The following is a 57094-nucleotide window of genomic DNA, read 5'->3' as shown; positions in this document are numbered from 1 at the left end:
ATCGCGCCGCGGAGGTTGCTCACCCAGCAGATGGTCAGGGTGTCGCCCGTGCGCTCGGCCAGCGTCATGGCCTGCCCGGTCTCCTCGTCGGCCTGGTCGAACCGGCCCGTGACCAGGTGCACGTTGCTCAGGGCGATCAGCGCCCGGCCCTCGGCCCGGTCGTCGCCGAGGGCGCGCGCCGCGGCCAGTACGGCCCGCGCCGTCGCCTCGTACTCCTTGGAGTTGGCCCCCGACTCGCCGAGGTCCAGGGACGCCCAGAGCAGGTCCACGGCCCGGCGCAGCGTGCCCGTACCGGACGCGTCCGTACCGCCCGTACCGGACGCGTCCGTAGCGGAACCGGCCGTCGCGGCGGGAGAGCCGTCGGCGGACTGGCGTACGCACGCCAGCAGGCAGTTGGCCTCCGCGTACAGCCAGTCCTGCGCGTCGTGCCGGTCGGTGAACGACAGCCCCGCGTACGACGTCGGCTCCAGGTGGTCGACCAGCCGGTCGCCGGGGCGCTCCAGCGCGTACACCCGCGCCGATGTCGTCAGGTAGAAGTCCAGCAGCCGCGAGAGCGCGCACCGCCGCTCCGAGGGGCCCTGCTCGTCGCGCTCGGCGCAGGCACGCGCGTAGAGCCGTACGAGATCGTGGTAGCGGTAGCGGCCCGGGGCGGCCGATTCCAGCAGGGACGTGTCGACCAGCGACTCCAGCAGGTCCTCCGCCTCCCGCTGGTCCAGGTCGAGCAGCGCGGCGGCGCCCGCCAGCGAGATGTCGGGGCCGTCGGCCAGACCGAGCAGCCGGAACGCCCGCGCCTGGGCGTGGTCCAGCGCGCCGTAGCCCAGTTCGAAGGTGGCGGCGACCGCGAGGTCGCCCGCCTGCAACTCGTCCAGCCTGCGCCGCTCGTCGGCGAGCTTCGCCGCGAGGACCGAGACCGTCCAGGTGCGGCGGGACGCGAGGCGGGACGCCGCGATCCGGATGGCGAGCGGGAGGAAGCCGCACGCGGCGACCACGTCGAGCGCCGCCTCGCGCTCCGCGGCGACCCGCTCGGGACCGACGATGCGGGTGAAGAGCTGGAGCGCCTCCTCCGGCGACATCACGTCGAGGTCCACGAGGTGCGCGCCGGCCAGGTCGACCAGCCGGGCCCGGCTGGTGATCAGGGCCGCGCACCCCGTCGTACCGGGCAGCAGCGGCCGGATCTGCGCGGAGTCCCGGGCGTTGTCCAGCAGGACGAGGACGCGCCGGCCGTCGAGCGCGGAGCGGTAGAGCGCGGAGCGCTCGGCGAGCGAGTCGGGGATCTCCGCATCTGCAGTGCCGAGCGCCCGCAGGAACGAGCCCAGGACGGCCTCCGGCTCCGCCGTCCGCGTCCCGGCGCCCTGGAGGTCCACGTACAACTGGCCGTCGGGGAAGTGCGCGCGGGCCGCGTGCGCGACGTGGACCGCGAGCGTGGTCTTGCCGACGCCGCCGATCCCCGCGAGCGCGGAGACCGCCATGACGGACCCCTCGGCGGTGGCCAGCCGGTTGCCCAGCTCCCGTACGAAGGCGTCGCGGCCGGTGAAGTCCGGTACGGTCGCCGGAAGTTGGGCGGGGCGCGGTACGGAGTGCACCGGCTCAGGCTCCTCCGGCGGGCGCGCCAGGTCCGCGTCGGCCTGGAGGATGCGGCGCTGGAGTTCGGAGAGTTCGGGCCGGGGGTCCACGCCCAGCTCGTCGGCGAGCAGCCGGCGCGTGTCGGCGTACACGGCGAGCGCCTCCGCCTGCCGGCCGCTCCGGTAGAGCGCCACCATCAGCAGCTCGCGCAGCCGTTCGCGCAGCGGGTGTTCGGCGGTCAGGGCGGTCAGCTCGGAGACGGCCTCCGTGTGGGCGCCGACCTCCAGATCCAGGTCGAGCAGGTCCTCGGTGAGCTGGAGGCGCCACTCCTCCAGCCGGGTGCGCTGCGTCTCGGCGTACGGTCCCGGCACGGAGGCCAGCGTCTCGCCGTCCCACAGGTTCAGCGACTTGCTGATCAGGGAACGCGCCTGGCCGCGGTCGCCGGCGGCGCGCGCCTTGTCCGCGTGGGCCGCCAGCTCCTGGGCCACGTTGAGGTCGAGGGCGTCGGGGTCGGTCCGCAGCGCGTAGCCGCCGGACTCGCTGACCAGCACGCCGGGGGCGAGGACCTTGCGCAGACGGGAGGCGTACGTACGGACGGCTGCGAGGGCCTGCGAGGGCGGTTCGTCGCCCCAGAGCCCGTCGATGAGTTCGGCGGCGGTGGCGGTACGGCCCTCGCGCAGGAGGAGCGAGGCGAGCAGGGCGCGCTGCTGCGGCGACCCGGGGGGCAGCGCCTCACCACCGCGCCAGGCGCGTACGGGGCCGAGCACGCTGAAGCGCAGGTGGACGGATTCGTTGGGGGCGCCGGGCACGGTGCTGTCGGCCTTGCCGTCGAGCACCTTGTCGTCGAGCACCTTGCCGTCGAGCGTGCTGCCGCTGACCGCCCGTGCGCCGGCGCCCGCGCCGTTGGCGCCGGTGCTGCTTCCGCCGTGGGTGCCGTTCGCGCTGTTGGTGCCCTTGGTCGTGCCGGTCCTGCCCACGCCGCTCGGCGCGGCCGGAGTCCACTGCTCCGGTACACGTGGCCCGCCGTCGAGGCCCATAGCTCCCCCTGCCCGCCGTTCACCGGTATCGCCCCGCACAGTCTGCCTTGTCGGGGGCCGTGCGTCAGCAGTGAGTAAGGCTCTGCACAAGCCCTCGACAGGTTAAAGACCGTATGTGGCCCAAGAGTTACGGGGCGAACGAGGGGGCGGCGTGGTCCCACCGCCTCCCTCCCGTTCTCTCTACCCCTTCACTCTCCGCAGACCCGTCCGGAACAGGCGGGTGGGCATCACGGACCGGCGCGGGTGTCCCGGGCGCCCCTACTCCCCGAGGAACACCGGGTTCGTGAACGCCGCCAGCGCCCCCGGCAGCCCGGCCACCTTCGGGGCGTGCCGCACCTCCGCGCGTACGTAGGCGGCGTACGAGGCGGTCGTGCGCCACTCCACCGCGCCCGCCCCCGACTCCGGCAGCGCGGAGCTGTACAACGGGCCCTGGTCGGTGACGAAGTACGCGGTGCAGCCCGGGGCGCCGGTCACCTCCAGGCGTACGGTCACCGGGGCGTCATGGGCGACGCGCAGCCGGTCGCCGATGCCCGCGTGGAGCCCCCTGCCGCCCGCCGCGCCGAAGGTCAGCGAGACCGCCGCGGACTCGGCGACGTAGCTGTGGCCCGCGCGGATCCCGGCGAGGATCGCCTCGCGGGAGAGGTCGTCGGCGAGGACGACGGTCTGCGGGGTGCCGATCGGGTCGGGGTCGCGGTGGGCGTCGCTGTTCCCCATCGCGGGGGTCCACGTCGGCCCCCTGCCGCCGGTACGGCCCGAACGTACCGATGCCACCAGCGAGTTGTCCCACTCGGCGAGGGAGATCTCGTCGTCCGGGGTGTACGCGCCGTTCCACACCTCCACCGCGTCGGCGTCCGCGAAGCCGAACTTCCAGTTGCAGCCCAGGCAGGTGCCGTGCGGATGGGCGGGGACGACGAGGCCGCCCGCGCGGGAGATCTCGCGCGCGAAACGCCCGAAGCGGTTGTCGCGGGCCCGGTAGCGCCAGTCGATGAACGTGCCGGGGTCCGTACCGAGCGCCAGGACATGGCCGTTGCGGGTGGTGACCTCCTCGCCGGTGAGGATCAGCAGGTCGTCGCCCCACAGCCCCTCCCAGGCGCGGTGCCCCGAATACGTGTTGTGCTCGCTGGAGTTGATGAAGTCGAGCCCGGCCGCGCGGGCGAGCGCGGCGATCTCGGCGGGGGTGCGCCGCCCGTCGGAGTGCACGGAGTGGATGTGGCAGTCGCCCCGGTACCAGGCCCGGCCGCGCCCCTTGGCCCGCTGGGGCGGGTGCACGGGGGGCGGGGTGGTGCCGGGGGCGCCGTAGGTGAGAGTGATGGTGACCTCGTACGGCAGCCCCTGCGGCGCCACGGTGTACGGGCCGAGCGCGATGTGCCAGGTGCCCGCGCGGACCGGGCCCGGGATGTAGCCGGGGGTGGCCGCGTCGGCGCGTACGAAGAACTCGGTGCGGGCCCCGCCGGACCAGCCGCGGAAGCCCCGGCCGCCCAGCTCCGTACCGCGCTCGTCGAAGAGGCCGATGTCGAGGGCGTTGCCCTGGGTGCCGGCCGGGACGGCGGGTCGCTCGTACGAGTAGGCGACATGGATCTCGTTGACGCCGCGCGGTACCTCGACGGGGAGATGGACGAAGTCGGGGGAGCCGGGCGGCAGCGTGCCACGGACGGTCTTCGTCCGTCTGCCGTCGGCGGCAGGGCCGGTCGAGGAGGGGTCGGGGGAGGCGGCGGAAGCGGCGTTCGCGAAGCTCACGGTGTTCAACGTAAGCGCGGTGGCGGCTCCCGTCACCAGGAGTCCGCGTCGTCCGATGGACTGGCTCATACCGGCTGCTCCAGGGGCGAGGGGGCGAGGGGACGGGAGGGGCTTGGTGCCCCGCCACTCTCGTAGTCCGGGGTGAACCGGGGCGCAAGGTCACGCGGGCGGTGGATGGCGGGAAGACAGCGGACGGATGGCCCGCCGTGCCGTCCCGTCCTGTTCGGCCTCGCCGTCCGGCCGGATCGCGGCCCACCTGCCCGACCGCCGGTGTTCCAGAGCCGTTCCCCGGCGGAACGCCCCCGGTTCGTTCAGGGTCTTTAGGCCCGCGCATGGGCCCACGGGCCCTGTCCCTGGGCCCCGGGCCGGACTTAGCCTTCGTCGTGGCTCCGGGGGACCCGCAAGCGGGGGAGCGAGCAGGGCGACGGTCCGTGGGAACGGTGGACCGGCCCTGACGCGACCGCGTGTGGGAGCAGGTCAGTTCACCTACATAAAAGAAGCGTTGGGTGAGTCACTTGTCCGGGCTCGGTCTTCACACGCACACCGGCATCCTCGCGCGGCACCCCGGCGAGCAGCGGGAGCGCGCGCTGCCGCCCTCTCTCCGCGCCGCGCGCGTACTGCTGCACGTGCTCTTCGGGCTCACGGTCGTGGGCGGGCTCGGGCTGATCGGCGAGGCCGTGTCCACGGGCCTGATGACCCCCACGCTCTTCGGCCTCGCGCTGTACGCGGCGGCGCCGGGCGTGCTGGCGTGGGTGCTCACCTGGCGCCTTCGCGAGGGCGCCGTCCGTGTCTGGGGCGGCTTGGTCGCCGTACAGGTGTGGCTGTTCTGCGGCAGCCTGTTCAACATCGCCACCGGTTCGGTACAGGGCCTCACACAACTGGTGCTGCCGCTGATGATCCTGGTGTTCCTCCTCCGGCCGGGGAGCCGTACGTGGTCGGGGGTGCGGCCTCCCGGGAAGAGCCTCAGGGAGTGGTTCTCCGGGTTCTCCTTCGCGCGCGGGCTCTTCCGGCGGCGTGACCGGGCCCAGACGTCCGTGGAGTACCTGGGCATGATCGTGGTCGTCTCGGTGATCATCCTGGCGATCGTCACCGGAGGCATCTCCAGCCGCCTGACCGGTGGACTGCACGAGGCGGTCTGCAATCTCACGGGCGAGTCGTGCGAAGCGTCCGGCGACGCGGCGGGCGGAGCCACGGGCGGCACGTCGGGCGGTACGACGGGCGGAACCACCGGGGGCAGCACGGGGGGCGCCACGGGAGGCGCCACGGGCGGCTCGACCGGCGGCGACGACAACGGCGGTACGACCACGGGCGGTTCGGCCGACGGCGGTACGAGCACCGGTGGTTCGGCCAACGGTGGCGGTGACAACGGAGGCACGAGCACCGGCGGTTCCGCCAACGGCGGCGGTGACAACGGAGGTGCCACGGGCTCCGGAGGTGCGACCGGAGGCGACTCGGGCGGCGACTCCGGTGCCGGCGGCACCGCCAGTGGTGGAGCTGATGGCGGTGCCAACGGCGGTGTCACCGGCGGTGCCAGTGGCGGCGCCAGTGGCGGAACTTCCGGTGGTACGGCCACCGGAGGTGATGACAACGGGGGTACCACGGGCGCCGGAGGTGCGACCGGAGGCGATTCCGGTGGTGCTTCCGGTGGCGCCAGCACCGGGGGCACCGCTTCCGGAGGCTCGACCGGTGGGGCGGTCGGAGGGACGAACAGCGGCGGTTCCACGTCCGGCGGCTCGACGGGAGGCGACAGCGGCGGGAACAACGGCGGAAGTACCGGCGGTGACGACGACAGTGGGGGCGCCGTCGGCGGTGCGGTCGGCGGGACGTCCGGCGGGACGTCCGGTGGGAACAGTGGTGGCTCCAACGGGGGGACGAACTCCGGTGGCGCGAGCGGGGGCGCCAACGGTGGTTCGAACTCCGGCGGCGCGTCCGGCGGGGCCAGCGGTGGCTCCAGCGGGGGCTCGGACTCCGGTGGGGCGAACGGCGGCTCGGATTCGGGCGGCGCGACCGGCGGGACGAGCGGTGGTTCCAGCTCCGGCGGTGCGAGCGGTGGTGCGAGCGGTGGAGCCAGTGGTGGTTCCAGCTCGGGCGGGTCCAGCTCGGGCGGTTCCAGCGGTGGGTCCAGTGGCGGTGCGAGTGGTGGTTCCAGCGGTGGGTCCAGTGGTGGCTCCAGCTCCGGTGGAGCCAGCGGCGGTTCCAGTGGTGGCGCGAGTGGTGGCTCCAGTGGTGGTGCGAGTGGCGGTTCCAGCTCCGGTGGAGCCAGCGGCGGCTCCAGCGGCGGCTCCAGTGGTGGTGCGAGTGGCGGTTCCAGCTCCGGCGGGTCCAGCGGCGGTGCGAGCGGTGGTTCCAGCGGCGGGTCCAGCGGCGGTGCGAGCGGCGGTTCCAGCGGCGGGTCCAGCGGCGGTGCGAGCGGCGGTTCGAGTTCCGGCGGCAGCAGCAACGGCGGCCCGAGCACCGGTGGATCCTCATCCGGCGGTCAGCCCTCGGCGGATCCGACCGAGCCTGAGCAGAAGCCCGAGGAGAAGCCCAAGAACGACTGCGACGACGCCTCCAAGGCCGTCGCCTTCCCCACCGTGACGTACGCCGGATCCACCGGCCGTCTCATCCTGGCGGCGGGTGGCGAGCCCTCTCCCAGCGATCAGGCGGCCAAGTCCCTGACGGAGGAGATGGCCGCCGCCGCCAAGGCGGCCGGCGCAACCACGGTCCCCGGGTACGACACCTATGAGGAGGCCGAGAAGGCGGCTGCGGACGCTTTCAAAACCAAGTGCGACAACTCGAACAACGAGGACAGCGACAAGGAACAGGACAAGACCGACGAACTGGACCGTGCTGACAAGGACCAGGAGGCCCGTCAGGGCGATCCCTTGCACGCGCTCGACGACATCCCGCCGTACACGCCGGGTCCCGCCGCGAGCAAGGAGTGGGCGCGGCAGGTCGAGGAAATCGCCAGGAATAACCCTCTGACCGAGAACTTCACGGCCCAGGACGCGCTCGTCGTCGCCAACTACACCGGCAGTTGGGCCGCTGACCTCAACAAGTACCTGCGGACCGGGAGCGCGCCGGGGTCGTTCAAGAACCCGGGTGCCAAGGTGCAGTTGATGGACGAGGCGCTGAGCCATCTGCCGCCGGTTCCCGATCTCACCGTCTACCGGGGCACGTTCATGCCGGACAGCGTCCTCCAGCAACTGACCAACGGCAACGAGGTCAACTTCCCCGAGTACCTGAGTACGTCCACGGACCTCACCAAGGCGGAAACCGCCCTGGGGCGGGCCAACGGCGGCGGCACCGGTGGGGAGAACGTGCTGCTCGAAATCGAGACGAGCAACGGCCGCAACATCGACCCGCTGTCCCGCTACCGGGGCAAGGAGTCGGAGGTCCTCATCCCGCGCGACGGGAAGTTCACGATGACGAGCCAGGAGACGCGCATCATCAACGGCAAGGAAGTCAAGGTCATCAAGATGACCCAGACGGGCTGACGGCGTGCCCCGTGCGGACGAGCCGGTTCCGTCCGCACGGGGCAGTCGCGGCCTCGTCCTCAGGCCGGGGAAACGTCCGGGCCCTGATCCTCGCCCAGCTCCGCGAAGTGATCGAACTCCCCGGCCATGACGCCCTTCACGAACGCCTCCCACTTCACCTGCGTGGTGGTGACGACGGTGTCGGGGTCGCTGGTCTCCCGGAGATGAATGAGATCCCCGGCCCCGGCGGCCACCTCGATCCACGGCCCGGGCCCTTCGTCACCCTCGGGGGCCGCGCGGACCCATTCGAGACCGGCGGGGATGTCAGCCATGGTTGTCGGACTCCTTGAGTGAGCGGAGGAACCTGGCCCAGGTGGCCGGGTCGGTCGCCAGTATGGAATGTGCCGGATCGGCGCTCTCGGTGAGCTGTATCGCACGGCCGGGCGTCGCGGCGACGCTCAGACAGGCGTCGCCCTCACCGCAGTACGAAGACTTCTGCCAGTGGTCCATGGCCATGAGTGGTCCTTTCGGTCAGAGCTGCTGGGCGATGGAGTGGACGAAGTCCCGGGATTTCGCCGGGCTGAGCGCGACGGCTGCCATGCGGTCGAGCAGCGCCCGGTACTTCTGGAGCTGTGCCTCGGCGTCCAGGAGGACGGAGCCGTGCGACTGGTCAAGATGCACGGTGTCGAGCTGCGGTACGGGTCCGACGGCGTACGCGACCGACTGCCCCGAACCGGGATACGCGCCTGCGTCGAAGGGGATCACGCTGAGGGTGATGTGCTCGCGTTCCCCCATGGTGAGCAGGTGCTCCAGTTGACGCCGAGCCGTGGCCGCGCCCCCGAACTTCATCCGGAGCGCGGCCTCGTGGACGATCGCCGAGTACCGGATCGGATCCGTACGGTAGATGACGTCCTGACGTTTGACCCGGTGCGAGACGCGGTGCTCGATCTCGGGCGGTGACAGCTCGGGCATCACTTGCTGGAACACCACCCGGGCGTGATCGGCGGTCTGGAGCAGTCCCGGGATGTGGGCCGTGTACGCGGTGCGGAGCGCGACGGCGTGGTGTTCGAGTTCGGCCAGATCCAGCAGCCCGCCGGGGAGGATGCCCCGGTACTGCTCCCACCAGCCACGTGACCGGTCGCCCGTCATGTCGACGAGGGCGGAGATGTACGCCTCGTCCTCGCAGCCGTACGCGTCCGCCATAGCGCGGACCCGGTCGGCGCTGACCCCGAACCGGGCGGTCTCGACGTTGCTCACCTGCCCCGAACTGGTGCCCAGTCGACTCGCCGCCGCGCTTGCCGTCATTTCGGCGTGCTGACGCAGTCTCCGCAGTTCGGTGGCGAGGCGGAGGCGACGGGCCGTCGCGGGTGGCTTCGCGGTCATACAACTCCTTCTGGGCGCCAAGAGATGCGCACCCTCACTCACACGAGGGAACCTGGCATCGAATTTCTTGAATTCTGCCAAAGTTTCTTTGTCGCGACTCTAGTCTTTGAGGCAGGCCACCGCCTGGAAGTACCCCGCTCGACGGAGCGGCCTGGTCACCGGGCACCGCACCTCGCATCCCCATACCTGGGCAAATCCCCTCCGCGATCGGAGACTTCCGTGCAAACCGTATCCCCGCACTGGGCCTACACGCTTCAACTCCCGCCCGATCCCCGCGCCCCCGGAGTCGCCCGGCGCACCGTCCGTAACGTGGTCGAGGCGCACCGGATGAACGAACTGACCGACACGGCGGAACTGTTGGCGAGCGAGCTGGTCACCAACGCCTACCGGCACGCGCCGGGCCCGTACGCCCTGCGTATCCGCGCCCTGGAACCGCACCGGCTCCGGGTCGGGGTCTGGGACAGCAACCCCGAGATCCCGCCCCCGTTCAACGGCGACCTCCTCACCCCGCCCGCGCCCACCTCGGCCGCAGGGGCCCTGCCGGAGCGCGGACGCGGGTTATGGCTCGTACAGCTTTACGCCGACGACTGGGGCGCGTACCGCATGGGCGGCGAGCCGTCAGGGCATCGCGGAAAGCTGCTGTGGGTGGAGTGCGTGAGCAAGGGCGGCGAGGCCGAATGTCAGTGGCGTGACGTAGCGTGACCGAGTGGGTGGAAACCGGTGAAAGGAGTGGTGATGTCCGAGGCTCAGGATTATGCGTGGCGGTACGGTGGAGACACCGCAGAGCGGGACACGGGCCCTCCCGTCGTGTCCGTTCGCGCGGGCGAAGAGCCGGAGCCGCAGGGATGGAGGCCACCAGCCATGTCCGTCGTGCCGTTGCTGCGTCCGCGCCCGGGGAATCTGCGCGAGGTCGCCGAGAAGATCGAAGAAGCGACTGGTCTGCGGGTGCAGATTCTGGGAGGAAGTCTCGTGATGTCCCCGACTCCCCGTGGGAAGCACGCGGGCGTCATCAGGCGCCTGCGGGCGGAACTGGATCCCGCCCTGCCGGATGGACTTGCCGTCTACGAGGTCTCTTCCGTTGCCATGCCTGACGACCCTGACGACTACGCGACGCCCGACCTGATCGTTCTGCCCGACGCCTGGGACGACGACGACAACTGGCTCGCGGACGCGGCGGACGTAGGGCTCGCGGTCGAAGTCATCTCCCAGTCCGAAAAGGCCCGGGGCATTACGCAGAAGAACGACTGGTACGCCGTCGCCGGAGTCGCGGTGCTGCTCGTCATCGACCCCCGCCACGGTACGTGGGCGTTGCACACCGGCCCCCGGGACGGCGCGTATCAGGACATGGTGCGGGGCAAGTACGGCGAGGTGATCCCGCTGCCCGTGCCGTTCGGCCGGGATCTGGCCACGGACGGCCTTCCGCTGTACGGGGCCGGAGCGGCCGGGCGTCACTGAGCAGGAGGCGACGGTCAGGTGAGGGGCGCGGCGTCCGCGCCCGGTGGGCGGAGCATGAAGACGTCGACCGGGTCCTCGGACTCCAGGACGAAGCCGTGGCGCTCGTAGAGCCGGCGGGCCGCGCTGCCCTGGAGGACGTTGAGGCGGACGGTCGCGCCCTGCGCGTCGGCGCGCTTCAGTACCGTACGCAGGACGGCTGAGCCGAGCCCGTGGCCCTGCTGGTGGGCGGCGAGGTAGAAGTGCTCCAACAGGAGCCCCGTGGGCACGGGGCGGAGCGTGACGCATCCGGCCCGTTCGCCGTCGAGGACGACGACCGAGGTGTGCTCCGTGGAGAAGGAGTCGCGCAGCCGCTGCCGCACCCGGTGCTCGTCGTACCGCCCGAGGCGTTCGAGGTCGGCGCGCAGGACCGTGGCCCGTAGCTCGGCCACCGGTTCCACGTCCGCCGCCGTGGCGGCGCGCAGGCGCCACCGCTTCCCCGCGACCGTGCCGGGCGGCCGTGTCCCGTGCCCGTGCGTTCCCGCCTCCGCCGTTCCCGTTTCCGCACCCATGGCCGAAGTGTCGCAAACCGGTCGCCCGCCCCTACCTGCGCGGGGGTGCTTCTACTCGGGCCCCGGGAGAGACATATGCCACCTCTTGTGACGCAACCAAGATCCACCCCGACGCTCGTATGCTCGGAGGATGACGACGAGCGCACCGCAGGGTCCCGGGCCCGGACAGCCGACCGCCAACGGCATGCGCCGCGCGCTCAAACGGGCCCGTGACGGTGTCGCGCTCGATGTCGCCGAGGCCGCCGTGCTCCTCCAGGCGCGGGGCTCGGATCTGACCGACCTGGCCGCGTCCGCCGCGCGGGTGCGGGATGCCGGGCTGGAGGCCGCAGGGCGGGCCGGGGTCATCACGTACTCCCGGAAGGTCTTCATCCCGCTCACCCGGCTGTGCCGCGACAAGTGCCACTACTGCACGTTCGTCACCGTCCCCGGCAAGCTCCGCCGTGCCGGGCACGGCATGTTCCTCTCGCCCGACGAGGTCCTGGAGATCGCCCGCCAGGGGGCCGAAATGGGCTGCAAGGAGGCGCTGTTCACCCTCGGCGACCGGCCCGAGGACCGGTGGCCCGAGGCGCGGGAGTGGCTGGAGGCCGAGGGGTACGACGACACCCTCGCCTACGTACGCGCCATGGCGATCCGCGTCCTGGAGGAGACCGGGCTGCTGCCCCACCTCAACCCCGGGGTGATGTCCTGGACCGACCTCCAGCGGCTCAAGCCCGTCGCGCCCAGCATGGGCATGATGCTGGAGACCACCGCCACGCGCCTGTGGTCCGAGCCCGGCGGCCCGCACCACGGCTCGCCCGACAAGGAGCCCGCCGTCCGGCTGCGGGTCCTGGAGGACGCCGGCCGGTCCAACGTGCCGTTCACGACCGGTGTGCTGATCGGCATCGGGGAGTCGTACGAGGAGCGCGCCGACGCCCTCTTCGAACTGCGCCGCGTCCAGCGCGCCTACCACGGCGTCCAGGAAGTCATCGTCCAGAACTTCCGTGCCAAGCCCGACACCGCCATGCGCGGCATGCCCGACGCAGAGCTGGAGGAGCTGGCCGCGGCCATCGCCGTCGCCCGGCACATCCTGGGCCCCTCCGCCCGCGTCCAGGCGCCGCCGAACCTCGTCGACGGCGAGTACGCCCTGTTCATCGGCGCGGGCATCGACGACTGGGGTGGCGTCTCGCCGCTCACCCCCGACCACGTCAACCCCGAGCGCCCCTGGCCGCAGATCGACGAACTGGCCGCGCGGACCGCCGAGTCCGGCTTCGAGCTGCGCGAACGCCTCACCATCTACCCGGAGTTCATCCAGCGCGGCGAGCCCTGGCTGGACCCCCGGCTGATGCCGCACGTACGGGCCCTCGCCGACCCGGAGACCGGGCTCGCGCGCGAGGGCGTCACGCCGTCAGGGCTGCCCTGGCAGGAGCCGGACGAGGGCTTCACCGCCACCGGGCGCACCGATCTGCACCGCACCATCGACACCGAGGGCCGCACGTCCGACCGGCGCGACGACTTCGACGAGGTGTACGGGGACTGGGAGGCGCTGCGCGAGGCCGCGGCCCCCGGCATGGTGCCCTCCCGTATCGACACCGACGTACGGACGGCCCTCGCGCAGGCCGCCGACGACCCGGAGAAGCTCACCGACGACCAGGCCCTCGCCCTGCTCCACGCCGACGGGCCCGCCCTCGACGCGCTCACCCGGATCGCGGACGAGCTGCGCCGCGACATGGTCGGCGACGACGTCACGTACATCGTCACGCGCAACATCAACTTCACCAACGTCTGCTACACGGGCTGCCGCTTCTGCGCCTTCGCCCAGCGCCGTACGGACGCCGACGCGTACACCCTCTCCCTCAGCCAGGTCGCGGACCGCGCGGAACAGGCGTGGGAGGTCGGCGCCACCGAGGTCTGCATGCAGGGCGGCATCCACCCCGACCTGCCCGGCACGGCCTACTTCGACATCGCGCGCGCGGTCAAGGAACGCGTACCCGGCATGCACGTCCACGCCTTCTCCCCGATGGAAGTCGTCAACGGCGCCTCCCGCACGGGGCTTTCGATCCGCGAATGGCTGACGGCCGCCAAGGAGGCCGGACTCGACTCGATCCCCGGCACGGCGGCGGAAATCCTGGACGACGAGGTCCGCTGGGTCCTCACCAAGGGCAAACTGCCGACGGCCACCTGGATCGAGGTCGTCAAGACCGCCCACGAACTGGGCATCCGCTCCAGCTCCACGATGATGTACGGCCACGTCGACCAGCCCCGCCACTGGCTGGGCCACTTCCGTACCCTCGCCCGCATCCAGCAGGAGACCGGCGGCTTCACGGAGTTCGTGACCCTGCCCTTCATCCACACCAACGCCCCCGTCTACCTGGCCGGCATCGCCCGCCCCGGGCCCACCGACCGGGACAACCGCGCCGTGATCGCGATGGCCCGGCTCCTCCTGCACCCCCACATCCCCAACATCCAGACCAGTTGGGTGAAGCTCGGTACGGAGGGCGCGGCGGAGATGCTCCGCTCCGGCGCCAACGACCTGGGCGGCACCCTGATGGAGGAGACCATCTCCCGTATGGCGGGCTCCAGTTACGGCTCCTACCGTTCCGTGAAGGACCTGGTCGCCATCGCGGACGCGGCGGGACGCCCGGCGAAGCCCCGGACGACGCTGTACGGAGAGGTCCCCGAGGAGCGGGTCAACGCGGCGGCGGCATCGGACGGACACCTGCCGGAGCTGCTGCCCCTGCTGGCAGACTGAGCGGCGAGCCAGCGCCCGGGAACGGGCCGGACGGACACGGGGGAGTACGTACGTGGCGCGGGCGGAGCCGGACCGGCCGTCGACGGCCGAACTGATCGGGCACCGCCGCCGGTTCGTCGGGCGCGGCGCCGAGCCGGGCGCGCGCCTCCGCGACCAGGAGAGCGTCCGGCTCGTCCTGGGACCGGACGAGGCCCGCTACGCCTTCACCGCCGCGCCGGGCGCAAACCTGAGGAGTACCGAAGCCTCGCACCCGAGTACCTGAGCCCCGCACCCGAGTGCCGAAGCCTCGCACCCGAGTGCCTGAGCCTCGCACCCGAGTACCTGAGCCTCGCGCCCGCAGACCGACCCGCAGACCGAAGAGACCCGCCGCGCTACTTTCGTCGGATGCGGCGGCCCGGCCCCGCTCCGTACCGTCGTACGGTATGACAGCACCCCCTCCGACCGAGCCCGCCACCTCCGGCCCGCCCGCCCTCGGCAAGGCCCCGACCGCGCGCCTCGCGGATGTCGACGCGCTCCGCGGCTTCGCGCTCCTCGGCATCCTGATGGTCAACATCTCGTTCTTCGCGAGCGGTTACACCCTCCTGGACATGCCCGACCCGGCCCGGAGCGCGTGGCACGACCATGTCGCCTCGGGCATCGTCGCGTTCTTCTTCGAGGCGAAGTTCTATCTCCTCTTCTCCTTCCTCTTCGGCTACAGCTTCACCCTCCTGCTCAACTCCGCCGCCGCGCGCGGGCTTTCCTTCCGGCCCCGGTTCCTGCGGCGGCTCGGTGGGCTGTTCCTGATCGGGGTGGCCAACGCGGTGCTGCTCTTCCACGGCGACATCCTCGTCACGTACGCGCTCCTCGGGCTGCTGCTCTTCCTCGTACGCGGCATCTCGCCGCGGCGCGCGCTGTGGGTGGCCGGGATCGTCACCGGAGTGATCGCGCTCGTCCTCCTGACGCTGGCCGTCCTCGTGGCCGTCATCGACGGGGCCTCCGCCGGCCCGACCGCCGCCGAACGGGCCACCATGCTCGCCGACGGGCGGGACGCCACCGAGGCGATGCGGGGCGGGCTCGGCTCCGTCGTCGGGGAACGGCTCTCCTCGCTGCCGACCGCGTTTCCGCTGATCCTCTTCTTCCAGGGGCCGTTGGCCTTCTCCGCCTTCCTGGTCGGACTGGCAGCCGGCAAGCACCGCGTGCTCGACCACACCGCCGCCGCGGACCCCGACGCGTACCGGCGGAGGCTGAAGCTCATCCAGCTCGTCGGCTTCCCGGTCGGTCTGGCGGGGTCGCTCGCCTACACCTTCGCCGGGGACGAGAACCTCTTCGCGCCCATCGCGCACATCGTCAGCGCGCCCTTCCTCACCGCCGCGTACGTCGCCACCCTGCTGCGGGTCTTCCGCACCGCGCGCGGCGCCCGGCTGGCCGAGGTGCTGGCGCGGCCGGGGCGGATGGCGCTCACCAACTACCTGAGCCAGTCGCTGCTCTGCGGACTGATCTTCACGGGGGCGGGTCTCGGCCTCATCGGGCACCTGCCGTACGCCGGGATGATCGCCGTCGCGGTGGGGATCTTCGCCGTGCAGGTGGGGTGGAGCGCCTGGTGGATGCGGCGGTTCCGGATCGGTCCGGTGGAGTGGCTGCTGCGCGCCGCCACGCATCTGGAGAGGCCCGCTCTGCGCGCCTGAGTGCGCCCTCAACCCACTGTCCCCGTTCGATTACAGTGCTGCGCAGTCGCGCGCAGGCGTGATCGGGGGCCAGCCGGGGAGGGGGACGTGTGAGCACACCGTCCGGAGCCATCTGGGGCCGTGCCGAGCAACAGGACTTCCGCAGCCGGGTACGGGGCGCCCTGCTCGGCGGCGCCCTCGGGGACGCGCTCGGCGCCGGGGTCTCCACGCTCACCCTCGACGAGATCAGGGCCGCTCACGGCGGCGCCGGCGTCGTCGAACCCGTACCCGCGTACGGCCGGCGCGGCGCCGTCACCGCGTCCACCCAGCTCACCCTGTTCACCGTCGACGGGCTGATCCGCGCCCAGGTGCGCCGGGACACCGGCGCCTGGCATCCGCCCACCGACGTGCACCGTTCCCATCTGCGGTGGGCGGCGACCCAGCGCGACTGGGGGCCCGACCTGCGGCGCAAGGACAACGGGTGGCTCGCCCAGGAGGAGTGGCTGTACGTACGCCGCGACCCGACCATCTCCTGTCTCACCGGCTTGGGCGACCAGATCATGGGCACCCTCGACCGGCCCAAGAACCCCATCGCGCGGGACGCGGGCGCCCTCGTACGGTCGGCGCCGTTCGGGCTGCTCGTCGGGTGGGAGCCACAGCTCGTCTGCCAGCTCGCGATGGAGTGCGCCGTCCAGACGCACGGCTGCCCGGCGGCGTTCATCTCGGCGGGCGCCTTCGCCGTGATCGTGCACGAGGTGGCGCGCGGCGGGACGCTGGAGGCGGGCGTCGAACGCGCCTGCGTGCTGATCGCGCCGCGCACCGGCCACGAGCCCGTCACCGCGGCCCTGCGGCAGGCGCTCGAACTCGTACGGCAGGGCGTGCCGGGCCCCGGACAGATCGCCGCGCTCGGCGACGGGCGCACCGCCGAGTCGGCGCTCGCCGTCGCCGTTTACTGCGCCCTCGTCGCCGAGGACGTACGCCACGGGCTGCGCCTCGCCGTCAACCACGACGGTCCGTCCGCCGCCACCGGCACGCTCTGCGGGTCGCTGCTGGGCGCCCTGCACGGCGAGACGGCCCTGCCGCCCGCGTGGCTGGCGGAGCTGGAGGGCCGGCCCACCCTGCTGGAGATCGCGGACGACTTCGCGATGGAGCTGACCCAGGGGCCGGCGCTGCACAGCCCCGCGGTCACGGGGTCGGGGTGGCTGACCCGCTACCCGCGCGGCTGATCCCGCCGCCCTTCCCGTTCGCGTCGCCCGCACCGTCGGTCGGCTCGTGGCCGTCGCCGTCGATCCGCCCCAGCAGCGCGTCGCGCTCCGGGGTGTCCTCCGGCTTCAGGAAGCCGATCGTCACGTACAGCACCAGCGAGACGGCGAGCGGTACGGAGACCTGGTACTGGAGCGGTACGCCGCCGTCCACGGCCCAGTTGATCGGGTAGTTGACCAGCCAGAACGCCAGCAGCCCCATCGCCCAGCTCACCAGCGCCGCCGTCGGTCCCGACCTGCGGAACGGCTTGAGCAGCCCCAGCATGAACGGGATCGCGATCGGCCCCATCAGCCCGGCCACCCACTTGATGACGACGGTGATGATGTCCTTGAACGTCGGCGAGTTGACCTGGGTGGCGATCGCCATCGACAGGGCGAGGAACGAGATCGTCGACAGCCGCGCCGCCAGCAGCCCCGCCCGGTCCGACCAGCCGCGCGCCGCGCGGGAGAGCACCGGCGCGATGTCCCGGGTGAAGACCGCCGCGATGGCGTTGGCGTCCGACGAGCACATCGCCATGGTGTGCGAGAAGAAGCCGACGATGACCAGGCCCAGCAGCCCGTGCGGCAGGAGCTGTTCGGTCATCAGGGCGTACGAGTCGGAGGCGTCCGGCTTCTGCGCCTCCACCAGCAGCGGCGCGCACCACATGGGGAAGAAGAGGACCAGCGGCCACACCAGCCACAGGGCGGCGGAGAGGCGTGCCGAGCGCGTCGCCTCACGGGCGCTGCCGGTGGCCATGTAGCGCTGCGCCTGGTTCCACATGCCGCCGTTGTACTCGAAGGTCTTGATGAAGAGGAACGCCAGCAGGAACGTCACGGTGTACGGCCCGGCCGTCGGTTCGGCGTGGCCGTCGGGGAGCTTGTCCCAGACCGTCCACAGCGCGCTGAAGCCGCCGAGCTTGCCCATGACGGCGACGAGCATCGCGACGCCGGCGAAGAGCTGGATGACGAACTGGCCCAGTTCGGTGAGCGCGTCGGCCCACAGCCCGCCGACGGTGCAGTAGATGCCGGTGATGACACCGGTGATGAGGATGCCCTGGTTGAGGGAGATCCCCGTGAAGACGGAGAGCAGGGTGGCGATGGCCGCCCATTTGGCGCCCACGTCCACGATCTTCAGCAGCAGCCCGGACCAGGCGAGCGCCTGCTGCGTTCTCAGGTCGTACCGGTTCTTGAGATATTCGAGCGGTGAGGCGACCCGCAGCCGCGAGCGCAGCCGGTTCAGCCGGGGCGCGAAGATCTGGGCGCCGATCCCGATGCCGATGGCGATGGGCAAGGACCAGGTCACGAACGAGGTGACGCCGTAGAGATAGGCGATGCCCGCGTACCCGGTGAACATCACGGCGCTGTACCCGGACATGTGGTGCGAGATGCCCGACAGCCACCAGGGCATCTTGCCGCCCGCGGTGAAGAAGTCGCTGACATTGTCCACGCGCTTGTGCGACCAGAGCCCGATCGCGATCATGACTCCGAAATACGCGATGAGCACGATCCAGTCGAGGCTGTTCATGTCACCCCTCCAGGGGTCCGCCTGATGAACGTCGGAGCGCTTCGTCAGAGGGCGCGTTCCGGTCGGCGGTAACCCCGTGCGGGAGCGGGGACTTGGGGATTGAACCGCCTGGCGGGGCGGCGGGTCAAGGGTGCCGCCGGTCAAGGACATGAACACAGATCAGGAAGTAGAACGGTTTTGCCTGTTCTTGACCTTCCGTGCCGTTGTCGTGACCGTGATCGCGCACACACGATGAGCGAGCACTTCGTCAGCGGGCTCCGGCGCACCGTCCGGGCTCCGGTCGTACGGAACAGAGGCGGTCGTACGGGCCGGAAACGGTCGTACGGAACGGAAGAACGGCCGCGCGGGATGCGGGTCCCGCGCGACCGGGCATGGCCGAGCCCCCTCGGCCAGGACGGCGGACCGGTCGAGAGGGCTCTGTCTGTGGTGCGGTGAAACGTCGTGCCGGTGGTCAAGGGTGAAGCGGCCTCAGGTGAGGTCGGCGGCGCCCCTGCCCATTTCCTGGACGAAGGCATTCCATGAACTGGGGACGAAGGAGATCGACGGCCCCTCGGGAGCCTTCGAGTCCCGCACGGCAATGGCCTGGACAGCGGGGGACTTGACCTCTACGCATGCGCCGTTTCCGCCGGAGTACGAGGACTTCGTCCACGTGTCCGTAGCGCCCTGAAGAATTGCCATGTTCGCTCCGGTTCAGCAAGTGAGGTGAAAGAGCACCAACTTCTGTTGGCATGATCGACGCTACTCGCCTCCCCTGATGAGCGGGGCGTGCGTTCACTCGTCCGGATGGTCTATGCCCGAATAGCCTTACGGAGAGGGTTGGTTGAGGTGTATGGTGGCCTCTTCCGGTGCATAAAAGCGGATCAGTTCGACAATCCGGACCAACGTGACGGGCGCCGCGAACTCCGGTTCTGGTTCCGGTTCGGGTTCCGGTCCGGATTTTCAGCGGGCGTAGTCCTTGGCGATTTCCGCGATGTACTGACGTGTCTGATCGGCATTCAGTGCCTGCGCGCGCAGGTGTTCGTACATCACGCTGTACTTCTGAACATCATTGGCCTTCTCCAGATAAAGGTCGCTCGTCACGCCCTCGATGTAGACAACGCTGGAGTCCGACGTGTCGGGAAATTCGAGAATCGCGTAGTGACCGGTGATTCCGGGATGCGCGCCCATGTCGAACGGCAGTACCTGAACGGTCACGTGCGGCAACTGCGACTGCTCCAGGAGGTGTTCGAGCTGCTCGCGCATGAGCTGACGGCTGCCGACGACCCGGCGCAGCGCCGCCTCGTCCACCACGGCCCAGAGCCGGAGCGGCTCCTCGGGCGCGTTGATCCGGTCCTGCCGCCGCAGCCGCACCCCGACGCGCTTCTCCACATCCGGTACGGACGACTCCGGCAGCGCGCCGTTGATCAGCGCCTCGGCGTACGCACGCGTCTGGAGCAGTCCGGGAACCACCTGTGGCTCGAACACGCGCAGTGACGCCGCGTCCGTCTCCAGTCCGATGTAGACGCTGTACGGAATGTCACCGAAGGCATGCCACCAGCCCTGCTGGCGGGAGTCCTTGGCCATTTGCATAAGCGAGTCGACGATCCGGCTGTCCTCGACCTCGTAGACCCCGCAGAGGTCCCGCACATCGCGCTGGCTGATCGAACGGCGGCCGTTCTCCAGTCGGCTGATCTTCGACTGGGAGACCAGCAGGCGTTCCGCGACTTCCTCCGCCGTCATGCCTTTGAGTTCGCGAAGCCGGCGCAACTCCTGGCCCAATCGGCGTCGCCTGACGGTGGGATTGACGTTGGACGGCACGGAAACTGCACCTCCGGCTGTGTGGCTGTAGCTGTACGTATCTACTGCTCAGCAGACTGCCACCAAAGGTCCCGACTGCGCTGGGAAATGGCTACAGAGGTGATTGCGCCGTTCTGCGCGCCTCGTCGCACGCCCCCGTGCGCGCCCTGGCGCCGGTGGGGGTCCGGGGCGGCGGCCCCTGGAAGCCCCGGGGGCCCCGGGAGGGCCCTGGAGGGCCCCGTAACGGGTTTCCGGACCCTTGGCCAAGGGTCCGGGCTCTCCGGCGGGCCGACGGGGCACGGGACGGCCGAAACGCGACGCGCGGGGCGGCCGGTGGTGTTCCGGCTGCCCCGCGCGTCCTGTGCGGCTCCCGAACCGGGTCTGGGGACGTCGGTGCGGCGGATCGCTTGTGCGGGCTTCGGCGCCTGCTTCGGCGCCCGGCCCCGTGTTCAGTGCGCCGGCACGCGCGCCATGCCACCGCGTTGCGGCTGCATGGGCACGCCACCGACCGGCCGGGCACCGGCCGGAGCGCTGGGGGCGCCCTGGGCCGGGTTACGGCGCGGCTGTGCGCCCACCCCGTTCTGGACGTCCATCACGGCGTGCGCCACGAGACCGCCCATCGGGTCGTGTCTGATCAGGTCCCGGAGCCGGGAGCGCGACGAGCGCCCCTCGTTCCCGGGGTACAGGTGCTTGCCGAGTCCGACCGCGTGGGCCAGCGCGGCGAGCGCCGCGGTCCGCGGGTCCGGCGGAACGCCGGTGCGGATCGCACTGTCCAGCCGGGACTTGATCTCCCGGCTGATCGCCGTCTCCGTCGCCTGGTAGCGAGTCGTCGGCAGCACCCCGCACATCTGGCCCGCCACGGCATGCACCATGCCGCACCGCTCCAGATGCGAGAGATAGGTCTGGCGCAGCCCCAGTCGGGGCCCGCCGATCCAATGGACGGCCCGAACCGGGCTGCCGCGTCTGCGCAACAGCTCCAGTGCGGAGTCCAGAGTCGGATCTCCGGTCGGCCGTGGCATCACCACGGCTATACGATCCCCGTCAGGGGCTATCCGTCCTGCCAGGGCCAGCTCCACTAGCTGTGCTCCGGCCAGGCCGAGGTCGAGCGACTGCGGCTGCGCTGTGGTACCCGTGGTCGGGTCCAGAGCGAGCAGCAGAAGCTCCTCCGGAATTGTTCTGCGGCTCCTGCCCATCCATGCCTCCCCGCGTGGATGAGTGACAGGGTGACCCCTCTCACAATGGTCTGTCGAGGGTGCCTGGGTACTTTGTGCGGGAACCGTTATGTATGTCGTTCTCGTCTAGCACCCGGGCCGAGGTCCCAGAGCGGGACACTGATAGATGCTTCGGACAGTGCGGTACGTCGGATGAGACATGAAGGAGACACGGTGGCGGGCGAGTCCCCCGACAAGTCGGATCAGCGGAAGTCGTCGGGGGAGGCGTCTCCTGACGAACGCGACCCGAGACTCGCGGTCTTCCGTGAATCGGCCTCGTCCGGGGCGGACGGAGCCGCCGGGGACGACGGGTCGGACTCCGGCTCCCGGGGGTCGGTAAAGGTTGCGACCGCAAATCGCACCAAGGATTCCGAGGCGGAGTCCGAGGACGGCCCGGCGGAGGCCGAGGGGTCCGGGGAGGCGGACGGCGACCGCATAACGGCGGTGCCGGAGCAGCCGGATTCCGAGCAGCCGGATTCAGGGCGCCCGAAGACGGAGCGCCCGAAGACCGACGACCGGACGATGACGCTGAAGAGCGACGGCGAGGCACCGTCCTGGGCGAGGCCGGAGACCACGGCCGAACCGGAGCCCGAGAAGGCGGAGAAGGCCGAGGGACCCGAGAAGTCCGCGGCCAAGTCCGCGGCCGGGACCGGCTCGACCGGCTCCCCGGGCCGGAACACGCCCCCCGCCGAGGACGCGAAGGAGTCCGCGAACGCCAAGGGCTCCGAGGAGCCGAAGGCCGCCGGGGCGCCCCAGGAGCCCAAGAGCCCCCAAGGGGCCGAGGGTTCCGAGGAGCCCGAGGCACCGAAGGAGCGGCCGGAGAAGCCCCAGGGCCGCACGGAAGCCAAGGGTTCGAAGGACTCCAAGGACTCCAAGGGCACTGAGGCGGAGTCCGGGAAGCCCGAGGCGGAGTCCAAGCCGGTCGACCAGGCCACCGCCGTCTTCAGGACCCTCCCGAAGCCCGCCACCGACCAGCCCACCACCGCGCTCAAGCTGCCGAAGTCGACCGGCGCCGCCGAGGACGACGGGGACGCGAAGAAGGGCGAGACCCAGGCCGAGCGGACGAGTACGTTCGTCCCGCTGCGCCGCGACGACCGTCCCGCCCCGCCCGCCGAGCCCGCCGCGTCCAAGGCCGCCCCCGCGCCGTCGGCCACCCGGGCCCCCGCGCCGTCGGCCGCCCCGGCCCCCGCGCCGTCGTCCGCGCCGTCCGGGATCCCCGAGGCCGAGCGGACCCGGCAGCAGCCGATGCCGCCGATGCCGCCGCTCGACCTGCTCGCCGAGCTGACCAACAAGCCGGCCCCGCCCGAGACCCCGGTCCGTACCGCGGTCCGCCGGGTCAAGATCTGGACGCCGCTGGTACTGCTCGCGGTGGTCGTCTTCGCGATCGTCCAGGCGGTACGGCCGATCCCCGCCCCGACGCTCTCGCTCACCGCGGAGTCCACGTACGCCTTCGAGGGCGACAAGCCGGCGCTGCCGTGGCCCGACCACGGGCAGGGCGTCATGTCGGTGGCGGGGCTCGGGGTCGTGGACTCGTTCGGCGAGCAGAAGCCGGTGCCGATCGCCTCCGTGACCAAGTCGATGACGGCCTACATCATCATGCGGGACCACCCGATGAAGGTGGGCCAGGACGGTGCGAAGATCCCGGTCGACGCCCTGGCGGAGAAGGAGGGCGGCTACGACGAGTCCGGCAACGAGTCGACGCTGAACACGATCAAGGAGGGCGACAAGCTCTCCCAGAAGGACGCGCTCAGCGCGCTCATGATCCCGTCGGCGAACAACGTGGCGCGGCTGCTCGCGCGCTGGGACGCCGGTTCGCAGGACGCGTTCGTCAAGAAGATGAACGACGCGGCCAAGGAACTCGGGATGAAGGACACGACGTACACCGACCCGTCGGGTCTGGACGCGACGACCGTCTCCACCGCGGCCGACCAGGTGAAGCTGGGGCTGGAGCTGGTGAAGATGCCGGGCCTGATGGTGATCACCCAACTGCCCTCGTGGACCGACCCGTCCGGCAAGACGTGGCCCAACTGGAACACCCTGGTGCCCTACAACGGCGCCATCGGGATAAAGACCGGTACCACCACCAAGGCCGGCGGCAACCTGCTCTTCGCCGCCACCAAGGACGTCGACGGCACGAAGCAGTACGTCGTCGGCGCCGTCCTCAGCCAGCAGGGCCCCTCGATCATCGACGCGGTCAACGCGGCGAGCAAGAAGGTGCTGATCCCGACCCGCGAACTGCTGGTGTCGAAGACCGTGGTGAAGAAGGGGCAGACCGTCGGCTACGTCGACGACGGACTCGGCGGCTCGACGCCCGTCGTCGCCACGGCGGACCTGAAGGCGGCCGGCTGGCCGAGCCTGAAGATCTCCGTCGCGCTGACGGATGACGGCAGGACGATCCCGGAGACGGCCACGGCGGGCACGGTGGTCGGCCACCTGACCGTCGGATCCGGTCCCGGCCAGGTGAGCGCCCCGGTCGCCCTCCAGAGCGACAAGGCCGAGCCCGGCTTCGGCGCGAAGGTGACCCGCGTCGGCTGACCCCGCCGTAACCGAGTGAACGCCGGTGGCCCCGGAGCGCGCGACGCTCCGGGGCCACCGCTCGTACGGTCTCTCGTTCGGGTCAGAAGCCCCCGTGCGAGCCATACGTGCTAGCGTCGCGAAACGGACATCCGCTGGGCACCGCCCCGTCATCCGCGCAGTCGGTCCGTCCGGGCAACTGGGCGCCGCGGGTTCGGCGTCCTGGAAGACGCGGGCGTCCTGCGGGATGCCGGGGGTCGGCACGCCGCGCTTCGGGTGGTGACGCGGAGACGGCGCGACGCGGCGAACACGGTGACGCGGAGTCGCGGAGTCGGTGCGACACGGAGACGGTGGGACGGGAAGACGTGGAGAGCCGTAGTGACGACCGCTGAGCCCACGCGCGCCGACAGCGGCGACGCCACCGGGGTGCCCGCCGCCAGGGCGCGAATAGATCCTTCCGCGGGACGCACCGCCGAGCCGTCACCGGCACCGGGGGAGGGGCCCGGAAACGGACGGTTCCCGGCCCTCCGGGAGCGCGTGCGGCGCCACCCCGTCCTGTTCACCACCCTCGTCGCCGCGACCGTCCACGTCCTCTGGTTCTTCTTCTTCGCGAACAGCGGCGGAGACATCGCCGCCCAGGACGCCTGGGCCGAGTTCGTCGGCCGTCACCCCGACTCCGCCTACAACCTCGCCTGGTACGGCGGGATGCACCCCGTCTCGTACAGCGTCGTCTCGCCCTACCTGATGTCGGTCCTCGGCGTCCGTTCGACCATGATGGTCGCCGGGACGGTCTCCGCGGCCCTGACCGCGCTGATCCTCGTCCGCGTCCCGGCCGTCCGTAACCCCGTCGCGTGCGCGCTCGCCGGGGTGTTCGCGTTCCTGTGCAACGCGCTGTCCGGGCGCGTCACCTTCGGCCTCGGCATCATGTTCGCGCTCGGCGCCGTCGCCGCCGTCTTCTGCTGGCCCCACCGCTGGCGCCGCAAGCGGTGGCTCAAGGGCGTCGCCGCCGCACCGCTCGCCGCGCTCGCCACCGCCGCCAGTCCGGTGGCCGGGCTGTTCCTCGGGGTCGTGGCCGCCGCGCTCTTCCTCAACAAGCGGCGCCCCGGCGCGTACGCGCTCGGCCTCGCCCCGGCCGTGGTCGTGGCCCTCTCGGCCTGGCTGTTCCCGTTCTCCGGCACGCAGCCGATGTCGGTCGGTACGGCGTCGCTGCCCTTCGTCTTCTCCGTCCTCACCTTCGTCCTGGTCCCGGGCGAGTGGCGTACGGTCCGGGTCGCCACGGCCGTCTACGGCGCCGGTGTGCTGCTCACGTACGTGATCGACTCGCAGATCGGCTCCAACGTCTCCCGGTTCGCGATGATCGTCGGCGGGGTGGTGCTGCTCGCCGCCCTGCCGTACACCGCGCCGCGCACCCGCCGCTGGTACGCGCTGGTCGTCGCCTTCGCCGGGCTGAACTTCTGGATCGGCTTCAAGGGCGTCGACGACATCGTGCGGACGGCCCCCACCGCCTCCTGGGCGCGCGAGCTGGCGCCGCTGGTCAACCAGTTGCAGCGCAGGGGCGCGGAGACGGGCCGGGTCGAGGTCGTGCCCGCCAGCAGCCACCGCGAGTCGTCCGCGCTCACCCCGTACGTCAACCTCGCGCGCGGCTGGAACCGGCAGGCCGACATGGAGCGCAACCCGCTCTTCTACGACGACACCCTGACGGCGACGACCTACCGGGACTGGCTCGACCGCTGGGCCGTGCACTACGTGGTGCTGCCCGAGGGCCGGTTCGACGACGGCGCCGCCCTGGAGGCGGAGCTGGTCCAGAAGGGCCTGCCGTACCTCGAACGCCTGTGGGGCGACGACAACTGGCAGCTCTTCGCCGTCCAGGACCCGACACCGCTGGCCGACCCGCCCGCGACCGTCGACCGGGCGGCGGCGGAAGAGGTGACGATCCAGGTGAAGTCGGCCGGACGGGTGCTGATCCGGATCCCGTACTCGCCGTGGCTCGCGCTGGTCGACGAGGACGGCAAGCGGGTGCTGCCGCCGCAGGAGACGGCCGCGTCCAGGAACGCCGAGGACGAGGGCGTCCCGAAGTCCTACACCAACCCCAACGGCTGCCTGCTCAAGGCCGAGCCGAACGTGGACGGCGACGAGTGGACGGAACTGCTCGCGCCGCGCGCCGGGGTCTACCGGCTGGCGGCGCCGTACAAGCTGCCGCGCGGGACGGGCTGCCCGGAGGAACTGCGCTGAGCCCATGAGAACGGGGCCGCACCCCTGAAGAGGGTGCGGCCCCGTCGACGTGTCCGCGCAGCCGTACCGGCCGCTCGCGGACGTGCGTCAGAGGCGCTTGGCCGCCCGCAGCAGCGCCGCGTAGAAGCCGTTGCCGTCCAGGCGCGAGGTGCCGCCCTGGTCGCCCATCGTCGGGCCGTTGACCTCTTTGCGGCTGGAGATGAAGATCTGGTGGCCGTCGGTGTCGTTGCCCAGGTACAGGCCGACGTGGTCCATCCGGTCCTTGGTCCGCCGGTCCATCTTGAAGAACACCAGGTCGCCCGGCTGGAGCTTGCTGGTGGACTCCGGTCGCGTGTACCAGGGCGAGGGGCCGCCCAGCTTGTAGATGTCCACGCCGACGTCCGAGCGCGTCATGCCGTTGGCGGTGCGCGGCAGACCGTCGCCGACCCCGTCGGCCACCATCAGCGGGTAGCGGGCCCGGTAGCCGAAGATCGTCCGGATGTAGCCCGAGCAGTCGATCGCGCGGTAACGCGCCTTCTGCGGCTCCTTGGTGGTGCCGTCGCGGAAGGAGTACGGGATGCCGAGGTAGTCGTAGAAGTCGGACTGCTCCAGACGGTTACCGGGGGAGCTTTCGTCGACCGGACCGAAGTTGGCGTCGCCCGCGTACGGGACACCCTCGTCGTCCTTCTTGAGCGGCGCGCCCTCGATGTACTGGAAGGCGTACGCGAAGATGTCGTCCTCCTCGCTGCCGAAGAACTCCTTGAACCAGTCCTTGAACCACTTCTCCTTCTCGGCGCCCTCCGTCCACGCCTCGGGCATCAGCCGCACCCAGTCCTCCGTGACCACCCGGGACTTGGTGTTGGTCGGCTCGTCGAAGGTGCGGCTGGGGCCGGTGAGGGTCGCGGTGCGCGCGCCGTCGGTGAAGGTGGCGAGGATCTCGCCGTCCTCACCGCGCAGCACCGAGCGCGCCGGGTTCTTCAGCCGCTCCCAGGACTGCTCGCCGGTCGCGGCCTTGGACCCGTTCTGCAGTTTGCCGGGGGCGTCGGTGATCGCCTGGACGGCGGGCGCCTTGGCCTGCTCGTCCTTGCGGAGCTCTACGGTCAGATAGGCGCTGCCGACCAGCAGCGCGAGGACCGTCGTGGCGTGCAGGACCGGACGGCCCCGCTTCTTGGACTTGGCACTCATGACGAATCGGCTCCCGTGGGTGGGCGGGTCAGGCTGACGGCAGGGCGCCGAGCAGAATGCCGGCGGTGAGGACGACGTAGGCCGTGAGCGTGACCGTGCCGGTGGCGAGGATGGTCGCGCCCTTGGGCTGGCGTACGAGCTGGTACGCGATCAGACCCGGGACGATGAAGCCGAGTGTCTGGTTGGCGTACATGAGGGGGAACTCCAGCGACAGCACGATCATCACGGTCCCCTGGAGGAGCACGCCGATCATGACGACCGCGGAGAACAGGCGCTTCCCGTAGAGGATCACGAAGCGCTGGACGAGCAGCGTGCTGACGTACGTCAGCACGGTCACGCCGACGACCATGGCGGCGCGCTGAAGGTCCTCGACGAGGGTCAGCGCCAGCCAGCCGGGGGTGATCATGCCGCCCGGGGAGAGGTTGGTCGTGAGGTAGCAGATCAGGGAGAACATCAGGCCCAGGCCGATGCCGATCGCGGCGATCTCGGGGGTGAGGACTGCGGGGATCAACGGGGTTCTCCTGGGTTCTGCCGCGGGGTCTGGTGGGGCGAGGGGTGTGCGGAGTGCTCGGGGTACCCCTGGTACTCCGGGTGCTCCTGGTGCTCGCCTGAGGAGGTGGGGTGGTCGGGCGGGCCGTTCTGGTCCTGGTGGTCCTGCGCGCCGGGCGGGCCCGGCATCTGGACCGGTTCGAACGCGCCGCGCTCGGGCCGCTGCTGGTAGCGCTGCTCGTACGCCTCCGGGTAGGGGCGGTACGGGTCGATGCGCGGGGCGTAGCGGGGCAGCGCCAGGGTCTCGTCGTGCCGGGGCTGCGCGGTGTGCTGCTCGGTCCGCCGCGCGTCGGCGGGGGCGGGCGGGAGCGCGAGGAGCGGGGCCGGCGCGGGGGCGTTGCCCTGCGCGGGTACGACCGGGACGGCGACGGTGTCGTCGGCGGCCGGGCGGCCCTCGTACCCCTGCTCCTGAGCGACGGACGCGACGGACGCGACGGAGGCGACGGAGGGCGCGGACGGGGCGACGGCGGTGGAGGCGGGGGACGCGGCGGCGGGCGGCGTGCGTACGTCTCCGGTCCCGCCGGTCCCTCCGTCACCCTCCTCCGGGTCCGGGGTCTCGTCCGCCGGCAGCTCCGCCAGGTGCTCCAGCAGCAGTTCGCCCTGGCCGTGGATGTTGCCGATCGCGACGAGCGAGGACTCCGGGCCCAGCATGTCCAGCAGCTCCCGCATGAACTCCTCGGGATCGCGCTTGTCGCCGCCGAGGTCGACCGCGTGCGACCGCCACTCGGCCGGGATCGCGTCGATGGCGCTCTTCGCCGGATGGCCGATGACGAAGACCTTCTCCGGCTGGAGCTCGGGGATGATCTCGCCCATCTGGCCGTTGCGCTCGACGCGGTCGGGACGGCAGTTGATGACCACGTTGAGGGGGCGGGAGATCGCGCCCAGGTCGAGGAGCTGGTTGATGTTCATCAGCGTCGACTCGGGGTCGTTCGCCGCGAAGACGTTCGCGAACCGCAGCCGCTTGTCGTCGGGCGTGAGGTACCGCTCGACGGAGAGGACACCCGGGTCCGGCGGCGCGTCGTACATGCCCTGGAGCGCGGTCTCGCGCTCGACGCCCATCAGCTCGGCGACCTTCAGCGCGATGGCCACGTTCTCCTTGAACGTGAACCAGCTGAAGCCGCGCAGCTCCTCGTCGGAGACGGTCTCGGGGTCCGCGTAGATGAGCTGGCAGTTACGGGCGTCCGCCTCCTCCTGGAGGATGGCGAAACGGTCCTTCTCGGCCGTGACGCAGATGCCGTCCTCCGGCATGGAGCGCGACAGCGAGCGCGCCACGTCGTCCAGGGTCGGGCCCATCTCGGCGAGGTGGTCCTCACGGACGTTGCACAGCACACCGATCGTGGAGCGGATCAGCTTCGACTGGTTGATCTCCTGGAGCGCGGGCATCACGGCCATGCACTCGATGACCAGCGCGTCGGGGTTGTACGCGGCGGCCCGCCGCACGATCCCGATCTGCTCCACCACGTTGGCGATGCCGAACTTGCGGTAGACCGGTTCCTCGGTGGCGTCCGGGTGGATGAAGCGCGCCGCGGTGCCGGTGGTCTTGGCGACCGTGACCAGGTCGCCGCCGCGCAGCGCGCCCGCGCACAGGCGGGTGATGGAGGACTTGCCGCGGATGCCGTTGACCAGCACCCGGGCGGGTATGCGGTTCAGGTTGGTGAAGTGCCGTCGCTGTTCGACGAGTCCCGCGATCAGCAGGATCGCACTGCACACGAGCAGCACGAAGTAGAGGAAGAGCACGGTCGGTCAGTTCCTTCCGGCGAGGGCGGACGGCGCGCCATCGCGCTTGCGTTGCTCCAGGAGCTGCTGGCGCAGCAGTTCCAGGGAGCGGGCGATGGCGCCGACCTCGTCGTGGTGGCGCGGGTAGAGGACGGTGCGGCGGTCGCCGTCGGCCAGCGTCTCGGCCTGCTTGGCCAGGTCACGCAGCGGACGGACGACGATGATGTGCAGCCAGCCCAGGCAGGCGGCGGCGGCGGTGACGCCGAGCAGCCCGGCGAGGACCGTACGGTTCTGCGCGCTGTACTCGGGGATGGCGAGAGCGGAGGCGGGCTGCCAGCTCACGACCGTCCAGCCGAGCGACTTCGCCGCGCCGCCGCCCGCGAAGGGCGCGGCGGCGGCGATCTGGATGCCCCCGCCGCTGCGGTAGAGGACGCTGCTGGGCTTGGCGCTCAGGCCGACCTGCTGGTTGGTGCCCTCGACGAACGAGTCGAGCCGCTTGGACGGCAGCTTCTCGAAGGCCAGGTAGCCGGTGTTCGAGCCGAGGACGCGCCGCTGGGCGTCGACGATCCGCACCTGGCCGAGGCCGGGCCGCTTCAGCAGCGAGTTGAGGAAGTCGACACGGAACTCGCCGACGACGGAGGCCCCGTCCCGGCCGGGCAGCTCGGCGTATCCGGCGATGCGCGGCTCCTTGTCGTCCGTGTCGAGGAGGGCGACGGGCTCCGCACCGGGCTTCTGTCCGGCGGGGTGCTTGGGCGTCTCGCCGGACTTGGCCAGGATCTCGCCGTCGGGGGACAGGACGTACATCGACTCGTAGCGCGGGTGCTCGCGCATGGTCCGCTCAAGGACGGTGGTCATGGCGTCGGGCTCGGTCTTGTCGCCGAGGAGGGTGGCGACGGAGACGATGTCGGCGTGGCCCTCGTTGAGGGCGCGGCGCACCCGGTCGGCGAGGGTGTCGGTGCGCTCGCGCTGGTCGTTGACGATCTGCTGCGGTACGACGACGGAGTCACCGGCGCGGTTGAGCAGCAGCATCATCGGGGCGGACCAGACGAGCAGCAGGATGCCACCGGCGGCGAGGAGGGCGCGGGTGCCGATGCGGCGGCCGCGGCGACGGCGCGGCGCCTTGCCGCCCGGAGCGCCGGAACGGCCGCCGCCGGACGCGGGCGCGTCGTCCGCGGTGGCCTCGGGCGTCTCGCCGAGGAGCTGGCGGCGCAGCCGGTCCAGCGCCTGCCCGAGCCGGCGCGTCTCGCCGAAGCGGGGCACGGTCACGGGCCGGGTCAGGTCGCCGCGGGAGAGGCGGCGGCTCTCCAGGAACAGCCGGATCAGGGGGCGCTGGACCGTACCGAGCAGCAGGGTCACGGCGAGTGCGCCGATGAGGAGCAGCGCGGCGGCCGAGAGCAGGCCGAAGAGCGGGCTGTTCACGCGGCTGGTGTTCTCGGGGACGGTCACGAGGGAGACGACGGAGAGGCCGAGGCTGGTCGCGTCGGTGGACTCGCCGGCCTCGGGCGCGGCCAGCGAGGCGTAACCGGCGATCGGCCGCTCACCGCTGATCCGCGGTCCCGTCATCGTCCCGCTGTTGCCGAGGAAGCCGCCGGAGCCGGGCTCCTTGGACTTGATGGGGTTCTGCTCGGCCTTCTCGGCGCTGCGCTTCGCGAAGGAGCGGAGCTGCTTCTTCGTCTGCTTGACCTCCTCCTCGACCGTGTCGGAGGGGATCTTCTCGGGCGCCGGGATGCCGTCGCTGCTGAGGATCTGGCCGCCCGAGTCGACCACGGCGATCACCCGGAACTTGCCGATGCTGACGCCGGGGAACTTCAGGCTGTTCGAGGTGACCAGGAGCTGCTGCGGCCGGCCCTCCCAGGAGAGCAGGGCGAAGGTGAGCAGCCGGGTCTCGCCGTTCTTGAGCCGGACCATGCGGGGCGCGAGGCCGTCGGCGTCGGCGAGCTTGTCCCGGTCGATCGCGAGGAGCGGTACGTTCTCGCCGCGCGCGGCCAGCAGCTTGCCGGACTTGATCTCGACGACCGCCGAGCCGCGCCACTTCTGGTAGACGCTGCCGAGCTTGTCGAGGACGGTGTCGGCGGAGACCGGGTCGCCCGCGTTGAAGAGGGCGGCCGTCCGGTTGAGGTCCGTGATGGACTCGTCCAGCGAGGCGCGCAGCGCGATGGCGCCGTCCTCCGCGAAGTGCTGCTGAGAGGTGAGTACGGCCTCGGGCAGCGGCTCCCGCTGGGGGTTGCCGAGGCCGAGCGCGGTGAGCGCGGCCAGCGCGAGGAGCAGGGCCGAGAGGGCCGCGATGGGTGGACGAATGCCGCCCAGTAGCGACATGTCAGCCCGTTTGCGGACCTTGTGCCGCCGCTTCGCCGACGAAACGGCCATGCGGGTACCTCTCTCAGAACAGTGCGTGCGGGGACGTGCGGAACATGCGGGCAGGACAGGGCAGAGCGGGGCGCGGTCGCGCGCGGGCGCACGACCGGCCAGGTGAGCGGTGGGGGACGGACGGGGGGCGTGACAGCCCTTCCCCCGTCGCGGTACGAGCCCCCGTCGCGATATGAGGACCGGTCACACTGACGAATGGTTGTGTCTAGTTCGAACGAATATCTGTGTGATCTGTGTTACAGGCGTTGCGCGTGTGGGTAACGGGCCCGGTTCGCGCCCGCGCGGGGCCCGGCCCGAGCCCCGCACGGACGCGGCCCGCCGCGCCACCCGGACGGAACGCGGCCCGCCCGCCCGGTTCACCCCGGCGGGACGCGCCCCGCCCGCCTCGATGACCCGGCGGGACGCCGCCCGCCCGCCTCGATGACCCGTCTCACTCGGGCAGGGCCTGAAGGGGCGTCAGCCCGTCCTTCTCCGCGCCGCGGTTCAGCATCGTGCCTTGTGTACGTTCGAAGGCCAGCCGGTAGCGCGCGAGCTGCTCCTGCGTGTACTTCTTCCCGTCCGCGCCCTTGCCGTCCTTGACCGCCTGCGCCGGGGCCAGCAGCCGGTAGTCCGTGACCGCGCCCGCCGGCAGGGTGTCGGGGTCCTCGTGGTCCTCCGGGTCGGGCGGGGTGTCCACGAACGTCGGCACGTACTGCGCCTTCACGTCCCACTCGCCGCCGCGCTCGGTGAAGGTGAACCAGCCGATGACGCCCTCCTCGGACGTACCGCTGGGCACCTCGTGGCGGGCGACCTGATTGCCCAGACCGTAGGCGAACCAGGTGCCGCCGACCTTCTCCATCGGCTGTACGACATGGGCGTGGTGGCCGATCACCAGGTTGATGCCGGTCTTCTCGGCGATGCGCTTCGCGAGCCTCATCTGCGCGGTGCTGGGCTCCGGCTGGTGCTCGCGCCCCCAGTGGATGCTGAGGATGACGACGTCCGCGCCCGCCTTGCGGGCCGCGCGCTCGGCGGCGGCGATCGCCTTGAAGGAGGTCTTGTTGACCAGCCAGGGCTTGTCGGCGGGCACTTCGTGCTTGACGAAGCCGAAGGCGAAGGAGATCTGCGCGACCTTCACCCCCTTGACGTCCACGATCAGCGGCGTCTCCGCCTCGGCCTGGGTCCTGGCGGAACCGGTGTGCTTCAGACCGGCCGCGTCGAGGGCGTCGAGCGTGCGCTTCACGCCCGCGGGGCCGTGGTCGATCGAGTGGTTCGACGCCGTCGAGCAGGTGTCGTACCCGATGTCCTTGAGCGTGCCGGTGATGTCCGGCGGGATCTGGAAGTTCGGGAAGCCCTCGTACGGGCCGCCCTTCTTCGCGATCACCGGCTCCATGTGACAGATCGCCAGATCCGCCTTGCTGATCACCGGCTGCACGCCCGCCATCAGCGGGCCGAAGTCCAGCGCCTTGTCGCCGCCGCCCGCCGCTTTCGCGTCCTTGGCGGCCTGGTCGATCAGGGGCGGGTGGATCAGTACGTCACCGGCCGCGGCCACCGTGAACGACGGGCCGCCGCCCTTCGCCGCTTCGTCCCCTCCCGCGTCGTCACCCGAACCGAAGGCGGAACATCCCGCGACGGCGGAGGCGAGGGCGAGGATCGCGACCGCGCGCAGCGCGGTACGCGTGGTGCGCAGGGCCGTGCGGGGCACTGCGCGGGACAGGGGGAGGGATCTCTTCACACCGGTATTTTGACCCGCATATGACACGATCTCCGACCGTGAAGATAACAATCATGGCAAGCCTGCTGGTCGCAGCCCTGATCGCGGTGGTTGTGGTGATCGTCACCCCCCTGCTGAGCGGGTCCTCGGACTCGCCCTCCCCGCCCGCCGGAACCGCCGACGACGCCATCGAGGTCGACCTGGAACGCCGCATAGCCGACTTCGCCACGGCCAAGGTGGCGGACGCCCGCTACCTGCCGCCGAACCGCGTCCAGCGCGACACCCTCGCCGAGGGGGTCGCGCTGTACGTGGACGGCAAGCACGAGGCGGCCGAACACCGGCTGGCGGAGGTCGACTTCGGCGTACGGATCCTGCGCGACACCGTACGGACCCCGGTTCCGGCCGGTTCCGCCGCGAGCGACCTGCCCGACGCGACCGACGCGACCGACGTGTCCGCCCCGTCCGACGCGCCCGGCCGCCGGTACGCGGAGATCGCGGACCGGGCGGGCGAGAGCATGCGCGGCTGGGGGCGCGTGTACGTGGCGCTCGACGACCCGGTCCACTTCTCCGTCCAGGTACCGCACCCCGTCGCCGACGCGTACAGCGACCTGCTCGGCGTCGGCATCCTCCGCTCCACGCCCGGCGGCGTGCTGGTGATGGCCGGGACGCACCGTACGGCCGGTGAGGGCAAGTCCGCCGACGTGGCGCACCGCCGTGACACGGTCTTCCACGCCGTCTGCGCGGAACTGGTCGCCCGCCGGCTGCCCGGGATCCAGGTGCACGGATTCGCGGACAGCAGCGCCCCCGACCACGACCTGGTCGTCTCCACGGGCGCGGGTGAGACGGCCCGCCCCGAGGCCGTCACCCTGGCCCGCGCCCTGACCGACGACGGGTTCCGGGTCTGCCGCGCCTGGTCGGCGAAGTGCCCGCTGGCGGGCCGTAAGAACAAGCAGGGCGTCCTCGCGGCGGACAGGGACGTCCCGTTCCTCCACGTGGAGACCAGCCGCACGGTCCGGACGGACCCGTCCCGCATGCGCGCCGCGATCGAGGCGATGGCGGCGACGGCGCGCCGGTGGGCCTAGGCCGAGTCGCGGGTGGATCCAGGGGCGTGGGGGCAGGCATGGCGGCGACCGGTGCCTGCGCCCTGCGCCCTGTCCCCCCGTCCCCTGTCCCCCCGTCCCCTGTCCCCCCCCGTCCCGTACTCCGGACTCACTCCACCGGGAAGGCGATGTCGCAGACCTCGTCGGAGGCCGACGCCGCGTCCCAGTCGGCGAAGTAGATCTCACGGCACGGCCCGCTGATGGTGAGCCCCCGCGCCGAGATCCACTCCTCCGCCGCCTGGAAGGCGGAGAGGATCTGCGGGTGCGCCACCTGGGCCTTGGTGATCCGTACGTACGCGAGGTGCCGCGCGGGCTCGACGCGCAGGTCGGCCGTACGGCCGCCACCGGTGGCAGCGGTCACGTACGCCTGCGCCGCCGCCCGGTCCGCGACGGGGACACAGGCCTCGGCCGACCCGTCGGTGTCCAGGCTCATGTCGGAGTGGTAGACGACGAACGGAGCCCCTGCCACGCCCCCGCACTCCCCGGCGACGCCGGTCAGCCGGCCGAGGGCGGCGGGGATCCAGCGGGGCAGTTCGTCGGTGAGCAGATGCCTGCGCTCGGTGAGTACGGCCTGCTCCGGTGCGTCGACGGTCCTGACCTCGTACATGTGCGTTCTCCTGCCTGACAGCCGGTCACGGATATGGGCGGCCACCGCGCTCCGTACGGCGTGGCGCTCCTCGATGCCGGTCCAGTACGCGGCCACCTCGGCCGCCGCCTGTTCCCCGGGCAGCGCGATCACCTCGGCGATCCGCGCCAGCGGCATGTCGAGCTGCCGGAGCAGCGCGACCAGCCGGGCGCGTTCCACCTGGTCGGGGCGGTACCAGCGGTAGCCGGTGGCCGAGTCGACCCTGGCGGGGGCGAGCAGGCCGAGCCGGTCGTACAGCCGCAGCGCCTTGGGCGAGAGCCGCGAGCGCGCCGCGATCTCGCCGATCGTGAGCAATTCCACACCGTCCACGAGGCCCCATCCTCCGTCACCGGGCCCTCCGTGGCCCGGCGACAGGAGGCTGTGCCCTGACCTTGGGGCAAGGTCAACCCGGCGGAGCGGGAGGGGTCGCGGTGGCCACGGGGAACGGGTGGACCAATCGTGGTCTTCTGCTGCCGGAGCGCACCTTGATCCCCCATAGTGAGGCGGCATGAGGTGTGAACGGTGCGGGAACGGCCATGGAGTCTCGCTGCCGGGCATGAGGTGTCCCGTATGCGGCGCGGTCGCCGAAGAGTTCCGGGACGAACAGAGCGGACCGGGCGCGATGGGCGGACCGGGCGGAGTGGACGGGCCGGGCGGAGTGGACGGGCCGGGCGCGGCGGACCCGCCGGGCATGGCGGACGGGCCGGGCGCGGCGGACGAGCGGGATGTGTTCCTGGCGTACCAGCCGCCTCCGGTGGACGAGGACCTCTGGGTGTCCCGGACGATGATGCCGGGGGCCGCGTCGGACTCCGGCGGCCCGGCCGCCGCTTCCTCCTCCGCCTCGCCCGCGCGTAAGCGTCTGCTGGTCACCGTGGCCGTGGTGGCCCTCGGGGGCCTGGGGGTGACGGCCGCCGTGGTCGCCGGTACGGGGGGCGACGCCGGGCGTGATGCCTCCGGCTCCGGGCAGCCGCCGCGGATCGGGTCGCCCGAGCTGCCGGGTCTGGGCGGCGCGGCGACCCCGAGCGCCGACCCCGGAGGCAACGCGGGCGGGGGCGAGGTGGGCGGCGCGGCTGCCGGGCCAGGACCGTCCGCGCCCCCGGCCTCACCCTCCGCCGCGCCCTCCGCCTCGGCTCCGGGCCACGGCCCCGGCGCGGGGGAGTGGGCCGGCCCCGGCTGCACGACCGGCACGTACCGCGAGCACGGCCGCTTCGAGAACGGCAAGGCCGCCTGGTACACCGTGACTTCAGGCGGTTACAAGGGGAGTGCGTGTGACGGCCGGTTCTCCGCCGTACCGATGTCCGGCAGCCCGAACGTCGACGGGGGCTCCACCGCCGTCTGGTCCTGGAAGCTCGACGCGTCGTACGAGAAGTGCGCCCTCGCCGTCTACGTACCGGACAGCGGCCACGACGCGGACGTGGCGGGCGACCCCACCGTCTACCAGGTCCTCGCCGATCCGGCGGACGGCGCCTCCGGCTACAAGGCCTTCGGCGTACGCCAGACCGCGCACCGCGGCAGCCTGGTCCCGGTGGGCAGCTACCCGGTCAAGGGGAAGCTCTTCTCCGTACGGCTGGTCGACCGGGGCCAGGACTGGGGCAGTCAGGAGCGGTTCGGGGCGCATCACGCGGCGGCGCAGATGCGGGTCACCTGCGCGTAGATCGCGGTGACGGCCGGTCAACGGCCGGGTGGAGGGCGCGCCTTGCGGGGGTATAGCAAATAAGTCGCTTACGCCGCAAGCGCATTGACTTTCCTTCAAAACAGTCGCCTGCCATGTGTCTTGTTTCCGCCGAGTCACTTGTGGAAAGGTGAACTTCCTCGTGCACGGCCAATGGCCGCCTTTACGTCATCGCGCGAAATCGCGGGCCGCCTGCCGCGCGGTCCCGCGGCGCCGACAGCGAAAAGGTATGTACCAGTCGAGGGTCTGCTGGTGAGGCCGGAACTTCTGCGTGTCACATTGCGCCCTGGAAGGAAGTATTTCTGTGCACACCCCTCACCCCCCACGCCCTGCCTACCCGCCCCGTTCCGCCGTTCCTCCGGCTCCCGGCCCCGGCCCCGGCCCCGGCCTCGGGGAATCCGACGAACGCCTGCTCGCCGCACTCCGGGCCGGAGCCGGCACCGGGGACACGTACCCCGTGGCGCTGCTGATGGCGCGGCACTGGGAAGCGGTCCACGACTACGCGGCGGTCTGCCTCGCCTCCCCGTCGAAGAGCGCGTCGGTGGTCGCCGCCGCGGCCTTCCAGCGCGTGCTCGACAGCCTCGGCCGGGTCCGTTCCGGCGCCGCGCTGAGGCCCCAACTCCTCGTCGCGGTACGCGACATGGTGGCGTCATGGGCTGCCGCCGAGTCTGTCAGGGATCTCCTTCCCGAACTGCGGAGACCGGCGGTGGCGCGCGGGGCGCGGGCGGTGGTGGCGCACGGGGCCGACCGCAGGAAGCTCGCCGTTCGCTCTTTTCGGGCGATGTCAGGAACCGCGCAGTGCCTGCTCTGGCACACCGAGGTCGAGGCCGAGCCCCTATCCGTACCGGCGGCATTGCTCGCGCTGGATACCGATACGGCGCACATCGAACTGGAACAGGCGCGTGAGGAATTCCGCAGAGGCTGTCTCCGGGCACACATCGAAATCGCCCCGAAGCCGGAATGCCGGTATTACAACCGTCTGCTCGATGTCCCCATTCGCCGTGGCGGCGCCCTGCTCCCCGACGTACGGAACCATCTCGCCGAGTGCGCGCACTGCCGGGACGCCGCCGACCAACTCGCCCATTTCCACGGCAAGCTGGATGTCCTGCTCGCGGAGGCCGTACTGGGCTGGGGCGCCCGCCGCTATCTCGACCTGCGGGCCGACTCCCGTACCGCCGACTCCCGTACCGCCGACTCCCGTACCGCCGATTCCCGTACCGGCGACTCCCGCACCCGCGACTCCCGCACCGCCGATTCCCGTACCGGTGCCGCCGCGCGCCCCGTCGGCCGCCACTCGGCGCCGGGCCGGCAGCGGCTGCTGCCGGCGCTCACCGCGCTGAACCGGGTGTCCTCCGTGGCGCCGGCGCCCTCCCGCGTCCTCTTCGCCGGCCTGGGAGCCGGCTCGGTGGTCCTGCTCGCGACCGTCCTGACCGTCAGCCTGTGGCCCGCGAAGCACGCGCACGACGACTACGGCTCCGCCGCCTCCAGCAGCGCGTCCGCCCCCTACCCCGCGCACTCCGGCTCGGCGGGCGGCGACGGCCAGGCCCCGCCCGACCCCGCCGGGATGGCCACCGGCCCCCAGGACATCCGGCTGCGCAACGCCGCCGTCGGCCTGTGCCTGGACATCCGCGACGCGCGGCTCCGGCGCGGCGCGGAGGCGACGATGGCGACCTGCTCCTCGGCCGGCACCCAGCAGTGGTCGTACGAGGAGGACGGCCTCCTGCGCAGCGCGGCCAGGCCCGCACTGTGCCTGAACTCCCACGGCGCCGACGGAGTCGCCGTACTCGGCCGCTGCGCGACCCGCCCGGCCCGCGCCGCCGACGTACGGTACGACCTGACGGTGCAGGGCGCCCTGATCCCCCGCTGGCAGGACGACCTCGTGGTGACCCCGGCGTCCCGGGACGCCGACGCCGATGTGGTGGTGCGCCCCCGCGACGGCTCCCCGGACCAGCGCTGGCTGGCCGACCGCGTCGCGACGACCACGGGTTCCCGCCCCATCACCGAACCACCCCAGGACCCCGCCGCCTCCAGCGCCGCCTCCACACCCCCTGTCACGGGCCCGTCCTCCGTCACGGATCCGTCCGCGTCGGCCCCGCCGCCCAACCGGCCGGACCCCCTGACCGAGGCCCGGCTCGCGGGGCGCCCCTGACGCCGGGGAGGCCGTTACGCGTCGGCCCCGGCGCGCAACTTCTCGTACAGGAACGGGTCGTGGGCCGAGAAGACCGCGAGGCCGGGATCGTCCGCGCGGTACAGCTCGGCCAGCCGGGCGTGGTTGTCCCGGACCTTCTTCCGGTCCCGGGCGACGAGGGTTTCCATGGCCCGCAGGGCGGCGGGGACGGGCGTACGGCCGTCGAGCGTGCCGTGGTGGTAGAAGGCGTCGCCGGCGTGCAGCAGCCAGCGGGTGCCGGTGTCGACCGCGACGCACGCGTGCCCGCGGGTGTGGCCGGGGAGGGAGACGAGGACGATTCCGGGGGCGACGGCGTCGAGTTCCCTGGCCGCGGCGAACCCCCGCCACTTCTCGCCGTCCGGGGTGTGCTCCACGATCTTCGGGCCGTGCGCCCACTGGGCCGGCCGGAAGCGCATCCTCTCCCGCAGGGACGGGGACACCATGGATCCGAGCGCTTCGTCCGCCGTGAGGTGGATCTGGGCGTGCGGGAAGTCGGAGAGGCCACCGATGTGGTCGGCGTCGACGTGCGTGAGGACGATGTGCCGTACGTCGTCCCGTGCGAAGCCGAGCCGTTCGACCTGGTGGGCGGCGCTCTCCTCGGCCCGGAAGACGGGTCTGACGAGATGCCGGACCGGACCGAAGCGCCGCCGGGGTTCCGCGACGTCCGCCAGGCCGATCCCGGAGTCGACGAGGACCAGCCCGCCCGGCGTCTCGACGAGGAGGACGTGGCAGACCAGCGGCGCGGTCGGCAGGAGCATCGTGCCGCAGTTGAGGTGATGGATCTTCATGGGCGGTTCCCCGATGCCGTCGGTGTCAGACGGCGAAAGCGGGGGGCGTGGTGTGGAGGAGCGAGGGATGGGGCTCGTCACCGGCCATGGAGAGCAGGCCCTTGAGGCAGCGGGCGGCCAGCAGCCAGTTCTTCGGGTTCTTCATGTTCAGGCCGCCGATGAGCTGCTTGAGCATGGTCAGGGTGTCGAAGTAGACCCGTTCGCAGACCAGGTTCTCGTCGGCGTCGAAGAGGAAGTACGCGGTCATCCGCACCCGGAACCGGCTGCCGGTGGCGGGTATCGCGCCGAGCGGGCCGAGGTGGGTGCCGAGCAGCCAGAACTCGGTGATCACGGCGTCGTCGCTGTGGCGGAAGGCGATGATCTCGTGGTCCTGGTCGGGGAAGGCGACCCGGGTGTCGTGGTAGTAGCCGCGTACGGCCGTGCCGCCGTCGTGGACCTGCATGGTCGGGATCAACTCGTAGTGCGGGTGCGGGAATGTGGACAGCACGTCGTCCCACTCCTGACGGACCTCGTCCCGGAAGTGGTCGAGGACGAGCTTCTGGCGGGCCGCGCGGATCTCAGCGGTGATCATGGGGGTCTTCTGCTCCGGTCGTTCAGGTCGTGTGGTGGATGGCCCGGTGGGCGAAGGTCGGCGTCGTACCCGGATTGGTCCAGGACGCGGTCAGTTCGCTGGAGGGGAAGAACTGTGGGAACCGCGGGTCGGCCTGCGAGCGGTCGACCAGCGTCTTCTCGATGACCAGGGAGTTGTACTGGTCGGCGGTGGTCTCGACGGTGTTGGCGTTGAGGACGACCTCCTGCCCCCAGGCACGGGCCCAGCGGGCGATACCCGGCATCCGGGAGTGCTCGGGGGCCAGGCACTCGGCGGCGATGGCGTTCTCGCTGCTGGCCCAGATGCCGGTGGAGGTGTTCAGGACCAGGGTCTGGTTGCCGAAGACGTGGCCGGGGGTGTCGACCACGGCGACGCCGGGCCCGAGTACGAGGCCCCCGTCGGCGGCGAGGAAGGCGTCGGGGCGGACGTCGCGGTAGGTCTCCGGCTGGTACCAGGGCCGCTGGAGCGGGTGCAGCTCGGACATGGCGCGCAGTTCATGGCGCTGCACGATGACCTTGGCGTTCGGGAAGACCGGTGCCACGGCGCCACCGAGATCGGCCTGGGGGCGGGTGGTGCCGACCCAGCGGCGCAGGTCCTGGGTGTGCAGATGGTCGAACATCAGGTAGTCGACCTCGTCGGGCTCGATGCCGAGCCGCGCGAGATGCCCCTGTACGGTGCCGTGTTCCGTGGTCAGCAGGGTGCGCACCGGTCCGGGGGTACGGCGGGCGAGGGCGGCGAAGTACGGGGTGTTCCGGCCCAGTTCCACATCGCTGGGCTCGAACAGCAGCGTCCGCCGCCGGCCGCCGCTCTCGGTCCACCGGATGACGAGCATGCGGTTGGTGATGGACAGGAACGGGGCGATGGCCTTGCTGGCCCGGAACAGACCGAACGAGGTCGGGTAGGGGAGGGTGACCAGATCGCAGGTGGTCACGCTGTCGGGCGTACCGGTGGTGGCGAACTCGGCGCGGAACGCCTCGGCCCGGGTCCGCGCGAAGGCCAGCTTGGCACCGTACCCGCCGGGGACCTCGGCCAGGCCGTCGAAGGCGGCGACCCGCGTACCAAGCGTGGGCATGTCAGCGATATCGGCGTCCTGCCAGGCGAGCTTCATCGGGCCTCCCGCGCCGGCGGGCCCGGGAGGCCGCGGCGGCGGTCTGCCGCGTGGACACGGGCGGGAGGCCGCCCCGGCCCGGAGGTCGCGACGTTCCGTAACTCCTGGCCGGGCCCGGTGCCGAGGAGCGGCACGCGCAGGGTCTTCGTCATCAGTGGATCTCCGAAGCGTGAGTGCGGCGTACGAGCCGGGGGCTCCGACCGCGAGGGTCTGTGCGGCCAGAACACTTATGGTGTACGTCTTCGGCGACGCTAGACTTGCGCTGTAAGTGATGTCAAGGGCCGCCGATACGATCGCCGCGCCACGCCCCCGCCACTGACCGACCCGCGCACAGGAGGCTGACCGGATGAGCGTCCGAGGAACCGGCCGGGGCAGGCGCCTCGGGCTGACTCGGGAGAAGGTGATCGCCGCGGCGCTGAAGGTGATCGACCGCGACGGCCACGACGCCTTCTCCCTGCGGCGGCTGGCCGCCGAGCTGGACGTCGAAGCCATGTCGCTCTACAACCACGTCCCCAACAAGGAAGCGATCCTGGACGGCGTCGCCGACCTGCTGCTCGCCCGGATCGACTTCTCCGGAGCGGACGCCGGCACCTGGCAGGACCGCATCCGCGCCCACGCCGACGCCTTCCGCGCCGCCGCCCAACAACACCCCAAGGCATTCCAGTTGGTCTGCATCCGCCCCACACAGTCCCGGGCGTCCCTGGAATCCATCCGCTCCCCGCTCAGCGGCCTCGCCGAACTCGGCCTGACGGCGGAGGAACAGGTCCACGCGCTGCGCGGCTACGTCGCCTACATCGTCGGCACGATCATGCGCGAACTGGGCTCCGCCATCACCGTGGGCACGGTCGACCCCGCCCACGTACGGCAGCGGATCGACGAGATCACGGCGACGGGGGACCCCCTCCTCGCCTCCACCGCGCCCCACCTGGCCGTCAGCGACCACGACGTGGAGTTCCACTACGGCATCGAACTGCTGATCGCCGGCCTGGCGACCCGCGCAGGGGTCCCGTACGACGGCGGCCCACCCCCTCGGGCCCCCCGCCCTCCCGCACACTGACGGCCGCGTCGCCCCGGCAGCCACGCCGGATCTCGGGCGATGAACATGCACAGAGCCGATCTGCCCGGCGACGACAGCCGCGCCACTGCGGCGGCCACCGGATTCGGTCTCTACGGCGCACGCGAGGCGGAAAACTGTCGGCTCTCCGGGGAAAAGATCGAACTGGCCTGTCCGTTCGGTACGGTCCGCGATAGTGGTCCCCGGATCGTTGTCCAGATAGATGGAGTGGACTGGCCGTGACACGAATAAACAGTGGAATCGGACGCATTCTGACAGTCGGTGTGATGGCTGTGGCGTCCGCGTTGTCCATGAGTTCCCCGGCTTCGGCCGGTGCCCAGGCGGCAGCGAACAGGGTCTGCGCCAAGGTGTACGTGCAGGGCTCCGGCTGGACGGCCGAACAGTGTGCCAACGCCGGACAGTCCGTGTCGGTCGGCGCGGCCGGAGGGGGGCGCGCGATCGAGGCCGTTGAAATGGCGGTCGCCGGGAGCAGTCTCTGTGCCAGGGGCTATCGGCAGGGCAGCGGGTGGGGGGCTGAGAAGTGCGCCGCGTCCGGCACCCGCATCACGCTCGGCTCCGCAGGTTCGGGGCTGCGCCTGGAATCGGTGATTTTCGGTGTGCAGACGGGGACGATGTGCGGCAACTCCTATGTGCAGGGCGTGGGCTGGAACCCGGTCTGGTACTGCGGGGTCAACGGCGAGACCAACGCGATCGGCACCACCGGGCAGAACAAGCGTATGGAGGCCGTGTCCTTCATGATCTGTCGGTCGATCGAGAGCTGCTGACCAGCTTTCCGTCGCGGCCCGATTGAACAGAGCCAGGCGGAAGACGTCTGGCCCGCAGGAACGGCCGTAACAGCTCCGCCCCGCCCAGGGGCGGAGTCAGGGCCCTGGCGTGTGCCTCGGACGTCTGGTTGATCATGTGATGCCGTAGAGGACGCGGGCGAGGGCGCGGTGGCGTTCGGTGTGGGCTCGGCGCGACGCGAACCCGGCGACCAGGCTGCGGACGTGATCCCGCTCGGCGCCCTCACGCAGGGCTTGCGGACGGCGTAGATCCTGCTGGCTTATTCGGTCAGAACCCGTCTTTGAACCGCCGAGCCGTCCGCGTCCGTCACGGCCTCACGGCCAGCGGGGCTGCTTCCTGACGCGCCTGGGAAAAAAGTTGCGGGCCGCTGTCGATCCGGCCACGTCCCGTTCGACGTCATAATGTGCGGCGCCTCGCCACACGATGGCGCGACAGGACCTGACGAGGAAACACGTGGATCAACTGCTGAGAGTCATGAACTTCAACGTCTCGAGTGACGGTATCGGTGCCGGTGAGCACCAGAGCCTTGAGCGGCCGTTCGGCCTCGACCATCCCGAGAGGCTGTTCGCCTGGGCCGGAGCCACGGCGAGCTGGCCCATGCGCACGGATCCCGGCGGGAGCCGGGGCCTCGACGACTACTTCACCCGAGACTTCGCACGCAACATCGGCGCCGAGATCATGGGCCGCAACAAGTTCGGGCCCCAGCGCGGGCCCTGGCAGGACCATGAGTGGCGCGGCTGGTGGGGCCAGGAGCCCCCGTTCCGCACCCCGGTGTTCGTCATGACCCACCACGAGCGTCCGTCATTCACGCTCTCCGACACCACGTTCCACTTCGTCGACGACGGCCCGGCCACGGTCCTCGATCGGGCGCGGGAAGCGGCGCAGGGCAAGGACGTCCGACTCGGCGGCGGGGTAACCACCATCCGGCAGTTCCTTGATGCCGGCCTCGTCGACACCATGCATGTGGCGGTCTCGCCAGTAAGGCTCGGGTCCGGACTACGGCTGTGGGAGTCCCCTGATGAGCTGCTCGACCGGTTCCACCTGGAGGTCGTGCCCAGCCCGAGCGGCGTGACACACCACCTGTTCTGGCGAAGGTGACGCCAGAGCCCACTCGGGGCGGCTGAAAAGGCTGGCCGGGCACTCAACGAGGACCAGCCGTTCAGCCGATTCGCCCTGATCAAGGGTTCTCACGCGGCGAGTGAGAGGCCGAGGCGGGCCAGGTGGCTGACGCGGGTGCGGTCGAGCGGGTGGCCGTTCCACCAGGCATCGAGGCGAATGAGGTTGAGTGCAACAGCGGAGAAGACGTGCTCCAGGTGGGTCCTGTGGAGACCGAGGTAGCGGGCACGTCTTATCCCGGTGACCGCGACGGCCTGGTGGATGGTTCCCTCGATGCCGCGCGGGTTCCGTACCTGGCTCGCCACTGCTCGTCGCCCTGCTGGAGGCGTGCGTGGTCTAGGACTTCTTGCACCTCGCGGGGTTGCAGGGAGAGGGTCCGGCCGCCGGTCTTCGAACGGGTGCACTGGTCGCGCACCCGGCAGGGGCGACATGTCTCCTTGTCGAACTTGATGACGATGGCTTGGTGCCGCGCAGGGTGGCGGGGCTCCACCAGGTGCTGGTGTCCCCGCGTGGGCAGGTGGCCTGCCGCTTGTCCCAGTCGATGGTGAACGCGGTGCGGTCGGAACCGGCGCCGGCACGCGCCTGGGGTGAGCTGTTCATCAGGACCGGGGTGACCAGGGTGACCCCGGAGTTCTTCTTCATGCCCGCGATCAACTCGGCGGAGGCATAACCGGAATCGAGGAAGTGCTCGGCGGGCAGGAGAGCACGGGCGGCGAGCAGGTGATGGACCGGTTCGGTCATTTCCGCATCGGTCACTGTGGCGTCGGTGGTCGCGATGCCGGTGATCAAGCGCGGCGGCGGTCCGTCGGCTCCGGGGATCAGAGCCCGGCCCTCGGCAGCCGGGTCCTGGTCATCGGCATCGTCGCAGGACTCGCTGATGTGGATCTTGTAGCCGGTCGACCAGGAGCCCTGTTTGAGGCCGTAGCGCGCGTCGGTGTCGTACGGAGAGGCCAGCCGCAGTCTGCCGGGCGGGAGGTCTTTACTCTCCCGCCGCTTCACCTCCGCCCCGGCCTCGGTCACAGCCCTTGAGCGCGGTCAGCAGCAGGTCGAGCACCTTCTCCTCCATCCCGTGCCCGACCAGTCGTGTGCGGAACTCGGACAGCACCGAGGCGTCGAACCCGGGATCATCCAGCTCCAGACCGAGCGCGTACTTCAGATCCATGCCGTACCGCCCCCTCGGCGAACTCGGCATCCGCGAACAACTCGCCCAGCTCGTCAGGGACCCGCATCGCCAACGGATACGGGCCCCGTACCGCCACCACCCGCGCCACCTGCGCAGTCAGCTCAGGCACCTTCGGCCACGGCCTCGGCTGCATCGACATTCCACACCCCACCCGCGACCGGGAACGCCAAGACGGCCGCTGCTGTCCTGCCCAACGAGCAGCCGGCCCCGCCGGACACGGAATAAGCCAGCAGGATCGGCGTACGGGGCAAACGGGAGCAGCGATGGGAGATGGCGTCGGGACGGACACGGCACCTTCGTGGATCTTGAAGCGTAGAGAACTCCATGATCCAGAGGGGCCGTGTTCGCCTGCTTCGGGGGCTCGCCGCCGACCTGGTATTTCGGCACGTACCAACCGGCGGGAGTCGGAAGGGTTTCCGTCACCAGGTTTCGGAATTCCCATTCCGATTCCCGGCGGTCCGTGCGTCGACCGAATCCGCCGGGCCGTACGGGGGTGAACATCACCGCGCAAGGCCGGGTACACCGTCGAAGTGGCCCACTGGGGGCTGCTCCTGGCCCTCTGCTCTCCTGACGCGGCCTTGCCTCGCGAGCCGTTACGGGTGGAGGACCTTCTCCTTGGCCTGGCGGAACTCCTCGTCGGAGATGTCACCGCGGGCCCGGACCTCCGAGAGCTTGGCGAGTTGGTCCGCCGCACTGGAAGGCCCGGTGGCGCCGACCGCCTCGCGCATGTAGCGGTTCGTCTCCTCGATCTTGGTCCTGGCGTGCTCCTGTTCGCGCCTGCCCATGCCCTTGCCCCGGGCGACGAGGTAGACGAAGACGCCCAGGAAGGGGAGGACGATCGTGAAGACCAGCCATCCCGTCTTGGCCCAGCCGCTCATGGAGTCGTCGCGGAAGATGTCGACGACGACACGGAAGAGCAGGAAGATCCATATGACCCACAGGAAGATCACCATGATCGTCCAGAAGGCTCCGAGGATCGGATAGTCGTAGGCCAGATTCACGTAGCTGCCCATCGCTTCTCCTGTTGGTGTCGTTCGTGTCGAGGTCGCGGTGTGTGAGGGGCGGGGGCCGCCGGCCCTTGGCGCTCCAAGCCGGGAACCGACGCTCCGGCCGGCCCGGCCGCCATGGCTGCCCTTTCCGAAGCGGTTCAGCCCGGACGCGTCGCTGATGGCTCGGGCGGCGGCCACGACGCGGGCGCTGCCCGCCACAGGGCCGATCCGCCACGAGCGTTCCCCGGACCTTCTCCAGCGGCACGCCGGCTTCCGTGGCCGAGCCGACTGGAGGGGTGGGAGGAGGCAGTCCACGCTCTCCGAACATGCGAGCGCCACGACGTTGTCCGCCGCGGTGTACCCGGTCGCCCCGCCGACCGCCTGCCGCGCCGGCCGCCTGCCGCGGCCGGGACCCCGCACGGCTCAGGCATCCGGTGACGGCGACACAGGCACACTCATGGTCGCGATCCGCTCCCGCCGATCACTGCCCCGCTAGTCGCGCTTGTGGCGCTTATTCATATTTCGTCCATCATAAACAAGGCATAAGGGTGCCGCATGGCCAAGGAGGGGTCATCGTGCCCGTAGCCGACCCGCCCCGCAGAGAGGCGAGGCCCGGAGGCTGATGGCCGGTGACCTTGGGGTGCTGCGAGACCGACCGCGACTGCGCGGGGAAGACCACGGCCGGCACCGCCGCCCCTGTCCGCTGCCCGTGCGCAAGCCGGCCGGCGTCGCGCACCCACCGAGCCCCCGCCCCGGCCGGGTCGGGCCTTTCCACTCAACCGAGTGAAAGGAGGGCAGAACCGCACACAAGCCGCATGGAGCGGCGTAAGACTCGGCGCCCACCCTGAGAGGACGATATGGCACTCATCTGTCCCCACTGCAAGGCCGCCGAGGCCATCTCCTACGTGGAGAACGAAGACGGCAAGACGCTCTTCCCCTGCCTCTTCTGCGATTTGCCGCCGAGTCCGGGTTCCACGAACCGCACGTCGACGGCGTCCGCCCAGTGCGCCGCCCGGCTCTGCGGCGGAGTGATCCACGACCACTACGAGTACGGGCCCCGCGGTCGCCTGATCACGGTTCGACGCGAGCCGTGCGGGATCTGCGGATCGTCCAGAACGGGAGTTCACGATGGCTCAGGTATCCGAGGTCGTGCCTTGCCCGAAGCCCGGCTGTGACGGGTCACGGGCGGACATCTGGGACACCGACGAGAAGGGCAGGAAGAAAGCCAGGGCGGGAAGCCACGCCCGCCCTTCCCGCCGCCTGACGCTGCTGATTTCATCCCCTCGGTCGACTGAACTGACCTTCCGTCACGTGTCGACCTGACCGACCCCGGCGCCGTCCGGACGATGACCGACCGGGTTCGTGCCGAGGCCGGTGCGATCGGCATCCTCGTGAACGACACCGGGGTCTACCCACGCGCCCGTGGCGGGACACCGTCGAGGCTGCCTGGAACTACTTCCTCGACGTGAACCTCACCGCGCATTACCGCGCCTGCCCCGCGATGACCTCCGGCATGGTCCAACGGCACCGGGGTCGCATCGTGAACATCGGCAGCGTCAACGCCCGCGCAGGCCGGACTCCTGGGCCTCCCCCGATCCCCCGCCCGCGAACTGGGCGCGTACGGAGTCTGCGTCAACGCGGTTCTGCCGGGCGCCATCCAGGTCGAGGCCGAGAGCGCGATCCTTGCCCGTCATCGCGCCCGCCCGACGGACCAGATCAACCGCCAGTGCGTTCCCCGTCAGGGACGGTCCGAAGACGTGGCGGGGCTTGTGGCGTTCCTCGTCGGGCCCTCCGCATCGTTCATCACTGGGCAATCAGTCCACGTCGATGGCGGCCGGCTGCTGCACTGAGACCGTCAACAAGCAAGGAGACAGAGCCGAATGATCGAACGAGTCCGAGCCATCCTCGGCACAGAGGGCGACACGATGCTGGTCATCCGCCGAACCAAGCCCGGAGTTCCCGTGTACTGGGTGCTTCCCGGCGGAGGCGTCGAAGCCGACGACGCGTCGGGCCGGCGCCAGGTGCGCGGGCCCCGGCGGGGGAGTGCCTGGGGGAGATAAGGAAGGGTCTTCACTCATGAGAACTGAGAACTGAGAACTGAGAACTGCGCCGCCCTGCCAACCTCACACCGCGATTCATCGGCTGTACGAGGAAAACTCTCCTCCGCTGATCCGGCTCTGCCGACGCTCGAACACTCCGTACCAGGGCCGTCACGCCCCTACCGTCCACACGTTGTGTAGGTGGAGAATCACTTTCCGTACCAACACTACAGGGGATGCCATGACCAACCCGTATCAGCCGCAGCCGAGCCCATTCGTCACCGGACCTCTCCCGGTTGCCCGGCCCCGCATGTTCAACTCCACCCTTGCCAAGGTGATCTGGGTCTTGGTGCCGATCGTCACGATCAGCATCGGCGCGGCGGTGCCGTTCGTCGTTGCCGCGGTGAAGGGCGTCATCAAGCCCTGGCTGGCAGCCGTCTACGTCGCGGCCGAGGTGCTGATCCTGGGTGTCAGCACGGCAGTGAACGGCGAGAGCCCGTTCCTCGGCATGTTGATGATTTTCCTCATCGTGGCCTCGGCGACGCACACTTCGTTGCTCGACAACGACCGTGTGAACATCGGGAAGTAGTCCTCTGCCCGCTGATGCCTCGTTGCCCGCCAGCAACGGGGCATCTTCGCGGGAAGGGGACCCTTGGGGGACGCGATCGAAGTGTGCGGCATCGCCGTCATCGACGGTTGGCGGTGCACCTTCCAGGTGCTGGTGGAGTGGCTCGGTGCCGAGTGGGCGCCGTTGGTACGGCTGGCTGCTTTCTCGACCCTCTTCTTCGGCGAGCTGGCCGCGCTGCGTCGCAAGGACATCGATCTGAACGGCCGCTGACAGTGGTCCCCTGAGCGCAGGCCGAGTTGCATGACGGGCGGCTCTTCGACAGGGCGCCCAAGTCGGCCGCTGGTGTCCGAACGGTTACCTTCCCCGCTGAGCTGGTCGTTGAGATCAGCCACCACCTGAAGCACTACGCCGCCGTTGGTCAAGAGGGTCACAGGGTCCGACTGGGTTGCTACAGGCCATCCGGCACTCGGCGTAAAGCCTGCGGCGGGCAACCTGTCGTACGACCTCCTGCCCGGGCGCGGGCGGGTCGCCCAGGGTGGGGACGTGGGCGCAGTGGCACGGGGCTCCTGAAGCGACAAAGTGCCAGCCCGGGTGGAAACCCCTCCCGGGCTGGCACTTCTTCCTGTGCCCTCGGCAGGATTCGAACCTGCGACACCCGCTTTAGGAGTTCGATCTCTCCCCGGCATGGGCGGCCAGTCACGCGGCTGTGCCGTTTTTGCTGGACCATCGAGGAGTGCTGGCGTCCGGTGCCGTTGATGTCACTTGTGGATGTCAGCACGATGCGACCGCACGCGCTCACTGGCACGATGGCCCCGTGATTGATCTGGAGCGCATCAGAGCAGAGCGCGTGGCCTACTTCCGAGCACTCGATGAGAGCGCCACCTTGCGGCACCACTTCCGCCATGCTGACGAGGACGGCGGCCTACGGTACTTCGAGGCGGACCCCGACCGTGGCAAGTTGACCGTCATCAAGCGAGCCGAGCTGACTCCGGCCAGCCAGCTCCACCGGTACAGCTGGGAGCACCTGGAGGACAAGCACGGCTTCCTGACAGACCAGGCGCTCGACACCGAAGAGGACCCGGTGGAGACCATCCCGGCTGAGGAGTTCCAACACGCGTGGACTCGGTGAGCAGGTTGAACAAACACTTTAGGAGAGAGGAGGGGAGCAGGGCCGCTGGTCTGGGGGCTCGATACGCGCTGGGCTGTAGAGAACTCGACCGCGAGACATCCTCGTTGACCGTGACTGACCTCTGCATCTGGCAAGGCAGTGGCATGAACCCCAGCCGACGAAAGTCAGCCACGACGGTGGGTGCGCCGACCGACCAGGCGCGCGTATGCCTCGCTGCACTCCCACCGGCCTCCATCCCGCTGCCAGTGTCGTTGACCAGAGCAAGCCGCGACGGCCGACAGGTGCTGACGGTGCCTGAGCCCTCAGCTTGGGAAACTGCGAGCATCTGGTGGCCGTTCCGGGCGCTGAGCTGGGCGAAGCGTGGGGGAGCGGCCTTGTCGGGCGCGGCTGCTTTCACCGTGGTTCCCCGCTGTTCCCCGCTCGTTCTGGTGCGCTAGTGGTGCGCACCGGGCCCATCCATAGTCCGGCCTGCTCGGTTCAGGCCTTCTCGCCGGGGTGGGCGCACTACCGTTGGGCATATGAAGGTCCGTCACAATGTTCGTGCGGTTCTGTTCGATGGCGGTCAGCTGGTGTTCCTGCGCCGAGGATGGCCGGGCGGCACCTCCTACTACACGACCGTCGGTGGGGGCGTCGAAGCTGAGGATGCCGACCTCGAAGCGGCTCTACGCCGTGAAGTGATGGAAGAGATCGGTGCCACGATCGGCCCGGCGAGCGAGTTCCTGACCTTGACCGAGCCGGGCGGCAAGGTCACCGTCGTACAGCACTTCTTTCGCGCTGACGTGCTGGACATGGATCTCAACCGCCGTAGCGGCCCTGAGCTCGGCGATCCCGACATAGGCGACTTCTCACCTGTGCGAGTCTCGTTGGACGCATCAGCCGTGAGACCGCTCGAACTCCATCCGCCCGAACTCGCCGACTACCTACGGGAGCATGTCGAGAATTGGGGCGCTTGAGGGGTGGCGCCATGGTCAAACCTTGGGCGATGACTGCTTCGTCCCGAAGCAACTTGGGTGGAGGCGGTGCCTCGGGCCGGTGTGCTTCTCACGTGCGCTGATGGTCTGCGGGCGTCCGTACTCGTCCGCCGTTGTTCGTCGGCGTTGTCACGCAGTTAGACACTCACCCAGTGCGCCTCCTGGTGCAGGAGATCATTGCACGTCAGCTCAATTCTCCGGGCTTAGGCATGGCTGTATCAGTGCCGCAGAAAAACAGGCGTGAACTGGGCCGCCATGGGCATCTGTCATTGGCGGCCGCCATTTGTCACTGCTGAGCAGCCTCGGACGGCCCAGGGACGGTTCGACGCAGGCGTCCCGCCCGGCGACCGTTTGGTCGCCGGGCGGTTTACCTTGTGGATCAGAAGGCCCCCACCGACATACACGGTGGGGGCCTCGCCTGTGGGGCCAACCTCCCCGGTGGACTCCCGCAGGATCCCGGGAGGCGCGTCTCAGACGCATGTGGGGAGCCACGCCTGCCCCTGCCGTTGTCAGCACTCTACGACGCCGACGCTGCTGATTTCATCCCCTCGAACGAGTGAACTGAATGTTGGTCAGCCGTGGGGATGTGGCATCCATGTGGCATCGATCATGAAAACAGCCCCTCGATCCGACTGGACCGAGGGGCTGAAATGGCCTCTCACCTGCGTCTTACTACTGTGCCCTCGGCAGGATTCGAACCTGCGACACCCGCTTTAGGAGAGCGGTGCTCTATCCCCTGAGCTACGAAGGCGGGCCTTGCGTGAAACGTGGATGAATACTCTGGGTGATGATTCGTCCGTGTCGGGGCAAGGTCCTGGGCTGCCCGTGGGGGCAGTCCAGGACAGCGTAGCGGATGTGGGCGGGGCGGTGGTGGCTGCCTCGGCTGGCCAGGGTTGGGCCGTTGTCTTCGGTGGTTTCGGCGTCGGCGTCGGCGTGGGTGGGGTCTTCGGTGTGGCGGGCGTGGCTGGTGGCGTTCTGGGCGAGCGGGAAGCCGAGGATGGCGAGGCTCTGTGCTTCGGCTCCGAAGGTGATCATGCGGCGGTTCCATAGGGGGCGGTCGAGTGGGGAGGGGTTGGGTTCGGTGTCCTGGCGGCCTCCGGGAGGTTTGGTGGGTGCGGGTGGCGAGGCCCGCGAGGGCGACAGAGTTGCGGCCGGCTGGTTGGTGAGTGCCTGGGCGCCGCAGGCGGTGTGGTGGGCGGGGGTGATCCGTGCTGGGCGCCTGTGGGGTGGGCTGCGCCGCCGGCGGTGTATGCGGGGGTGGGCTGCGGTGCCGGCGGTGTGGGTCACCGAGTCTTCCGGAAGCGAGCCTGAGCACGCGCATGCCGCAGAGTGCCCAACGCGTGGGTACGCGGCTCCATCACGGGCACCACGCGGCCCGTCCGCCGCCGTGCGGCTGCCCGCGAGGATGCCGACGTTCGCCCGAGCGTCCGCCCACACCGCGACGGCTCCCCGGAGTTGTAGCCTGGGCCGGATCGAGGGAGGGCGAAGGATGGACGCGGAGATCACCCTGTTAGCCGGCACCGCCGGGACGACGATCGCGTCGCTGCTGGCGACCGACGCGTGGAACGGCGTACGGAACGGGGTGCTCGCGCTCTGGCGACGTGTCCGGCCGGACCACGAGGAGCACGTCGCCGTCCAGCTCGACACCTCGCGCCGGGACCTCCTGGACGCGCGTGCCGACGGTGACGAGGAGGCCGAGCGGGAGATCGCGGCGGAGTGGCGGGGCCGCGTACGCCGTCTCCTCGTCGCCCACCCCGAGCTGGCGGCGGAACTGCGCTCCCTGCTGACCGAGCTCGCCCCTGGCACACGCGCCACCACGACCGTCACCCAACACGCGACCGCCTCCGGCGACTCACGCGTCTACCAGGCCGGCCGCGACCTCATCATCGACCAGCCGTGACCGGCCGCAACGACGGCCGGGCCAGTGACCAGGGGCGCGTCTACCAGGCCTCCGGCGACCAGCACATCGTCGAACACCACCATCACGGCGCCGCCTGGACCGGACCGGACTCGGTGCGGCGTCCCCCCGTCGGCCGGGCACCGGCCATCCTCCGGGATCGCGACGAGCTGATCGGACGCCTGAAGGAGGCGGTGACCGAGGGCGCCGGAAACACCGTGTTCGTCCTGCACGGCCTGGGAGGCTGCGGAAAGACGGCCGTGGCGTGCGCGCTCTTCGACCACGCCACCGGGGAACGCGGACGCGTGGGCCTGTGGGTCAACGCCTCCGACCAGGCATCCCTGCGGGCCGGGATGCTCGCGGTGGCCGCCGACCGCGGTGCTCTGGACGGTGAGCTGATGGCCGCGCGCAACGGCCTGCGCGCCGCCGCCGACCTGGTCTGGGACCACCTCGACCGGTCCGACCGGCCCTGGCTGCTCGTACTGGACAACGCCGACGACCCGGCGGTGCTGCGGGACGGCGGGTGGCTGCGCACCAGCCCGCGCGGAACCGTCCTCGTGACCACACGGCAGGCCGCCGGTCACTGGTGGCCCGCCGCCGAGCTGCTGCATGTCGGTGTCCTGCCGCGTGAGGAGGCGGCCCAGGTCCTGTGCGATCTGGCCCCCGGAACGGGTTCCGCCGAGGACGCCGCCGCCATCGCCGACCGCCTCGGCCGCTTGCCCCTCGCCCTCACCCTGGCCGGCGGGTTCCTGGCCCACCAGGTGATCGCTCCCTGGACCATGGAGGAGTACGGGCGTCGTCTGGAGGAGCGTCCTGACCCCATCGAACTCATCGACCAGGGCGCCACGGACGCGGACAACGACTCGCGCCATCTGGTCAGCGGAACGTGGCAGCTCTCGCTGAACTCTCTGGTGCGGCAGAACCTGCCCGAGGCCGTCACCCTGCTCCGTCTGCTGGCCTGCTGGTCCAACGATCCGCTGCCCCTGTCGCTGCTGGCCGACGCCCGGCTCGACCTGCCCCTGCCCGCCGACCGGGTGGAACTGGCACTTCGGGGACTCCTCGACCGCTCGCTCACCGAACTCCTTCCCGGCGACATCCGCTGCCTGCGCACGCACGGGGTGCTGCTCGACAGCGTCGCGCGCGTCACCCCGGCCGGTGAACGCGACGGACTCGCCGCCGTGGCGGCCGGAATTCTGCTGCGCTCGCTCCCCGCGTCACCGGAACGCGGCCTGCGCGACAGCCGGCTCACCGTCCTCGCCCCCCATGTCATGGCCCTGCTCCGCCGCGTGATCACCTGGCCCGAGACCACGGTCGGCACCGCCGAGTCCGCGGCCACCTGCGCTCTGCGGCTGGTGACGGCGCAGCATCGATCCGGCGACTACGCCTCCGCGCTGGCCGCGGCCGGACAGGCGGCGGATCTCGTACGGCGGCGGCTGGGCGACGATCACGTCCTGGTGCTGCGCCTGCGGCAGCGGATCGGGAAAGCGACCGATCGTCTGGGGCGCCTCGAAGAAGCGGCGCGTCTCCACCGCGAGCTGCTCGACGACCTCGAACGGGTCTGTGGTCCCGAGGCACCGGACACCCTGACCACCTGCCTTCATCTGTCCCGCCCGCTGACCTGGCTCGACCGGCCGGCCGAAGCGGTGCGGCTGATGCACAGGGCGGCGACCGGGCGAGCCGCGCTGCTGGGGCCGTGGCATCCCCTCACGCTGGAGGCGAGGGCGTGTCTGCTCGAACTGCCTCCCGGACCGGAAGTGGACCGCGAGGTATCGGCAGGACCGGGCCTGGTCGCCGACTGCCGCCGTGAGCTCGGCGCGGACCACCCGATCACCTTGTCGGCCGATCTCAACTGCGCGGGAGCGCTGCTCAACACAGGACAGCACGCTGAGGCGCTGTGTGCCTGTTTTCGAAGTCCCCCGGTTGAGTTCGCCCGGCTCAGATTCGAACGGGTGGTTCCTAACCCATGCGGCTGGCCGTCGTTGAGCGCGTCAGGTCGTTTCGTTCGGATTACCCATCGAGTTGGGCCCTCGATGGCTTCTGTAGCCTGCTGTCAGCTGTGTGTCGGGGGGGAGCTGACGTGGTGAACATCCTGTCCGTGGCCATCGGGGCTGGTTTCGGCCTCATAGGGGCCGTGTTCGGATCTTGGTTCACTGCGCGCCGACAGGACCGGATGTGGCTGCGCGAACAGAAGCTGAAAGCCGGGGTCGGCTTCAACACCGCCGTGGTCCAGCTCATCGACTACCTTCGGGAAACGCAGCTGAGTGACGACGGCGCCGGGGCTAACGAACTGGCGGGCCGGATGCAGGAAGCCCGGTCAGCCCTCTACCTACTGTGCGCCGACGACACCGTCGATCTCGCCGATGCTCTCGCGCGTCGGGTCTGGAGTTCCCGGCCCAGCGAGGGCAGGGACGACAGCAGGGCCGAGTACAGGGAGACGGTGGATCTCCTTCGCCGCTTCACCCATCAGCTCCGGCAAGAGATCGCCAGGACGTAGTCTCAGTTGGTTCTTCGGTGGGAGGAGCGGTGTAGATATCGCAGTTTGGCCGGTGCGCCCCGAGGAGATGACGCTGTCCTTGAGGACGGTCAGTCCCGTGCGGCTTCCCGGGAGGCCGGCTGTCCGTTCCGGCGGGTGATGCGCCTGGTCATGATGGTGGTCGAGGCAATCAGCCCCGGTGTCGCCGGTTGCGCAGACGCAGGCACGGTGGTGCTGCGAGGATCGAGCAGGCCGGAGACGCGCGTGGCGTCTGGGTGGGGCTGCTGACGAGCAGCGCCAAGATGATCAGTCGCGTTGAGCCTCGCTGGAGTCCGGCTGTCCGCTCCTGCGGGAGCTTCGGCGGGTGATTCGCCGGGTCATGAGGGTGATCGCGGCCCAGGTGATCAGTGATTCGGAGTGCTGGATGAGCCGTTCGTAGTCGCGTGCGTGCCGGCGGGCGTGCATGATCCAGGCGTGGGAGCGTTCGACGACCCAGCGTCGGGGCAGGACGACGAAGCCGGGGGTGTTCTTCGGGCGGCTGACGGTCTTGATCGTCAGGTTCAGGTATGTCTTCGCCCAGGTCACGAGCTGTCCGGCATAGGCGGAGTCGGCCCAGACGATGGTGATCTCGGGGTGCATCAGCCGCAGCCGGAACAGCACTTCCTTCGCCGCGTTGCGGTCGGTCATGTCGGCCGGGGTGACCATGACGAACAGGGGCAGGCCCTTGGTGTCCACGACCAGGTGCCGCTTGCGGCCGTTGATTTTCTTGCCCGCGTCGTAGCCGCGTGAGTCCTTCCCGACGGTGTCGGCGGCCTTCACCGACTGGGAGTCGATAACGGTGGCGACCGCGCCGGGCGCCCGGCCCATCTCGCGGCGGATGCGCTTGCGGAGCTGGTCACGGATCTGTCCGACGACGCCGCAGGCGGCCCAGCGGGCCATGAATCCGTAGCAGGTCCGCCAGGGCGGGAAGTCTTTGGGCAGGGCCCGCCACTTGCAGCCGGTGTCGACGACATAGCGGATCGCGTCGACGATCTCGCGGCGCGGGTGCTTCTCCGGGCGCCCGCCGGTCCGGGTCTCGCAGGCAGGGACCGGCAGCAGCGGTTCGATTAGTGCCCACTCATCGTTCCAGGTGTCCGAGGGGTAGCAGCGTCGCCGCGGCAACGGCTTCTCCCTCCTCAAGACGGGGTGGTGGGGGGGGGCGCGGGGCGGGGGGGCCCCCCCCGGCGGGGGGGGGGGAGTCGGCGGAGAAAACAAACGGTGTAGAGGCCCGCGTGGTGAGGGGGTTTAT

At 70.7% G+C, this 57094-nt stretch carries 47 protein-coding genes, 1 tRNA gene and 3 pseudogenes (1 of these 51 only partly in view); 25 read left to right on the top strand and 26 right to left on the bottom strand.

What is annotated here, in order from left to right:
* Positions 1-2600 carry the 5' portion of a BTAD domain-containing putative transcriptional regulator gene (locus tag ACFXPL_RS17295; protein ID WP_384919401.1) on the bottom strand. The gene continues 610 nt to the left of window position 1, outside the view, so only the first 2600 of its 3210 coding nucleotides appear in the window; it begins with the start codon at positions 2598-2600; the stop codon falls past the left edge of the window.
* A gap of 258 nt (positions 2601-2858) precedes the next feature.
* Positions 2859-4406 (bottom strand): CehA/McbA family metallohydrolase, encoded by a 1548-nt coding sequence (locus ACFXPL_RS17290; RefSeq protein WP_384919398.1) that lies wholly within the window; start codon positions 4404-4406, stop codon positions 2859-2861.
* Between the two features lie 437 nt (positions 4407-4843).
* Here ACFXPL_RS17290 and ACFXPL_RS17285 point away from each other — a divergent pair, with 437 nt between their 5' ends.
* Positions 4844-7813 (top strand): ADP-ribosyltransferase, encoded by a 2970-nt coding sequence (locus tag ACFXPL_RS17285; protein ID WP_384919395.1) that lies wholly within the window; start codon positions 4844-4846, stop codon positions 7811-7813.
* 59 nt (positions 7814-7872) lie between these two features.
* Here the strand turns inward: ACFXPL_RS17285 and ACFXPL_RS17280 are convergent, their stop codons facing one another.
* The 3 genes from ACFXPL_RS17280 to ACFXPL_RS17270 are packed head-to-tail and all read right to left on the bottom strand — an operon-like array spanning position 7873 to position 9175.
* Entirely contained in the window at positions 7873-8124 is a 252-nt protein-coding gene (locus tag ACFXPL_RS17280; protein WP_384919393.1) for a DUF397 domain-containing protein, read from the bottom strand.
* Positions 8117-8308, bottom strand: a complete 192-nt coding sequence (locus ACFXPL_RS17275) for a DUF397 domain-containing protein (RefSeq protein ID WP_384919390.1) — start codon at positions 8306-8308, stop codon at positions 8117-8119. The genes ACFXPL_RS17280 and ACFXPL_RS17275 overlap by 8 nt, the downstream gene beginning before the upstream one ends.
* A gap of 15 nt (positions 8309-8323) precedes the next feature.
* Positions 8324-9175 carry a helix-turn-helix domain-containing protein gene (locus ACFXPL_RS17270; RefSeq protein WP_384919387.1) on the bottom strand — a complete coding sequence of 284 codons (852 nt, stop codon included), beginning with the start codon at positions 9173-9175 and terminating at the stop codon, positions 8324-8326.
* A gap of 219 nt (positions 9176-9394) precedes the next feature.
* Between ACFXPL_RS17270 and ACFXPL_RS17265 the strand changes: the two genes are divergently transcribed.
* Complete coding sequence (locus ACFXPL_RS17265; RefSeq protein ID WP_384919384.1) at positions 9395-9877, top strand: ATP-binding protein; 483 nt, start codon at positions 9395-9397, stop codon at positions 9875-9877.
* Between the two features lie 159 nt (positions 9878-10036).
* Complete coding sequence (locus tag ACFXPL_RS17260) at positions 10037-10630, top strand: Uma2 family endonuclease (protein ID WP_384919382.1); 594 nt, start codon at positions 10037-10039, stop codon at positions 10628-10630.
* A gap of 14 nt (positions 10631-10644) precedes the next feature.
* Here ACFXPL_RS17260 and ACFXPL_RS17255 read toward each other — a convergent pair whose 3' ends face one another.
* A complete protein-coding gene (locus tag ACFXPL_RS17255; RefSeq protein ID WP_384919379.1) occupies positions 10645-11178 on the bottom strand; it encodes a GNAT family N-acetyltransferase in 534 nt (177 codons plus the stop codon).
* A gap of 130 nt (positions 11179-11308) precedes the next feature.
* On the opposite strand from ACFXPL_RS17255, the gene ACFXPL_RS17250 reads away from it, so the two are divergent.
* From ACFXPL_RS17250 to ACFXPL_RS17235, 4 genes are all read left to right on the top strand, one after another.
* Positions 11309-13906: a bifunctional FO biosynthesis protein CofGH gene (locus ACFXPL_RS17250; RefSeq protein ID WP_384919376.1), complete on the top strand. Its 2598-nt coding sequence runs from the start codon at positions 11309-11311 to the stop codon at positions 13904-13906.
* Positions 13907-13958: 52 nt separating this feature from the next.
* On the top strand, positions 13959-14168 hold the full coding sequence (locus tag ACFXPL_RS17245) for a hypothetical protein (RefSeq protein WP_384919373.1): 210 nt from the start codon (positions 13959-13961) through the stop codon (positions 14166-14168).
* 160 nt (positions 14169-14328) lie between these two features.
* Positions 14329-15570: a DUF418 domain-containing protein gene (locus ACFXPL_RS17240; RefSeq protein ID WP_384919371.1), complete on the top strand. Its 1242-nt coding sequence runs from the start codon at positions 14329-14331 to the stop codon at positions 15568-15570.
* Between the two features lie 89 nt (positions 15571-15659).
* Positions 15660-16775, top strand: a complete 1116-nt coding sequence (locus tag ACFXPL_RS17235) for an ADP-ribosylglycohydrolase family protein (protein WP_384919368.1) — start codon at positions 15660-15662, stop codon at positions 16773-16775.
* Here the strand turns inward: ACFXPL_RS17235 and ACFXPL_RS17230 are convergent.
* The 4 genes from ACFXPL_RS17230 to ACFXPL_RS17215 form a co-directional block, all read right to left on the bottom strand.
* Complete coding sequence (locus ACFXPL_RS17230) at positions 16735-18315, bottom strand: sodium:solute symporter family protein (RefSeq protein ID WP_384919365.1); 1581 nt, start codon at positions 18313-18315, stop codon at positions 16735-16737. The two genes, ACFXPL_RS17235 and ACFXPL_RS17230, sit on opposite strands and share 41 nt — an antisense overlap.
* A 468-nt stretch (positions 18316-18783) precedes the next feature.
* On the bottom strand, positions 18784-18993 hold the full coding sequence (locus ACFXPL_RS17225; protein ID WP_384919362.1) for a DUF397 domain-containing protein: 210 nt from the start codon (positions 18991-18993) through the stop codon (positions 18784-18786).
* A gap of 261 nt (positions 18994-19254) precedes the next feature.
* A complete protein-coding gene (locus ACFXPL_RS17220; protein ID WP_384919359.1) occupies positions 19255-20112 on the bottom strand; it encodes a helix-turn-helix domain-containing protein in 858 nt (285 codons plus the stop codon).
* 428 nt (positions 20113-20540) lie between these two features.
* Positions 20541-21284, bottom strand: a complete 744-nt coding sequence (locus ACFXPL_RS17215) for a GPP34 family phosphoprotein (protein ID WP_384919356.1) — start codon at positions 21282-21284, stop codon at positions 20541-20543.
* 171 nt (positions 21285-21455) lie between these two features.
* Here ACFXPL_RS17215 and ACFXPL_RS17210 point away from each other — a divergent pair, with 171 nt between their 5' ends.
* Positions 21456-23837 (top strand): D-alanyl-D-alanine carboxypeptidase, encoded by a 2382-nt coding sequence (locus tag ACFXPL_RS17210; protein ID WP_384919353.1) that lies wholly within the window; start codon positions 21456-21458, stop codon positions 23835-23837.
* 357 nt (positions 23838-24194) lie between these two features.
* Complete coding sequence (locus ACFXPL_RS17205) at positions 24195-26048, top strand: MFS transporter (protein ID WP_384919351.1); 1854 nt, start codon at positions 24195-24197, stop codon at positions 26046-26048.
* A gap of 87 nt (positions 26049-26135) precedes the next feature.
* Here the strand turns inward: ACFXPL_RS17205 and ACFXPL_RS17200 are convergent, their stop codons facing one another.
* The 5 genes from ACFXPL_RS17200 to ACFXPL_RS17180 all read right to left on the bottom strand — a co-directional run bounded on the left by ACFXPL_RS17200 (position 26136) and on the right by ACFXPL_RS17180 (position 33555).
* Positions 26136-27212, bottom strand: coding sequence for a C40 family peptidase (locus tag ACFXPL_RS17200; RefSeq protein WP_384919349.1), 1077 nt, complete (start codon positions 27210-27212; stop codon positions 26136-26138).
* A 28-nt stretch (positions 27213-27240) separates the two neighbouring features.
* Positions 27241-27723 carry a poly-gamma-glutamate biosynthesis protein PgsC/CapC gene (locus tag ACFXPL_RS17195; RefSeq protein ID WP_382886346.1) on the bottom strand — a complete coding sequence of 161 codons (483 nt, stop codon included), beginning with the start codon at positions 27721-27723 and terminating at the stop codon, positions 27241-27243.
* Positions 27720-29498 carry a poly-gamma-glutamate synthase PgsB gene (pgsB, locus tag ACFXPL_RS17190; protein WP_384919347.1) on the bottom strand — a complete coding sequence of 593 codons (1779 nt, stop codon included), beginning with the start codon at positions 29496-29498 and terminating at the stop codon, positions 27720-27722. The genes ACFXPL_RS17195 and pgsB overlap by 4 nt, the downstream gene beginning before the upstream one ends.
* Positions 29499-29504: 6 nt before the next feature.
* A complete protein-coding gene (locus tag ACFXPL_RS17185) occupies positions 29505-31793 on the bottom strand; it encodes a HAMP domain-containing protein (RefSeq protein WP_384919344.1) in 2289 nt (762 codons plus the stop codon).
* 481 nt (positions 31794-32274) lie between these two features.
* Positions 32275-33555 carry a CapA family protein gene (locus tag ACFXPL_RS17180; protein ID WP_384919341.1) on the bottom strand — a complete coding sequence of 427 codons (1281 nt, stop codon included), beginning with the start codon at positions 33553-33555 and terminating at the stop codon, positions 32275-32277.
* A gap of 53 nt (positions 33556-33608) precedes the next feature.
* Between ACFXPL_RS17180 and ACFXPL_RS17175 the strand changes: the two genes are divergently transcribed.
* Positions 33609-34616 carry a hypothetical protein gene (locus ACFXPL_RS17175; RefSeq protein ID WP_384919338.1) on the top strand — a complete coding sequence of 336 codons (1008 nt, stop codon included), beginning with the start codon at positions 33609-33611 and terminating at the stop codon, positions 34614-34616.
* A 127-nt stretch (positions 34617-34743) separates the two neighbouring features.
* Here ACFXPL_RS17175 and ACFXPL_RS17170 read toward each other — a convergent pair whose 3' ends face one another.
* Complete coding sequence (locus ACFXPL_RS17170) at positions 34744-35589, bottom strand: MerR family transcriptional regulator (RefSeq protein ID WP_384919335.1); 846 nt, start codon at positions 35587-35589, stop codon at positions 34744-34746.
* Between the two features lie 226 nt (positions 35590-35815).
* Between ACFXPL_RS17170 and ACFXPL_RS17165 the strand changes: the two genes are divergently transcribed.
* Both ACFXPL_RS17165 and ACFXPL_RS17160 read left to right on the top strand, forming a co-directional pair.
* Positions 35816-36913, top strand: coding sequence for an adhesin (locus ACFXPL_RS17165; protein ID WP_384919332.1), 1098 nt, complete (start codon positions 35816-35818; stop codon positions 36911-36913).
* Between the two features lie 322 nt (positions 36914-37235).
* A complete protein-coding gene (locus tag ACFXPL_RS17160) occupies positions 37236-39080 on the top strand; it encodes an RICIN domain-containing protein (RefSeq protein WP_384919329.1) in 1845 nt (614 codons plus the stop codon).
* 14 nt (positions 39081-39094) lie between these two features.
* On the opposite strand, the gene ACFXPL_RS17155 is transcribed toward ACFXPL_RS17160, so the two are convergent.
* From ACFXPL_RS17155 to ACFXPL_RS17145, 3 genes are read right to left on the bottom strand one after another with little or no spacing between them, the layout of a single operon-like run.
* Positions 39095-39886, bottom strand: a complete 792-nt coding sequence (locus ACFXPL_RS17155) for an MBL fold metallo-hydrolase (RefSeq protein WP_384919326.1) — start codon at positions 39884-39886, stop codon at positions 39095-39097.
* 25 nt (positions 39887-39911) lie between these two features.
* Positions 39912-40457 (bottom strand): ester cyclase, encoded by a 546-nt coding sequence (locus ACFXPL_RS17150; RefSeq protein WP_384919324.1) that lies wholly within the window; start codon positions 40455-40457, stop codon positions 39912-39914.
* 22 nt (positions 40458-40479) lie between these two features.
* Complete coding sequence (locus ACFXPL_RS17145; protein ID WP_384919321.1) at positions 40480-41583, bottom strand: hypothetical protein; 1104 nt, start codon at positions 41581-41583, stop codon at positions 40480-40482.
* Positions 41584-41929: 346 nt separating this feature from the next.
* Here ACFXPL_RS17145 and ACFXPL_RS17140 point away from each other — a divergent pair, with 346 nt between their 5' ends.
* From ACFXPL_RS17140 to ACFXPL_RS17125, 4 genes are all read left to right on the top strand, one after another.
* Positions 41930-42640 carry a TetR/AcrR family transcriptional regulator C-terminal domain-containing protein gene (locus ACFXPL_RS17140; RefSeq protein WP_384919318.1) on the top strand — a complete coding sequence of 237 codons (711 nt, stop codon included), beginning with the start codon at positions 41930-41932 and terminating at the stop codon, positions 42638-42640.
* A gap of 39 nt (positions 42641-42679) precedes the next feature.
* Entirely contained in the window at positions 42680-42880 is a 201-nt protein-coding gene (locus tag ACFXPL_RS17135) for a hypothetical protein (RefSeq protein WP_384919315.1), read from the top strand.
* Positions 42881-42924: 44 nt separating this feature from the next.
* Positions 42925-43422, top strand: a complete 498-nt coding sequence (locus ACFXPL_RS17130) for a hypothetical protein (protein ID WP_384919312.1) — start codon at positions 42925-42927, stop codon at positions 43420-43422.
* Positions 43423-43894: 472 nt separating this feature from the next.
* A complete protein-coding gene (locus ACFXPL_RS17125; protein ID WP_384919309.1) occupies positions 43895-44539 on the top strand; it encodes a dihydrofolate reductase family protein in 645 nt (214 codons plus the stop codon).
* A gap of 89 nt (positions 44540-44628) precedes the next feature.
* Here the strand turns inward: ACFXPL_RS17125 and ACFXPL_RS17120 are convergent.
* From ACFXPL_RS17120 to ACFXPL_RS17105, 4 genes and pseudogenes are all read right to left on the bottom strand, one after another.
* A pseudogene (locus tag ACFXPL_RS17120) lies at positions 44629-44972 on the bottom strand (transposase).
* Positions 44894-45556 (bottom strand): hypothetical protein, encoded by a 663-nt coding sequence (locus ACFXPL_RS17115; protein WP_384919306.1) that lies wholly within the window; start codon positions 45554-45556, stop codon positions 44894-44896. Before ACFXPL_RS17115 ends, ACFXPL_RS17120 begins: the two are co-directional and overlap by 79 nt.
* Positions 45537-45719: a transposase gene (locus ACFXPL_RS17110; RefSeq protein WP_384919303.1), complete on the bottom strand. Its 183-nt coding sequence runs from the start codon at positions 45717-45719 to the stop codon at positions 45537-45539. The genes ACFXPL_RS17115 and ACFXPL_RS17110 overlap by 20 nt, the downstream gene beginning before the upstream one ends.
* A gap of 614 nt (positions 45720-46333) precedes the next feature.
* Entirely contained in the window at positions 46334-46753 is a 420-nt protein-coding gene (locus ACFXPL_RS17105) for an SHOCT domain-containing protein (RefSeq protein WP_384919300.1), read from the bottom strand.
* A gap of 1441 nt (positions 46754-48194) precedes the next feature.
* Between ACFXPL_RS17105 and ACFXPL_RS17100 the strand changes: the two are divergent.
* From ACFXPL_RS17100 to ACFXPL_RS17075, 6 genes and pseudogenes are all read left to right on the top strand, one after another.
* Positions 48195-48245 (top strand): annotated as a pseudogene (locus ACFXPL_RS17100) (hypothetical protein); the annotation flags it as partial.
* Between the two features lie 52 nt (positions 48246-48297).
* Positions 48298-48579: pseudogene (locus ACFXPL_RS17095) on the top strand (SDR family oxidoreductase); the annotation flags it as partial.
* A 430-nt stretch (positions 48580-49009) separates the two neighbouring features.
* A complete protein-coding gene (locus ACFXPL_RS17090; RefSeq protein WP_384919297.1) occupies positions 49010-49357 on the top strand; it encodes a hypothetical protein in 348 nt (115 codons plus the stop codon).
* 63 nt (positions 49358-49420) lie between these two features.
* Positions 49421-49606 (top strand): hypothetical protein, encoded by a 186-nt coding sequence (locus tag ACFXPL_RS17085; protein ID WP_384919294.1) that lies wholly within the window; start codon positions 49421-49423, stop codon positions 49604-49606.
* Between the two features lie 544 nt (positions 49607-50150).
* Positions 50151-50465: a hypothetical protein gene (locus tag ACFXPL_RS17080; protein ID WP_384919293.1), complete on the top strand. Its 315-nt coding sequence runs from the start codon at positions 50151-50153 to the stop codon at positions 50463-50465.
* Positions 50466-50983: 518 nt separating this feature from the next.
* Positions 50984-51418, top strand: a complete 435-nt coding sequence (locus ACFXPL_RS17075) for an NUDIX domain-containing protein (RefSeq protein ID WP_384919290.1) — start codon at positions 50984-50986, stop codon at positions 51416-51418.
* A gap of 696 nt (positions 51419-52114) precedes the next feature.
* Here ACFXPL_RS17075 and ACFXPL_RS17070 read toward each other — a convergent pair.
* Positions 52115-52187: transfer RNA gene (locus tag ACFXPL_RS17070), tRNA-Arg, on the bottom strand.
* A complete protein-coding gene (locus tag ACFXPL_RS17065) occupies positions 52178-52471 on the bottom strand; it encodes a hypothetical protein (RefSeq protein WP_384919287.1) in 294 nt (97 codons plus the stop codon). Before ACFXPL_RS17065 ends, ACFXPL_RS17070 begins: the two co-directional genes overlap by 10 nt.
* Positions 52472-52925: 454 nt before the next feature.
* On the opposite strand from ACFXPL_RS17065, the gene ACFXPL_RS17060 reads away from it, so the two are divergent.
* From ACFXPL_RS17060 to ACFXPL_RS17050, 3 genes are read left to right on the top strand one after another with little or no spacing between them, the layout of a single operon-like run.
* Complete coding sequence (locus tag ACFXPL_RS17060; protein ID WP_384919284.1) at positions 52926-53336, top strand: hypothetical protein; 411 nt, start codon at positions 52926-52928, stop codon at positions 53334-53336.
* A complete protein-coding gene (locus tag ACFXPL_RS17055; protein ID WP_384919281.1) occupies positions 53333-55417 on the top strand; it encodes a tetratricopeptide repeat protein in 2085 nt (694 codons plus the stop codon). The genes ACFXPL_RS17060 and ACFXPL_RS17055 overlap by 4 nt, the downstream gene beginning before the upstream one ends.
* Positions 55411-55827: a hypothetical protein gene (locus ACFXPL_RS17050; protein ID WP_381897724.1), complete on the top strand. Its 417-nt coding sequence runs from the start codon at positions 55411-55413 to the stop codon at positions 55825-55827. Before ACFXPL_RS17055 ends, ACFXPL_RS17050 begins: the two co-directional genes overlap by 7 nt.
* Positions 55828-56112: 285 nt before the next feature.
* On the opposite strand, the gene ACFXPL_RS17045 is transcribed toward ACFXPL_RS17050, so the two are convergent.
* Positions 56113-56967: an IS5 family transposase gene (locus ACFXPL_RS17045; RefSeq protein ID WP_384919278.1), complete on the bottom strand. Its 855-nt coding sequence runs from the start codon at positions 56965-56967 to the stop codon at positions 56113-56115.
* Between the last annotated feature and the right edge of the window lie 127 nt (positions 56968-57094).

Source organism: Streptomyces sp. NPDC059092 (assembly GCF_042756365.1).
Lineage (GTDB): Bacteria > Actinomycetota > Actinomycetes > Streptomycetales > Streptomycetaceae > Streptomyces.
This window is presented reverse-complemented; position numbering and strand designations above follow the sequence as displayed.

Bases quoted from the DNA above. Each gene is read 5' to 3' on its own strand.
- ACFXPL_RS17290 (WP_384919398.1), bottom strand. From the start codon at position 4,406: ATGAGCCAGTCCATCGGACGACGCGGACTCCTGGTGACGGGAGCCGCC.
- ACFXPL_RS17105 (WP_384919300.1), bottom strand. From the start codon at position 46,753: ATGGGCAGCTACGTGAATCTGGCCTACGACTATCCGATCCTCGGAGCC.
- ACFXPL_RS17225 (WP_384919362.1), bottom strand. From the start codon at position 18,993: ATGGCAATTCTTCAGGGCGCTACGGACACGTGGACGAAGTCCTCGTAC.
- ACFXPL_RS17140 (WP_384919318.1), top strand. From the start codon at position 41,930: ATGAGCGTCCGAGGAACCGGCCGGGGCAGGCGCCTCGGGCTGACTCGG.
- ACFXPL_RS17210 (WP_384919353.1), top strand. From the start codon at position 21,456: ATGAGACATGAAGGAGACACGGTGGCGGGCGAGTCCCCCGACAAGTCG.
- ACFXPL_RS17110 (WP_384919303.1), bottom strand. From the start codon at position 45,719: ATGGATCTGAAGTACGCGCTCGGTCTGGAGCTGGATGATCCCGGGTTC.
- ACFXPL_RS17155 (WP_384919326.1), bottom strand. From the start codon at position 39,886: ATGAAGATCCATCACCTCAACTGCGGCACGATGCTCCTGCCGACCGCG.
- ACFXPL_RS17150 (WP_384919324.1), bottom strand. From the start codon at position 40,457: ATGATCACCGCTGAGATCCGCGCGGCCCGCCAGAAGCTCGTCCTCGAC.
- ACFXPL_RS17175 (WP_384919338.1), top strand. From the start codon at position 33,609: ATGGCAAGCCTGCTGGTCGCAGCCCTGATCGCGGTGGTTGTGGTGATC.
- ACFXPL_RS17145 (WP_384919321.1), bottom strand. From the start codon at position 41,583: ATGAAGCTCGCCTGGCAGGACGCCGATATCGCTGACATGCCCACGCTT.
- ACFXPL_RS17200 (WP_384919349.1), bottom strand. From the start codon at position 27,212: ATGAGTGCCAAGTCCAAGAAGCGGGGCCGTCCGGTCCTGCACGCCACG.
- ACFXPL_RS17270 (WP_384919387.1), bottom strand. From the start codon at position 9,175: ATGACCGCGAAGCCACCCGCGACGGCCCGTCGCCTCCGCCTCGCCACC.
- ACFXPL_RS17230 (WP_384919365.1), bottom strand. From the start codon at position 18,315: ATGAACAGCCTCGACTGGATCGTGCTCATCGCGTATTTCGGAGTCATG.
- ACFXPL_RS17185 (WP_384919344.1), bottom strand. From the start codon at position 31,793: ATGTCGCTACTGGGCGGCATTCGTCCACCCATCGCGGCCCTCTCGGCC.
- ACFXPL_RS17165 (WP_384919332.1), top strand. From the start codon at position 35,816: ATGAGGTGTCCCGTATGCGGCGCGGTCGCCGAAGAGTTCCGGGACGAA.
- ACFXPL_RS17275 (WP_384919390.1), bottom strand. From the start codon at position 8,308: ATGGCCATGGACCACTGGCAGAAGTCTTCGTACTGCGGTGAGGGCGAC.
- ACFXPL_RS17260 (WP_384919382.1), top strand. From the start codon at position 10,037: ATGTCCGTCGTGCCGTTGCTGCGTCCGCGCCCGGGGAATCTGCGCGAG.
- ACFXPL_RS17250 (WP_384919376.1), top strand. From the start codon at position 11,309: ATGACGACGAGCGCACCGCAGGGTCCCGGGCCCGGACAGCCGACCGCC.
- ACFXPL_RS17135 (WP_384919315.1), top strand. From the start codon at position 42,680: ATGAACATGCACAGAGCCGATCTGCCCGGCGACGACAGCCGCGCCACT.
- ACFXPL_RS17255 (WP_384919379.1), bottom strand. From the start codon at position 11,178: ATGGGTGCGGAAACGGGAACGGCGGAGGCGGGAACGCACGGGCACGGG.
- ACFXPL_RS17065 (WP_384919287.1), bottom strand. From the start codon at position 52,471: ATGATCACCTTCGGAGCCGAAGCACAGAGCCTCGCCATCCTCGGCTTC.
- ACFXPL_RS17280 (WP_384919393.1), bottom strand. From the start codon at position 8,124: ATGGCTGACATCCCCGCCGGTCTCGAATGGGTCCGCGCGGCCCCCGAG.
- ACFXPL_RS17060 (WP_384919284.1), top strand. From the start codon at position 52,926: ATGGACGCGGAGATCACCCTGTTAGCCGGCACCGCCGGGACGACGATC.
- ACFXPL_RS17130 (WP_384919312.1), top strand. From the start codon at position 42,925: ATGGCTGTGGCGTCCGCGTTGTCCATGAGTTCCCCGGCTTCGGCCGGT.
- ACFXPL_RS17215 (WP_384919356.1), bottom strand. From the start codon at position 21,284: ATGGGCAGGAGCCGCAGAACAATTCCGGAGGAGCTTCTGCTGCTCGCT.
- ACFXPL_RS17090 (WP_384919297.1), top strand. From the start codon at position 49,010: ATGACCAACCCGTATCAGCCGCAGCCGAGCCCATTCGTCACCGGACCT.
- ACFXPL_RS17075 (WP_384919290.1), top strand. From the start codon at position 50,984: ATGAAGGTCCGTCACAATGTTCGTGCGGTTCTGTTCGATGGCGGTCAG.
- ACFXPL_RS17240 (WP_384919371.1), top strand. From the start codon at position 14,329: ATGACAGCACCCCCTCCGACCGAGCCCGCCACCTCCGGCCCGCCCGCC.